We start from the raw sequence: 57,671 nt of genomic DNA on the forward strand, positions 1-57,671 counted from the left end.
GGAACGGCGGCATGCCCGGCCGGTCCCGCCCGTTGCCCACGCCGGTGTCGACCAGGACGGTCCGCCCGCCGCTGCGCAGCACCCACGTCTGCAGCGCGAGCACGGCCGAGCCGCTGTCCGGCTCCCAGTGGTCCGGCGCCAGCCAGTCCTCGTTGGCCTGCCACACCTCGGCCGCGACCCCCGGGAACAGGTCGGCGGCGGGCGCGAACGGCCGGTGCCACTCCCGCACCCGGATGACCTCGACATCCCCCAGCACCACACTCTTCTCGTCTGTCATGTGTTCGACCCTATGAAGATCGAACGATCCTCTCAATGCGTATCCAGCTCACTGAAATACGCGATCATCTCACTTCCGATACGCGAGATACCCTGTGCGGATGGATGTGGTGAGCGACGCGATCTCTGCCGTGCGCCTGGGGCGCCCCTCGTTCAGCCGGGTGGGGATGAAGGGAAGCTGGTGTGTGCGGCTGGACCCGTACGTCGGCGCGGGCTTCGCCGTCGTCCTGAAGGGCGGCTGCTGGCTGCGGCCCGACGGCGGCGCCCCGATCTCCCTCGGCGTGGGTGACACGGTGCTGCTGCCCCACGGCACCGGCCACGTGATCGCCGGCTCCCCCGTCGGCGCGGCGGCCGCGAAGAAAGCGGTGCCGTTCGAGTTATGGCTTGCGGGGCAACGGGTCCGGCCCGAGCATGAGGAGACGGAGATCCTCTGCGGCAAGTACTGGCTCGACTGCAGCCGCATGCACCCGCTCATGGCCGAGCTGCCCGAGGTCGTCCACCTGCCCAGCCGGGTGGGCAGCCACCTCGAACTCCGCGCCGCGATCGACCTGCTCGCCGGCGAGCTGGACGAGCGGCGGCCCGGCGCCTGCGTCGCGCTCCCCAACCTGCTCGACCTCCTCTTCGTCTACATGATCCGCTCCTGGATGTCCGAGACCACCGCCGGCGCCTGGCCCGGCGCGCTGGGCGACCCGGTGACGGCCGCCGCCCTGCGGGCGCTGCACTCCGACCCGGCCGCGCCGTGGAGCCTCGACCGGCTGGCGGCCGAGGCGGGCGTCTCCCGTCCGACCTTGGCGCGCCGGTTCACCGCGCTGGTCGGCCGCCCGCCGATGGCGTACCTGACCTGGTGGCGCCTGATCCGGGCCGCCGCCCTGCTCCGGGACACCCCGGAAACCCTGGCCGCCATCGCCGGCCGAGTCGGCTACGGCAGTCCGTACGCGCTTTCCCATGCCTTCGAACGGGAATTCGGCACCACCCCGGGGCGGTACCGGGCACAGGCCGCGGATCGCTCTGGTCCTGCCGCGGAGCCTTCGGCCGGCCTCGGAGCGCCGGTCCGGCAGTGACTAGCCGAGCTTGCCGACCGCCTCTTCGAGCCGTCCGGCCAGGAAGGCGCGCTCCACCTCGTTTCCGGTCAGTGCCAAGGCTTCCTCGTACGACGTGGCCGCTTCCGCCCACCGCCCGAGCCGGCGGAGGAAGTCGGCGCGGGCGGCGCTCAAGTAGGCGTACGCGCCCAGCGCCGGCTCGTCCAGCAGGGGCGCGAGCGCCGCGAGGCCGGCCGCCGGGCCGTCCCGGAACCCGAGCGCGACCGCGCGGTTCAGCTCGACCACCGGTGACGGCCACAACCGGCGCAGCACGTCGTACAGCCCGGTCACCTCCGCCCAATCGGTGTCCGCCCACGTCGGCGCCTCCGCGTGCACCGCGGCGATCGCGGCCTGGACCGAGTACCTCGTCGGGCCCGCGTGCCGGAGCGCGTCGGTCAACAGCGCGGTCGCTTCCTCGATCTGGCCGGCGTCCCAGCGTGAACGGTCCTGCTCGTCGAGCAGGACCAGCTGCCCGTCACCGGAGAGCCGGGTCTCCCGGCGGGCGTCGGTGAACAGCAGCAACGCCAGCAGCCCGGCGACGTCGCCGTTGCCCGGCAGCAGCTGGTGCAAGGTGCGGGCCAGGTGAATGGCGCCCTCGACCAGGTCCCGCCGCACCAGCAGCGCGCCGGCCGGCGCGACGTGGCCGGTGGTGAACACCAGGTGCACGACCTCGAGGACGGCACCGATGCGGTCCGGCAGATCACCCGCCGACGGCACGCGGTACGGGATCCGGGCACCGCTGATCTTCTTCTTCGCCCGCGTGATCCGCGCCGCCATCGCCGTCTCCTGGACCAGGAACGCCCGCGCCACTTCGGCCGTGGACAGCCCGCACAGCAGCCGCGCGGTCAACGCCACCTGGGCGTCGCGCGAAAGCGCCGGATGGCAGCAGGTGAAGACGAGGCGCAACCGGTCGTCGTCGAGCCCCGAAGGCTCCGGCCCGGCCACGACGCCGTCCGCGATGTCGTCCGTGGCGTCATCCGTGACGAGCAACGGCAGCGCCGAACGCAGCACGGACTCCCGCCGCAGCAGGTCCCTCCCGCGGTTGCGCGCGACGGTGGTCAGCCACGCGCCCGGCCGGGCCGGCACCCCGTTCACGGCCCAGGTCCGCAGCGCCTGGGCGTACGCCTCCTGAGCGCATTCCTCGGCCAGGTCGAGGTCACGCACCACGCGCACCGTCGCGGCGAGCACCAAGGCCCACTCGCGACGATGCGCCTGCGCGACCGCCTCGCCGACCTCGGCGTTCCCGGTCACTTCGCGCCGGTCCGCTCAGTCCGCCGCGCGGATCGGCCGGACCTCGACACCGCCGTGCGCCGCCGAGAGCTCCGGCAGCCGCTCGGCGAGCGCGATCGCGGCGTCCAGGTCGGGCGCCTCCACCAGGTAGTACCCGCCGAGCACCTCCTTGGTCTCCAGGAACGGCCCGTCGGTCGGCGTCGGCCGGCCGGCCCCGCTGCCCCGCAGGCTCGTCGCGGTCGCCGCCGGCAGCAACTCGTGGCCGCCGACGATCGCGTCGCCGGCCGCGGCGGCAAAAGCGCCGTGCCCGGCCTGCTTGTCCTTCCGCTCCTGCACCGACTCCGCTTCCCAGGCCTGCTCGTCCCCGTAAATGAGGAACAGGTACTTCGCCATCTCGTTTCCCCTTGCTCCGGGCCCGGTTCCGGCCCTCTTACCCCTACGACGAGCGAGCCGCCCGCGGATCGACGCACCCGGCCGGGGTTTTCCGGACGCCCTCGTGATCATGCCGCCGGGACCCGGCCGCCGCGCGAACCGGCGATCTTGGCGGCCCCAGACCTTGACGGGCCCTCGTCCCCGGGGTTTCAATCAGGAACTGTCGCGGCAGTGGTTCAGACCTCGTCCGGGCCGCGGCGGTTTTCGCCAGACCTGAGCGCCCGGCCGCCGACGGGCGATTGCCCCGCCCCCGGTCGCCGTCCCCCGCGACCTCCCCGCTCCTTCCCGGACGGGGTGCACTGCCACCGTTTGTGGGAGCGCTCCCGGAACGGGGAGGAGAGCCCGAGCCGAAGGGATCCGCCCCATGAACCGACGAGTGCTGAACCACCTGCGAGTAGTGCCCGTTGCCGCGGCAGCGTGCCTCGCGCTGGCCGCCGTCTCCGCACCCGGCGCCACCGCCTCCCCAGCCGAAACCAACTGCCAGCCCCAGGGCTCCATCAGCCTGGCCGGCGGCGAATACACGCTGCAGAACAACGAGTGGAACTCCTCCGATCCCCAGTGCGTCACGACCACGTCCGGCACGGGGTGGACGGTGAGCACGGCGAACTTCAACCTCTCCGGCGGCGCGCCCGCCACGTACCCCTCGATCTACAAGGGCTGTCACTGGGGCGCCTGCACCACCGGCAGCGGCCTGCCGATCCAGGTGAGCCACCTGGGCAGCGCGACCTCTTCGTGGTCGACCACGCAGCCCGGCACCGGCGCCTACGACGTGGCCTACGACCTGTGGACCGACTCGTCGCCCACCCCCGGCGGGCAGCCGAACGACAGCGAGATCATGATCTGGATCAACTCCCGCGGCGGGGTCGGCCCGTTCGGCTCCAAGGTGGGGACCGTGTCGGTGAGCGGGCTGAACTGGGACGTCTACACCGGCCGCCAGACGTCCTGGAACATCGTTTCCTATGTCCTGCAAGGCGGCAGCACGTCGGTCACCGGCCTCGACGTCAAGGGGCTGATCAACGACTCCGTGCGGCGCGGCACCACCAGCGCCGGCGCCTACCTGATCGACGCGGAAGCCGGGTTCGAGATCTGGAAGGGCGGCCAGGGCCTGGGCACGAACTCCTTCTCGTTCAGCGCGACCCAGGGCTGACAACCGCTCCCCCGCTGGGGTCTCCGGTGCGGACGTGCGCACCGGAGGCCCCGGCGGCCTAGCTGCTCTGTGTCCGCTAACTGCTCTGTGTCTATTAACTACTCTGTGCCTGCTGGCCGCGCTGCCGCGGGGGCGGATAGACGGACCTGGCGACCGTGGCCGAGAGCCACCCGATCGCCCACCCGAAGAAAACGATCACGAACATGTGCAGTGACTGCGGGCGAACCGTCGCGACGACGATCAGGATCGCGGCCCACACGACGGCGCAGGCGATGCTGTAAGCCGTATACGTCCGGAGCGAAAACTTCATTCGCGCTCACCTCGTCTCACCTCACAGTAGACCCGTTACCGGTACCGCGTCGCCAGTTCGGGGCTCTGGCCTGCGAAGGCGGCGAGGTCGGCTTGGAACACCGCGTCGAGCAGGCCGGTGTCCTCGACCCCCGGCGCGCACACCACTTCGCCGAGTTCGAGCCCGCGCAGGCTGGCGGTGACGACGTCGGCGGCGGTCATCCGTGGCACGGCGCTGAGGTCGAGCCCCTGGCGTGAGTGGAATTCGGTGGCCACGACGCCGGGGCAGACCACCTGCACGCGGATCGGGGTCGGCTCCAGTTCCGTGTGCAGGGCTTGGGACATCGTGACGGCGTGGGCGAGCGAGCCCGCGTACACGGCGCGGCGCGGCATGACGGAGTACGGCGCGGGGCCGCTGAAGGCCAACATGCCGGACACCGTGACGATCGTGCCCTCGCCGCGCTCCAGCATGCCCGGCAGCGCGGCGCGGGTCAGCAGCGTGGGCGCGAGGACCTTGACGGCGACCAGTTCACGGGCCTCGGCCGCCGGAAGCTCGGCGAGCGGCATGTAATGGGAGACCCCGGCGTTGTTGACCAGCATCGTCAACGGCCGGGTCGCGCACGCCCCGGCGACCGCGTCGAGGCCCTCGTCGGTGGCCAGGTCCGCGACCAGTACCTGGACCTCGACGCCGGTCACCGCCGCGGCGAGCTCCTCCAGCCGTTCCCGGCGCCGTCCCACGGCGACCAGGTCGTAGCCTTCGGCGGCCAGCCGCTCGGCGTAGGCCAGGCCGATCCCCGAAGAGGCGCCGGTGACGAGTGCGAGCTTGCTCATGTGCTTCCTTTCCCGCAGCGGCCGGGAATCCTGGTGGTTCCGGCCGTGCTCACCGATCGTGCCCGGCCGTCCGGCGGCCAGCCAGTGCACCGGTGTTCCTGGGAGTGACAGGGCCAGGAAGAAGCCGCGCCGCCGGTCCGGTCAGCGCGGCCGCACCGCCGTGAAGAACTCGCGGAGGTCGTGCACCAGCAGGTCCGGCGCGTCCTGGGCCGCGTAGTGCCCGCCGCGGTCGTACTCGTTCCAGGACACGATGGTGTGCCGGTGCTCGGAGAAGACCCTGATCGAGGGAAGGTCGCCCGGGAACTGCGCGACTCCGAGCGGGACGGTGCTGCGCCCGGTGGCGGGCTCCTCCCGGGCGTGGTCGGCGTAGATCCGGATGGCCGAGCCGCCCGTGCCGGTGAGCCAGTGGATCGTGACGTGGGTGAGGATGGCGTCGGCGTCCAGGCCGTGCTGGTGCATGGCCTGCGCGTTCCAGCCCAGCAGCCCGACGGGTGAGTCGGCCAGCGCGTGCGCGAGGGTCTGCGGCTGCTGGGACTGCACGACGCCGTAAGCGGCTTCGTTATTCACGTAGTCCTGGAAGGCTTGCCACGCGGCCTGGTCCTTCGGCCCCAGCTCCGCCACCCACTTCGGGTCGTCGTCCGGCGGCGGGTCCCAGGTCTGGGTCACGTGCGCGCCGAGCACGTGGTCCGGGGCCGCCCGGCCGAGTTCGAGGGAGATGCCCGAGCCCCAGTCGTTGCCGGCCGCGCCGTACCGGTCGTAGCCGAGGCGCCGCATCAGGATCGCCCACGCCCCGGCGATCCGCCGCGGACCCCAGCCGGTGTCGGCCGTCGGACCGGAGAACCCGAAGCCGGGCAGTGACGGCACCACCAGATCGAAGGCGATAGACGGGTCGAGGCCGTGCCGGCGCGGGTCGCTGAGCGGGCCGATCACCGCGAGGTACTCCGCGACCGAACCGGGCCAGCCGTGGCTGAGGATCAACGGCAGCGCGTCCGGCTCCGGCGAGCGGACGTGCAGGAAGTGCACACCCGTGCCGTCGATGGTGGTGGTGAACTGCGGATGCGCGTTCAACCGGTTTTCCCAGGCGCGCCAGTCATAGTGGTGACGCCAGTGCTCGGCCAGCTCGCGCACCCGGGCGACCGGTACGCCGTAGCCCGTGTCGCCGCCGGCCGGCTCCGGGGCCCAGCGGACCCGGTCGAGCCGGTCCCGCAGATCGGCCAGGTCCTCGTCGGGGATCTTGATCCGGTACGGCCGGATTTCCTCGTTCGCGGTCATTTCAGGTCCTCAAGTCGGCAGGCGGGACGCGCGGGTGTTCAGGTCGCGCACGTGGTGGAGGTTGGTCGCGAGCCGGGCGGCCCGGGTGCAGGCGGCTCGCGCGGCGTCCGGTAGAGGGCGACGATCTGCCGCCAGTCGACCCGGCCTTCCACCGGGGTCGAAACGGCCGTAGCGCTGCACCAGCGCGCCGAGAACTTGCGGCGTGAGACGCCGCAACACGTCTTCGATCGAGTCGTCGCTCATCACGCCGGTCAGAGATCGTCGGTGCCCGGCATCGGCCGGATCACCACCCCGGCGCCGGCGGGCCGGCGGGCGAGTACCGGCGCGGTCAGGCCCTGGGCGTCGACCAGTTCCCCGGACGCGGAGCCGTAGACCAGGATCAGGTCCTTCATTCGGGTCCTCCTGTTCCGCGCGGCACGCCGGTGGCACCGTTCGGAGAGACAACGAACCCGGGTGCGGGAAACAGACATCCGCCCGGCCGCGGGCCTGGGTGAACTGTGTCACCCGAGAGCCCCGACGGCGAGCCGGCTGATCCCGTCCTTCACTTCCGGAATCCTGATGGCCGCGGCCGAACGGTGGGCGGCCACCACCCGCTGGGCCGTCCCCGGCGGGACTGTTTAGGCTGCCGACGTGCCGGTCGCCTCGGGGTTCGCGGTCAAGCTGCCCTCTCCGCTCGTCGAGCTGCACGACGAACGGGTCGCCGCGTCCGGGGTCCGGCTGCTCCTCAAGCGGGACGACCTCCTCCATCCCGACGTGCCGGGCAACAAATGGCGCAAGCTCAAGGACAACTTGGCCGCGGCCAGGGACCAGGGCCACCGCCGCCTGCTGACGTTCGGCGGCGCCTACTCCAACCATCTGCGCGCGACGGCGGCGGCCGGGAAGTACTTCGGCTTCGACACCGTCGGGGTGGTCCGGGGAGAGGAACGCCTGCCGCTCAACGAATCCCTGGCGTACGCCGCGCGTCAGGGAATGCAGCTCACGTACTTGGACCGCACGACGTACCGGCGGAAGACCGCACCGGACGTGCTCGCCGGGCTGGCCGAACGGTTCGGCACTTGTTACGTGCTGCCGGAAGGCGGCAGCAACGGGCTGGCCGCGCGCGGGTGCGCCGAGCTGCCGGCCGAAATCACCGGCGGTTTCGACGTCCTCTGCTGCGCCTCCGGGACCGGCGCCACCTTGGCGGGTTTCGCCGCCGGCCTCGGCCCGGGGCAACGCGCGATCGGGTTCGCCGTCCTCAAGGGCGGTGAATTCCTCGGGCCCGAGGTGCGCCGCTTGCAACGCGAAGCGTTCGGCGCCGAGACGCGAAACTGGTCGCTGGACTGCGATTTCCCCTTCGGCGGCTACGCCCGGCGCACCGCCGAGCTGGACGCCTTCATCGCGGACTTCCGGGAGCGCCACGGCGTCACGCTCGACTGGGTCTACGAAGCCAAGATGATGTACGGCCTGGTCCAGCGGATCAGAGCGGGCGCCTTCGCGCCCGGTAGCACCGTCGTCGCCGTACTGTGCTGAGCCGATCCTGAAGGCGCGCGTGCCGGAATTGGTAAACCGCACCGGACTGCCGCAGCACCCCTCGCTGGTAGGCGTCGTCCAGGAAAGCCATCACGTCCCACGGCAGCCGTCCGGTCAGGGGCAGCCACAGCCGGGCGAAGATCACCCATTGGCCCCAGGCGGTGAAACTGAGCGCGTACCCGAGCCCGCCGCCGAGCCCGCTGGCCAGCCCGACGGCGATCGCGTCCTCGAGCCCGAACACCAAGGGGCCCAGGAACCCCCGCGCGAGCTCGATCAGGGAGAACATCCCGAAGCCGACCGCGAGCCCGAACAACGGCACCCACATCAGCAGCTGGAAGACGACCGTCGTGCGGTTGGTGCTCAGCAGGTCCGAGGGGCTCGCGGCGGAGCCGATGTCCAGGGGCGACTCGAACCAGGACACGAACCCGAACACCAGCCCCGCCGCGAGCCCGAACACCGGCCCGGCCACCAGCCCGTTGATCAGGCCGCTCACCAGCCCGTCGCCGAAATCGAAGAAGAACGCGTTCATCAGCCCGCTCACCAGGCCGTCCCCGAGTCCGAAGAGGAGCCCGCCCAGGAGCCCGGCGGTGAACCGGGGCACGAACCTCGTCCGGACGTCCCCGGTCCCGCGCAGGAGCCGGATCCGCACCCGGGACGGCTCGATCGCCCCGCGGCCGAACACGACCGTGATGCCGTGCACGAGCGCGAAGGCGGGCCCAACCGTGAACCCGTTCACGAGTCCGGCCAGCAGTCCGCCTGCCATCCCGTCCGGTATTCCGTCCACAAGGGAGTCCACGATCCCGATCACCAGCGCGGCGACGATCCCGACGGCGAGGATGCGCGACGAGCGGCGCAGGGTGCCGCTCAGCTGCCACCAGGCGAGATCCCGCGTGCCGAGCCGGTCGAGGTGGGTGGCGAGGTAGCCCAGCCAGTCCTGGACCCGGTCGAGCTCCCAGCGGCGGCGCTGCCCGGTGGGCCGGTTGTCGGGCTGATAGCGGTAGACCGTCGGGATGAAGCTGTCGAGCAGGTGGTCTTCGATCGCTTCCGGGGTGGCGAACCGCTCGGTGTCCAGCAGCTCCGACGGGTCCTGGCCGGGTGTGTTGCTGTAGCTGGTGCGGGCGAGCATGACCATCAGCGGAGTCGCCAGCACGGCGGCGAGATTGACCCCGGCCGGGCCGGGCGGATCCGCGCGCAGCTCGGTCAGGACGGGATCCCACACGGTCCCCGAAGTCCCCGGAGTGCCGGTGGCGCCCGCCGGGTCCGGGGCGGCCTTGCGGGCGGTGCGCGGCAGGTAGTTGACCACGTCGGTGAGGGTGAGGTCGCTCAGCTCGATCCCGGCCGCGGAGGTCAGCACGTCGGTGCCCTCGACGGCCGCGGCGTACTCGGCCGGGCGGCTGGTGAGCAGCAGCGGCAGGGTGGTGGTGTTGAGCGCCTCCAGCGCGGCCCGGTGCAGGCCGTCGGCGATCTCGTCGAACCCGTCCAGCACCGGCAGGATCCCGTCGGCCTCGACCAGCGCGGCGGCCAGGGTCGACCCGCCGGGGCCGGGCGCGGCCAGTCCGGGGAAGTCGCGCACCAGCCGGCCGGTCAGCCACTCGCGCAACGACGTGGTGGCGGGATTCCACGAGCCGAGGCCGAAGATCACCGGCACGGCGCCGTCGCGGGCGCGGTCGGCCAGCAGGCCCAGGACGAACCGCAGGGTCAGGACGGTCTTGCCCGACCCGGCCCGGCCCAGCACCACCAGCCGGCCCGACGGGATCCGCCGGTAGACGTCCACGACCTGCTCCAGGTCACCGGTCAGGTCCAGCGGCCCGGACTCCGCCCCGGCCGGGGCGCGGCGGATGTTGGCCCAGTGGTCGGTCAGGTGCTCCGGGACCGGCCGCCACCCGACCGGCAGCGGGAAGGGGTCCGCGATCTGGCGCTGTTCGGCCTCGCGGCGCCAGCGGCTGGTGACCGCCTGGGCGAGCTGATCGGCAGTGTCGGCCAGCGCGTCCGGCAGCCCGGGGTCCGTCCGGCTACTGGGTGTCACGAGCGGGACGGCCGCCTCGGTCCCGGTCTGATCCGCCGAGCCGTCCGGCGGGTCTGCCTGCGGAGACCGGCCGGCCGCGGCGGCCAGCAGCAGCTGATCCCGTTCGGCCGGCGCGAGTTTCACCGCGTCCGCGAGCAGCCGCACCGTCGCCACCCGGGGGTCGGCCCGCTCGCCGGTCTCGAACCCCCGGATGGTGCGCACGCCGACACCGGAGCGCTCCGCCAGCTGCTCCTGCGTCATCCCCGCCTGCCGCCGCAACCGCCGCAGCACCACGCCGAACTGAGTCGTCAAGCCGGCGCCTTTCGGTCTGGGCAGCGCTTCGCAGGTCACGACTCTATCGCGGCCACCGGCCAGAAACGGCCGGTCCCTGGCCTGGCCCCCTGAGCTGCCCCGACGCCACTATCGGCGGCTCCAGCCCGCCCACCGACCTCGAGGGGACACCATGGTGGCGACCGCCATCGACGACCCGGTGCGCGTCTGCGCGCCGGTCACCGGCCGGGAGCGCGACGTGCTCAGCGCCCTCGGCCGCGGCCTGACCAACTCCGAGATCGCCGCCGCACTGGCCACCTCCGAGACGGCCGTGGACGGCCACGTCGGGCAGCTCCTCATCAGGCTCGGGTTACGCGACCGGGCTGCCGCCATCGTCTACGCCTTCGACCACGGCATCGTCACTCCCCGTCAGATTCCGGGCCCCGGCTCGCGGCTCCGGATCTCGGTGCTCGGCCCGGTGCAGGTCTGGTCCGGCGCGGAAAAGCTGACCGTGGGGCCGGTCCGCCAGCAGGCGCTGCTGGCGGCGCTGGTGCTGCGCCCGGACGTGACCGTCAGCCGGCGGGAACTGCTCGACAGCGTGTGGGGGCTGGAGCCGCCGGTCGGCAACGTCGTGCCCGTGTACGTGTACCGCCTGCGCAAGTGCCTGCCGCCGGGCGAGGGCCGGCCGGCCTCGGTGATCACCCGGGACGGGGCCGGCTACCGGTTCGCCGGGCGCGGGGTGCAGGTGGACTCGGTGCGGCTGGAGGACCTCGTCGCCGAGGCGAACGCGGCCCGCCACGCCGGCGACCTGTCCGCGGCGGTGGCCGGGTACGGCCGGGCGCTGGAGCTGTTCCGGGGCGAGCCGCTGGCGGGGCTGCCCGGGCCGTTCGCCGAACTGGAACGGCTGCGGCTGACCGAGCGCCGGATGGTCCTGGCCCAGCGGAAGGCGGAATGGCAGCTGCAGCTGGGCCGCCACGCCGACGCCGTCGAGCAGCTGTGGACGCTGGCCCCGGAGCACCCGCACAGCGAGCCGGTGGCCGCGTTGCTGATGCGGGCCCTGCACCGCGGCGGCCGGTCGGCCGACGCGCTGGCCGTGTTCACCCGGACCCGCCGTCGGTTGGCCGAAGACCTGGGCGTGGCGCCGGGAGAGGTGCTGCGCGGGGCCCGCCGGGCGGTACTGCGCGGGAGTGAAATGGCGACCATCGACGTCGGCCCGGGGCGCGCGGACGACTACGCCACCAGCTTGGTCTTCGAGCACTGATCAGGGCGCTCCCCCGGCCGGAGGGCTCGCGGTCCGGACAGCCCGGACCGCGAGCCTTCGGTCACGGGTTGCCGGTCACCTGGAAACCGGCGCCGTAGACGCCGGGGTGCACGGCGTCGCGGGCCCGCAGGTCGGCCAGGATGTTCGCCGAGCTGGTGTAGACGTACTGCGGGACCCCCAGGATGATCGCCTTGGTGATGCCGGCCCAGGGACCGGCGGCCTGGAAGTTGTTGTCCTGCGAGGGATACGCGCCGCCCGGCACGTGCCAGACCGCCGGGCCGCCGGAGTCGCCGGCCTTGTTCTTGGCCCAGGACTGGTAGACGCCGTCGGAGTTGCTGGTGATGCGCCCGTACCAGACGCCGAGCTGGCCCGACACGACCAGCTCGTTGGTGTTGTTCAGCGCGGCGCCGATCAGGCGTTCGCTGTCCAGCGGCGGATTCGGCGCGTTGGGGCTGGGCTGCCCGTCGGGGACCTCCATCACCCCGGTCTCCTTCAGGTGCGGCCCCTGCGAGGACAGCGTCACCGCCGGCACCAGCTCGATGATCATGTAGTCCTTGGTCAGGTGACCGGTCATCGAGCCTTCGGGGTCCTTGAAATAGCGCACGTATCCGATGGGCCCGAACCCGGTGTCGCCGCGGTCGTAGACCGGCTGGATGTTCTCCGGCAGGTCGCGGTCGGCGTACTTCTTGCTCGGATCGGACAGGCAGTGCCCCGCGGAGACGGCGATCTTCCGCGCGTACTTGTCGGTGCCGACCGCCCCGATCGTGCAGAAGGCGTTGGGGTTGGCCGGGCTGAAGATGATCTGCATGGCGTTGAACACGCGTTTCCCCGGCTCGGCCTGGGCACTGCCCGCGCCGAGGGAGCCGGTGGCCGCCAGGAGGACGCCCAGCACGGAGATGATGAGCCGCTTACGCACGCGCGCTCCTTGCTTCGGTCGCGTCATCCCTGGTCACACAGCGCGGTGTTCATCGGAACCCGTTCGTTCATGCCGGGCCCGCCACTGCCGCTGCCCGAGCTCGAGCCGGCCGTCGGCGTCACGTTGAGGGTGGCGAAGGCGGACCGGCCGCCGGTGGTGGCCGCGGCGATGGAGGTGTAGCCGGGCCATTGGCCGTAGTGGCCCCAGGCCTGCCCGCCGCAGGGCAGCGTGAACCGGACCAGGCCGAGGCCGAAGTAGTCCCCGGACAGCTTGTCCGGGACCGGGGCGACCGTGAGCATCTCGGCCAGCTGGGCCGGCGGCACGACCTGGCCGGCCAGCAGCGCCTGCAGGAAGCGGGTCTGGTCGGCCCCGCTGGAGACCAGGCCGCCGCCGGACCCGCCGACGCTCGGCTCGGCCACCTCGGTGACGTCGACGAAGAACAGCGACCCCAGGATCTTCTTGGTCAGGTACCCGCGTTCACTGCCGGCCGGCATGGTCTTGTCGCCGGGCGTGGGCAGGTAGGTGTTGGCCAGGCCCAGCGGGGTGGTGATCCGGGCGGCCAGTTCCTGCGCGTAGGAGTGGCCGGTGACCTTCTCGATGATCATGCCGGCGAGGATGGCGTTGGTGTCCGAGTACTGGGTGCTCGTGCCGGGCGCGAACAGCGGCTTCTCGGCCAGGCCCCAGGAGGCCACCTCGGCCAGGGTGTGCGGGTGGAGCTGGTTGGCCGGGTTGAACCCGCCGCCGAGGGTCATGTAGTCGGCGATCCCGCTGGTGTGGTTCAGCAGCTGGCGGACGGAGATCTTGCTGCCGTCGTAGCCGTTGCCGTCGACCACGCCCGGCAGATAGGTCTCGACCGGGGTGTCCAGGCTGACCCGCCCCTCCGCGACCAGCTGCAGCACCATCGCGGCGGTGTAGGTCTTGGTCAGGCTGCCGATGTGCGCGCGGGTGTCCGGGCCGATCGGCTGGGCCTTGCCGATCACGCCGGTGCCGCTGGTCACGCTCCAGAGCGCGGCGTTGTCGCGGACGGTGATGCCGGCGCCGGGAGCCTCGTTCGTGATCTGGTACTGGGTCACCGCGTCCTGGGTCGCGGCGTGCGGCGCGGGGTCCGCGGCCGCCGAGGGCGCCAGCGCCACCGCCGTCACGACGACCACGGCGCCCGCCGCTGTCAGTGACCACCTGGACGGTCTGGACCTGGTAAGCAACATGTCTCCCCTTCGATCATCGGCTTTTGGCTTCGCGCGAGGTTAGCCAGAGGCGATGAATTCAGGATGAAACGGACGGCGCTGGCCCGCTCCGCCGCCCGCCACTGCCTCCGGGCAGCAGCGGGGAACGCGCCCCCATGAGGTGAAGTCACAGCGGACCAGGTCATCGTGCACCGGTGGTCCCGACTGAAGGTGGAATCACGCGACGCTGGCCCCGGTCCCAGGGGTTGCTCGCTATGCGCCGGGGTCAGGCGGCTTCCTCGCGTCCGTCCCCGCCTGCGACGTCGCTCGCCCGGCTTTCGTGCAGTGGCGGTGGTGTTGTCGCATACACCTGCCCCGTCGGGGTGGTGATCGTGCCTTCACCACCGGGCGTTGAGGTGATGAACCAGCCTGGTTCGTCTTTGAGGCGGTGGTGTCGTCGGCAGCGCGGGCCGAGGTTGTCTTCGGCGGTGTGGCCGCCTTGCGCGAAGTCGCGGGTGTGGTCGATGTCGCTGTACTGGGACGGGCGGTGGCAGCCGGGGTGCTGGCATACCCGGTCCCGTGCTTGCACGAGGTCGGCGAGGGCGGCTGGTGGCCGGTAGCGGGTGCGGCCGACGCTGAGGACTTGCCCGGTGTCGGGTTCGGTGATGATCCGCCGCCACACCGCATTCGAGTCCGCCGCAAGCTCCCGCGCCAGCCACGCCGGGACCGTGCCGCAGCCCGATAGTTCGGCGGGGTCCTCGTTCAACCCGGCCAGCGTCAAAAGGTCCACATACAGGTAGACAACAGGCTTCACGCCACTGTCACCCGGTGACCGGTTCAGCAGCCGATCAACCAGAACATCCGCACGCAACTGCTCCAACGTCCTGGCCTCGCCTCCGCGACGGAGCTTCCGCGCTTGGTGGTCGAGGGAGGTGTAGATCGCCGACGCTTGTTCCACGGGCAGATCACACAGCAGGGTGGACATCGTCTCGTCCTGATGAATCAGGCACACGTTACGGTCACGCCGCCGCGCGCGGGATCTTCGCTCATATCCTTCGGCATCCACCTTTTGCACCACCCGATTCACCGCCGCCCGTAACGACGACGGATTCTTCCCCGCCAGCCGGGTCGCGACAATCGCATCAACCTGACCGGCCATCTCATCGGACAGGGCAATGGTCGGCTCGAATACCATCCGCGCCTTGAAACCATCGATCTCCCCACGGCGGAATGCTGCGAACGTCGCCGGTAACCGGGCGGTCAGTGCTTGCGCCAACGCAATATCAGCCCCGGCGCGGCGTTCTGTCATCGACAGCTCCAACGCCAGCTCCGCCGCCACCGACCGGGCAGAACCACCTGTCGCCGCGAACAATGCGACATCGGCTGCCTGCTCGGCCTCCAGCTGTGCTACCCGGACGGCCCGTTCATGAATCCGAGACAAAACATCAGCTAGTCCATTTAAAGCAGCATCCTCATAATTGCTCACTCTTCAATTTTACCGACGCCACCCATCAAAAACGTCACCGAATCGAGTGAACATCAGGTCCACCAGAATTCGACTGAAAGCAGCACTCACCCTCCACCGGTTGACAACGAGGCTTACAAGAGCCGGAGCGTTCGCTGGAATTCGGCGCATCGCCGAGTCGCCTGCTTGCTTTACCCACCGTTTATTTGGTGGGCCCAGTTTGGCGGCGGTAGCTGCCCGTTTCGTGCGCGTGGCGTCGTCGGTTCCTGTTTCGGCAACGCGACATACTGTCGAGACGAGCCACCAGGCGACTGGTGTCAAACGGCAGACAATCCGCTATCACCTCTCGGCAGTGCCGGGAGAGCGAGGCCCGCCTGCGAGGCGTGCTCGGCTCCCGTAGTTCGCCAAGGTAAGCAGCGACCCATCCATCGAGAGCCGATAAGCCGCCGACGTGCCGAACCCGGGCGGGACCATCGCCCGGTTCCGGGCCTCGACCTGAACCCCACCGGCACCCCCCGTCAGGCACGCGGCTCAATAAGCTCGACCACCTGCTCACTCCACGCCCGGATCACCGCGGCCTGCTCAGGCGTGACCGAGTCGAAGAAGTAACGCCGGATGTTGCCGGCATGTCCGCGCACGGCGCCCTGCGCGACGCGGCGGCCCTCGGCGGTCAGGCCGATCCGGGTGCGGCGGCCGCCGGCCCCGGACTCGGTGCGCTCCACGAAACCGCGGTTCTCCATGCGCGTCAGCTGGTGCGAGACGCGGCTCTTCTCCCACGCGAGCGACTCGGCCAGCTCACCGACGCCCAGGTCGCGGCCGGGCGCCCGCTGCAGCGTCACGAGCACGCTGAACTCGGCCTTCGAGATGCCGGAGTCACGCTGCAGACCGCGCTCGAGCTCCCGGGCGAGCAAGCGCTGCGCGCGCATCCAGCCGTCCCAGAGTGCCCACTCCTCGGGGTCCAGCGCCGTGGTCTCCGCCATGGCGGGAGCGTACCCGGGCAGACCTGTAGTTGACGCATCAACTCCACCGCGCCTAGAGTTGACGCATCAACTGTTTCGGGAGGGACACCATGATCTTCGGCAGCGCACGACCCGGCCCAGCAGACCGGCGCCCGACCAGGACGCTGCTACGCGGCGGCATGGTGGTCAGCTCGGACCCGGCCGTCGGTGATCTCCCGCAGGGCGACGTGCTGATCGAGGACGGCCGGATCGCCGCGGTCGCCCCCACCGTCACCGCGGACGACGCCGAGGTCGTGGACGCGACGGGCAAGATCGTCATGCCCGGGTTCGTGGACACCCACCGGCACACCTGGCAGACGGCGTTCCGCGGCGTCGGCGCGGACTGGACGTTCGACCAGTACCGCGCCGCCATGCACGGCACGTTCCGGCCGCACTACCGGCCGGAAGACGTGTACCTGGGCAATCTGCTCGGCCGGATCGAGGCGCTCGGCTCGGGCATCACGACCATGCTCGACTGGTTCCACTGCGCCGACCGCCCGGAGAACGCCGACGCCGCGATCCAGGCCTTGCGCGAGGCACCCGGCCGCTCCCTGTTCTGCTACTGCGCCGCCGGTCCGGACATCAGCCCCGAGATCACGCGCGTGCGGTCGCAGCTGCCCGGCGACGGTCTGGTGCTGGGCCTGCGCGGCCCGCTACTGACCACAATGGACACCACCGCCGACGATGTCGCGCTGGCGCGGGAACTCGGGCTCCGGGTGAGCGTGCACCTCCACGGCACCACCGGCTGGCCCGACGGCGACCGGCTGGTCGCCGGGATGCGGGACCGCGGGCTGCTCGACGACCGCACGACCTTCGTGCACGGCAACGGCATCTCCGACGACCAGCTCGCGATGATGGCCGACGCGGGCTGCTCGGTGTCGGTCAGCCCGGACGTCGAGCTGAAGATGGGCTTCGGCTGGCCCGAAACCGGCCGGCTGGTGGCCGCCGGGATCCGCCCGTCGCTGTCGATCGACGACTGCCCGTCGGCCGGCGGCGACATGTTCTCCACCATGCGCACGGCGTTCGCGGTGCAGCGCGGCCTGGACGGCGGCCTCACCGCGCGGGACTTCGTCGGGTTCGCCACGGTGGACGGCGCCCGTGCCTGCGGGCTCGACGCCCGGATCGGCAGCATCACCGTCGGCAAGGACGCCGACCTGATCCTGCTCGACGCCGAGGACCCCTCGGTCTTCCCGGTCGGTAACCCCGCCGGCACGATCGTCGCCGCCGGCCATCCCGGCATCGTGGACAGCGTTTTCGTCGCCGGCCAGGCGGTCAAGCGGAACGGCCGGCTGCTCGGCGTCGACCTGCCGGCGTTGCGCGCGCGGGTGCTGGAATCCCGCGACCGGATCGCCGCGGCCGCCGGCGTCGCGATCGACGGATCGTGGACGCCGCCGGTTCGCTGACTCCCCCGGGGACCAAGCCTCACGACCAGAACCCCGGCCCGATCACCCTGCACCGCGGCCTCCCCGGCCGGTGCGGTTAGCCTACGGGAGGAAAGCGAGGCTGAAGTGACCGAAATCCGCGGCTACTGCACGCTCTGCAAATCCCGGTGCGGCGCCATTTACACCGTCGAGCCGGGCGCGCTGGTCGGGGTGCGGCCGGACCCCGACCACCCCACCGGCGCGGCACTGTGCCCCAAGGGCCGGGCGGCGCCGGAGCTGGTGCACAACCCCGCCCGGCTGACCCGGCCGTTGCGCCGCACCACTCCCCGCTCGGACCCCGACCCGCGGTGGCGCGAGATCGGCTGGGACGAGGCGATGACGGAGATCGCCGGGCGGCTCGCCGAGTACCGGGACACGACCGGGCCGGAGTCGGTGGCGTTCTCGGTCACCTCCCCGAGCGGCACGCCGATGAGCGACGCGATCGACTGGGTCGAGCGGTTCATCCACCTCTACGGCAGCCCGAACACCAGCTACTCCACCGAAATCTGCAACTGGCACAAGGACTACGCGCACGCGTTCACCTTCGGGACCGCGCTGCCCGCGCCGGACTACCGGGGCACCGAGCTGGCGGTGCTGTGGGGGCACAACCCGGCCAAGACCTGGCTGGCCCAGTCGGCCGCGCTGGCCGAGGCGCGGGCCAAGGGCGCGCGCCTCGCCGTGATCGACCCGCGCCGTTCGGCCAGTGCCATGCAGGCCGACCACTGGCTGCGGGTCCGGCCGGGCACCGACTGCGCGCTCGCCCTCGGCCTGGCCGACCTGGTGCTGGAACGCCACGGCGGCGACGACGCGTTCCTGCGCTCGTGGACCAACGGCCCGCTGCTGGTGCGCGAGGACAACGGCCGTTTCCTGCGCGCCGCCGACCTCGCCGAGGACAACGGTGACGGATTCGTGGTCTGGGAGCAGGATCAAGGCCCCGCCCGTTACGACACAGCTCGCCAAGCCGTTGCCCCGGAACGCTTCGCCTTGCGCGGGACCTACCGCGTGCCGACCCGGTCCGGCCCGGTGACCTGCCGCCCGGCCTTCGACCGCTACGCCGCGGCAGCCGCGGAATGGCCGGTGGACCGCACGGCGGCCATCACCGGGGTCGAGCCGGCCGTCTTGACCGCGTTCGCCGACGACCTGGCCACCGCGACGTCGGTCAGCTACGCCACCTGGACCGGCGTCGGCCAGCACACCAACGCGACCCAGACCGAGCGCGCCATCGCCACGCTCTACGCGCTCACCGGTTGTTACGACTCCCCCGGCGGGAACACCGTCCTGCCGAAGCTGCCGTTGACCTCGGTCGCGGCGCCGCTCGTTCCCGCTCAGGCCGCGAAAGCGCTCGGCCTCAAGGAATTCCCGCTCGGCCCACCGGCGTCCGGCTGGGTCACCGCGCGCTCGCTGTGCTCCGCGATCATCGACGGCGACCCGTACCGGGTCCGCGCCCTCATCTCCTTCGGCGGGAACCTGCTGCTGTCCCAGCCCGATCCCGTCCGCACCGCCGAAGCCCTGCGGCAGCTGGAGTTCGGCGTCCACATCGACCTGTTCATGAACCCGACGGCCCGCTTCGCCGACATCGTGCTGCCCGCGAACACGCCCTGGGAACGGGAAGGGCTGCGCGCCGGCTTCGAGATCTCCCATGCCGCGCAACAACGACTCCAGCTGCGACCGCGGATGCTCGAGCCGATCGGTGAGTCCCGGTCCGACCTCGACATCGTCTTCGACCTGGCGACCAGGCTCGGGCTCGGCCGCGAGTTCTTCGACGGCCACATCGAAGCGGGCTGGAACCACCAGCTCGAGCCGCTCGGGCTGACCGTCGCGGACCTGCGCGACCGGCCGGGCGGGATCGACGTGCCGCTTCCGCTCCAGCACCGCCACTACGCCGAGACCGCCTCCGACGGGCGGGTGACCGGCTTCGCCACCCCCACCCGGCGAGCGGAGTTCTACTCCGAGCGGCTGCTCGAACACGGCTACGCCCCCGTGCCCGCCCACCAGGACCCGTCGGCCGACCCCCGCTTCCCGTGGACCCTCACCTGCGCCAAAAACGGGTACTACTGCCACAGCCAGCAACGCGGCCTCACCTCGCTGCGCAAACGCTCCCCCGAGCCCGTCGTCGAGATCAGCGAGCAGATCGCGGCGGCCCGCGGCATCAGCGACGGTGACCTCGCGGAGATCCTCACCCGCCGCGCCGTCGTGCGGATGCGCGCCCGGATCGACCCGGGCCTGCACCCGGACGTGATCGTCGCCGAGTACGGCTGGTGGCAGAGCGCGCCCGACCTGGCCCTGCCCGGTTCCGACCCGCTGGCCGACGGCGGGCAGAACTACAACCTGCTCGTCGACGACACCGTGCACGACCCGGTCAGCGGTTCCATGGCGCTGCGCGCGGCCGCCTGCGAAATCCGCCGGGCGCCGGACGACACGTGGGCCGGCCAGCGCGAGTTCGTCGTCGAAGCAGCCGACGCGGTGACGGCGGACGTCCGCGAGCTGCTGCTGCGTCCGGCCGACGGCGGGGCGCTGCCGGACTTCCGGCCCGGCCAGCACATCACCATCGCCGAGGCCGGCGACCCGGGCACCAGCCGCGCGTACTCCCTCACCGGCGCCGCGCACGGCGACGGCCCGGGAACCTACCGCCTCGCGGTGCGCCACATCGACGGCGGGACCTTCTCCCCGATCGTCCACACTCGGCTCGTGCCCGGGGCCCGGGTGCTGGTGACCGCGCCGGCCGGCCTGTTCGCCATCCCGGTCGACCACACCCAGCCGGTGGTGCTGCTGGCCTCGGGCGTCGGCATCACGCCGTTCCTCAGCTATCTGGAAACCCTCGCCGCCAGCGGCGGCTCGGTGCCCGAAGTCGTTCTGCACTACGGAAATCGCCACCGCCGCAGCCACGCCTTCGAGGCCCGGCTCCGCGAGCTGCGAGCGTCGATCCCCCAGCTACGCGTGATCGATTACCACAGCCGGCCGGACGCCGACGAGGAGATCGGCGTGCACTACACGACCTACGGCCGGCTCACCGCCCAGCACATCGACGAAAGCCTGATCCGCCGGCGCGCCCGGTTCTACCTGTGCGGGCCCGAAGCGATGCTGGACGCGGTGATCACCGGGCTGACCGCGCGCGGGGTGCCCCGCTTCGACATCTTCGCGGAGAAGTTCCACGCCGAGGCCCGGGTGGTCGAAGTCCCGGACGGGACCACCGCCACCGTCCGTTTCGCCCGCTCGGCCCGTGAGCTGACCTGGACCAAGGGCGACGGCACCCTGCTCGAGCTCGGGGAGAAAGCCGGCCTCACCATGCCCAGCGGATGCCGCCTCGGCCAGTGCGAAAGCTGCGCGGTCACCGTCCTGGAGGGACAGGTCGCCCACCTCGTCACGCCGGCCGACGACCTCCCCGACGACCGATGCCTGACCTGCCAGGCGATGCCGATGTCGGACGTCGTCCTGGATGTGTAGGAGCCGCCGGGGTCACCGCGCCGGGTCGAGCAGGTACGCGACCTCCCGGGCCTGGGTGCCCGGGTCGTTGAACCACGCGGTGTGGCCGACGCCGTCCCAGGTGAGCAGCTTCGAACCCTGGATCTGCGCAGCGAGCCCAACGCCCCACGGGTACGGGGTGGCCGGGTCGTTCTTGCCGCTGACGACCAGCAGCGGCGGGGCGCCGCGCACCGGGGTGGGGCCCCACGGGTTGGCGGCGCGGATCGGCCAGCCGAGGCACCCGGACTGGACGTCCCAGGCCTCGACGAAACCGCGGGTGATCGGCGCGGCCCGGCGGATTTCCTCCTGCCGGGACAACAGGTCCCGGTAGCCGCGGACGTCCGAGGGGAAGTCGTGACAGGTGATGGCCCGGTACGACGGGTCGCTGGCCGCCGGGTGCGCGAACAGCCCGGCGTCGGGGCTGGGGGCGATGGCCTTGGCCAGGCCCGTCGCCAGCGTGCTCCAGTTCCGGGGCAGGGCCAGCAGGGAATAGCCGGCGTAGGCGATCTGCGGGACGGTCGCGCCATCCGGGGAACCCGCGGCCGGGATGGGCGCCCGGCTCGCGCGGTCGAGCAGCGCCCGGTACTCGGCGGCGATGTCCTTGCCCCGCAAGGCACAGTCCTCAGTGGACTGGCACCACGCGGCGAACTTGCCGAACACGGTTTCCTCGACGCGAGCCTCGTCGAGGGCCATCCGGCGGGACCGGGTGGTGTGGTCGACGGCGCCGTCCAGCACCGCGGCCCGGACCCGGTCCGGGTACAGCTGGGCGTACGTGGCGCCGAGCAGCGAGCCGTAGGACAGGCCCAGCCAGCTGACCTTTTCGGTGCCCAGCGCGATCCGCACCGCTTCGAGGTCCCTGGCCACGCTGACCGTGTCCACGTGGTCGATCAGCGGGCCGGTGGCCCGGCGGCAGCCTTCGCCGACGTCGCGGTTGTACGCGACGAGCCGGTCGTACTCCGCGCGGGTCCGCGGGAACTGGGTGACCTTCGGGTCCATGGTCGGCTTCTCGCAGGCGATCACCGGCACGCTGTCGCCCACGCCGCGCGCGTCCACACCGACGATGTCGAACCGGTCCCGCAGGTCCTTCGGGAACATCAGGTCCGCGGACTCCTTCAGGTACGGCGCCGCGGGGTCCCCCGGCCCGCCCGGGTTGAACAGCAGCGACCCGATCCGGTGCGCGGGATCGGCCGCCTTGAGCCGGCTCACCGCCACCGTGATCCGCGCGCCGCCCGGGTTCGCCCAGTCCAGCGGCACCCGCAGCGAGCCGCACTCGGTCCCGTTCCCGGCGCAGGGCCGCCATTCCGGCGGAGTCACCCGGAACGAAGCCACCGGATCCGGGTTCCCCGCCGCTTGGGCCGCCCCGGTGACCGCGGTCGCCATCACCGCGCCGGTCAGCGCCAGTGCCAGAACGCGTCGCATTTCTCTTCCCCCTGTGCGTGTCCGTCAACACCGACGATCATGGCACGCTGTCGTCAGCCTCGGTGATGACAGAACTGCCGTCTTCGCGCATGAAGCGCAGTGCGCTGTCACCGGATTTCGCGTCGAGGTGCCGGAGGAAGTGCGCGCGAACGGATTGAGCGTGCGCGGGCAAAGCCGATTCGTACGTTCGCTGTCCTGTGTCGGTGAGGGAAATCGTCATGAGGCGGCCACGCCCGGCCGCGGCCCGATCGACGAAGCCCCGCTTCTGCATCCGCGCGAGCTGGTGCGACATCCGGGTCGCGGTCCAGCCGACCAGTTCGCCGAGCTGCTTCTGGCTCATCCGCTGCCCCTCGGACTCGTGCAGGCGGGCGAGGATCTGGAAATCGGCGCCGGAGAGCCCGGCCGCGGCGAACAGCTCACGCTCGACGGCGGAGGTCACGCTTCCGCTGAAGCGCACGAAGGCCCGCCAAAGCTCCTTCTCGCGGGCGGACAGCGCGGCCTCGCGGGGATTGGGTCCCATCACTCTCCCTGGCTGATCTGACGTCGTGACGGTAGTATCGCCTCCACGACTTGATACATCAAGTTGACACGTCCAGGAGGTTCGCGATGCAGACGGTGGCAGTACTGGGGACCGGCGGAGCGGGGTCCGCCATGGCGCGGCGGCTGCTGGAGCTGAAGTTCCGCGTCCACGCGTGGAACCGGACCGAGTCCCGGGCCCGGCCGCTCGAAGACGACGGCGCGCTGGTCTTCCCGACCGCGGCGGAAGCGGTGCGCTCGGCCGGCGTCGTCATCGTCACGGTGTACGACGCGGACGCGGTGCTCGACGTTCTCGGCCAGATCGCCGGGGCCGTCGAGCCGGGCGCGGTCGTGCTGCAGAGCGCGACCGTCGGCCCGGTCATCGGCGAAATCGCCGAGACCGCGACGCGCCTCGGCGTGACGATCATCGACGCGCCGTTCTACGGCAATCCCGGCCCCGCCCGGCGCGGCGAGCTCACGCTCATGGTCGCGGGCGCCCCTGAGCACAAGAAGGCGGTGACTCCCGTGCTCGAGGCGCTCGCGTCGAACATCGTCGACGTCGCCGATCAGCCCGGCCCGGCGAGCCTGCTCAAGCTCACGTGCAATGCGTGGCTCCTCGGGACGAATGCGATGGCCGTGCAGGCCGCCGTCCTGGCCGAGTCCTTCGGCCTGGACCCCGAGTTGTTCCTGCGGGCGGTCAGCGGGTCGAAGGCCGACAGCGAGTACCTGCACTACCGTGCCGATCACCTGACCAGGAAGACCGACGAGGTACTCAGCCCGGTCCGCGCGGCGATCAAGGACCTCGGGCACATCCGTTCCGCGGCCGCCTCGGCGGGGGCGTCGGACATCCTCCTGGCGCCGCTCCAGGAAATCTACGACCGCGCCGTCGAAGCCGGCCTCGGTGATCAAGACTCCACCGCAATCCGTGCGGTATTCGCACGGTGACGAACTCAAGCGCGACTTCGGTGTTCCCGTCGCGCCATTACCTCGCCGAGTGAGGCTGGTGGGCTCCGCCCATACGGCAGAGCCCGCCGGCCTCACTCGGTGAATCAAACCTTGGCGACGGCCTTCTTCCGGGGCGCGCGCTTGCGGGCCGCCGCGGTGGTCTTGGCGGTGACCACCGGCGCACGCTGCGCCTCTTCGTAGGCCGTCTCCACATCCGACGGCAGCCGGCCGCGATCGGCGACGGCGAACCCGTTCTCCTGGGCCCACTGGCGGATCTCGCGATTGCGCTCCCGCTCCGCCCCGGTCGGGGCCTTCCGCTCGACCGCCGACTCGCCGACCGCGAGCCGGACCTTACGGCCGCCGACCCGGCGGGCGTAAGAGATGAAGCGGGCCAACGCGTCCCGCAGGTCGTCGGCGTTCTCGTCCGACAGGTCGATCTCGTACAACACGCCGTCCAGACCGAAAGGGACAGTCTGCGTGGCGGTGCCGCCATCGAGATCGTCGACCATCGCCACCAGGATCTTTTGTGCCATCGTTCGGTGCCCTCCAGAAGTCCACGGCCGGACCACCGGTCCGGTCCGATCACACGTTACCGGACCACTGCGGACGGAGAACAACGGAATGGCCCGGCAGTTCGCCGCCGAGGGCGGGTAACCGATTTCCGCGGCCGACGGGACGGCGGATTCCGCTGCGGACGGTGACCGAGTCCGAAGTAGACCGTCCACGGGAACCGGTGCCGGAACGACGAATGGCGCCGGCCGAGGAACCGGCCGGCGCCATTCACGCGAACTGCCTGGGCCGTACTACGAAGCCGGGGTGATCACGATCGCGTTGATCTGGGGCTGGTCCGCGGAACCGCGGGTGAAGGCGATGGTCGCCGTGCCGTCCGCGCCGACCGTGACCGGGAAGTCCTGTTCGACGCCGAACGCCGCCGGGCCGTCCGCGCCGTGCTGGATGGCGGTGCCGGAGATGTCGAAGTCGGTGAGCACCCGGGTGCCGTCGAGGTCGACGTTGAAGGCCCGCTTGCCGGCGCCGATCCAGTGCCAGTCGAGGAAGTACAGCCGGACCTGGTAGGCCGCGCCCGGGGTCAGGCCGGGCACGGTGTAGGTCGAGTCGGTGAAGCGCGAGGTGTTCCAGATGTCGGCCGGGATCGGGTGGGTCACGGTGCTGCTGAAGTTCGGCAGGCTGGGCCGGTCGGCCGGTTTGCTGTCGGGGATGCCGCCGGTGCCGTAGGAGTCGGCGACGAACCCGCTGCCGCCGTTGCCGCCCACGTCGATGGAGACCCCGCCGGCCAGCGGCGGTGTGTCGGCGTAGGCGGCGCCGGTGGCGAACACCGTGCCGAACAGCGCGGCCGACACCGCGGCCGTCAGGGCGAACAGTCTTCGACGGCCGACCAGGTTGGTACTCATGAATTTCTCCCGTCACGCTGAAGAATCACACCGAAGAATCCGAGGCGGTCTCGATACCTGCGAATGCGGTTTGACGCTACCGGGGATACAAAGGGTAAAAGAGGTACGAATCCTGCCCCGGCGGAGCACCGCCGTGGCGGATTCGCCGGGGACCCCTCCCAGCGCCGGTGTGGCAGGCTGACCGGGGAAGACAGCTTCACCTTGGTGTGTCGGCGGTGGCAGGAGGAACCCGAGTGGGCAGGGGCTGGCGGCTCGGCCGCAAGGACCGCGGCGCGGGGTCGCCGACGTCGGTCCCCGGGCCGGGCGGCGGCGCGGGGTCGCCGACCTTCGTGCCCGGACCAGGCGGCGTCGCGGCGGCGGACCGGCGCGGCGACCCGCGGAAGATCGGGCGCTACCGCGTGCTGCGGCGGCTCGGCGCGGGCGGCATGGGCACGGTCTACCTGGGCGCCGGCAAGGACGGCCGGCCGGTGGCGGTCAAGGTCATCCGCGCCGAGCACGCCGCCGACCCGGTGTTTCGCGCGCGGTTCCGGCACGAGGTCGAGGCCGCCCGGCGGGTAAGGCGGTTCTGCACCGCCCCGATCCTCGACGCCGACCCCGACGCCGATCCGCCGTACCTGGTCACCGAATTCGTCGACGGCCCCAGCCTCCACGACCTCGTCGCCACCGCCGGACCGCTGCGCAGCGCGGATCTGGAGGCGCTGGCGGTCGGCGTGGTGGCCGCGCTGACCGCGATCCACGACGCGGGGGTGGTGCACCGCGACCTGAAGCCCGCGAACGTGCTGCTGTCGCCGTTCGGGCCGCGGGTGATCGACTTCGGTGTCGCCCGGGTGACCGACCTGACCCGGCTCAGCGTGGACGGCGAGCTGCTGGGCACGCCCGCGTTCATGGCGCCGGAGCAGGTACGGGCCGAGCCGGTCACGGCGGCCGCCGACGTGTTCGCCTGGGGCGCGGTGGTCGCGTTCGCCGCGCGGGGCGCATCGCCGTTCGACGGGGACTCGGTGGCGGCCGTGATCCACCGGATCCTCACCGGGGAGCCCGAGCTGGACGGGCTGGACGGCGCGCTGCGCGACCAGGTGCGGGCCGCACTGGCGAAATCCCCCGAGCACCGCCCGACGGCCCACGACATCCTGCAGAGCCTGGTTTCCAGCGGCGCGCCCGCCGAAGTGCTGGACGCCGCGCCGAAGAGCGCTCCGGCGGACGTCGAGGTGCGCCGGGGCGAACCAAGCAGAGCTGAACCAAGCAAGGCCAAACCAAGCAGCGCCGACGAAGCCGAGTTCTGGTACCGCAAGGCCGCCGAGAGCGGCGACGTCGCGGCCATGGTCGAACTGGGCTCAGTGCTGAGGCTCCGCAAGGAGTACGACGGAGCCGGGCGCTGGTACCGCGAGGCCGCGGACCGCGGCTCGATCGGCGCACTGAGCAACCTCGGCCTCCTGCACCACGAACGGGGCGAACTCGACGACGCGGAACGCTGGTACCGCAAGGCGATCGACGCCGGCGTCCGCCCCGCGCTGGCCAACCTCGGCGGGCTGTACCAGGACCGCGAGGAGCTCGACGAAGCAGAGCGCTGGTATCGCAAGGCCGCGGACGCCGGATTCGCCGGGGGCATGGAGCGCCTCGGCGCGCTGCTCGAACGTCGTGGTGACACCGCCGGAGCCGAGCACTGGTACCGCGAAGCCGCCGACGCCGGCGACACCGTGGCCATGAAAAACCTCGCCGGTCTGCTCCGGAGGCGCGGCGAAGACTCGCACTGACCGGCTTTCTCCGAGGGGAGGAAGAGCGAGACCACCACGGTGACGCCGCGCCACCGCCGGCTCGGCACCTTAACCCGGCCCGGAGCCATTTCGCCGGCTCCCATCGGCTTCCTCCGCGTTCTCTTCGAAGCGAATTCTCCCCGCGAACTCGGCCCGCATTTCCGACACCACCAGAAATGCTGTTTCCCGGTAGACACAAGGCGTTTCACCACCACACTCGCATCCGCCGAATGGCCGAGTGCCCGTTACTCCATGTCCACCAAGCCAGAAGTAGCAAGGCCACTTCCGTCCGTGTTCGATCTGGTTTAGTGTTGTTCATTGTAGGTGGTTCTTGAGGTGGGGAGTTCGTAGTGGAACTTAGCCGCAGGACGTTCATGACCGGCACGGGTGCCGCCGCGGTGGGGTCCGCGCTGGCCTGGGGACTGGACCAGCCGAGCGCCGCGGCGGCCACCGGCGGGCCCCCGGGAAGCACCACCGGCAGCGTCGCCGACGGAGTGCTCAACCAGGGCGATCGCACCGTCGAGTTCAACCACGGCTGGAAGTTCCAGCTGGTGAACACCCAGGACGTCACCGATCCGTCCGGCCGGTACGGCAACTCCGGCGACCCGAAGGCCGCGGCCACGGCGTTCGACGACTCCGCGTGGCGGCAGCTCGCCCTGCCGCACGACTGGAGCATCGAGCAGCAGCCGGAGCCCGGCCAGCGCGACGGGACCGGCTATTTCCCCGGCGGGCTCGGCTGGTACCGCAAGACGTTCACCCTACCCGCGTCGATGACCGGAAAACACCTCACCGTCGATTTCGACGGCGTCTACATGAATTCGTACGTATACCTCAACGGTGAATTGCTGGGTAATCACCCGTACGGCTATACCGGATTCAGCTTCGACCTCACCGGCAAGGCCCACACCGACGGCCGCACCCCGAACGTGCTGGCCGTCGTGGTGCAGAACAAGCAGCCCAGCAGCCGCTGGTACTCCGGCACCGGCATCACCCGCAACGTGCACCTGACCGCGACGCACCCGGTGCGCGTCGGCCGCTGGGGCACCTTCGTCACCACCCCGGATCTGGGCCGCACGATCAAGAACGGTTACGCCACCGTGCGAGTCGAGACGACGCTGGAAGGCGCCGAGGGCAAGGCGGTGGAGGTGGTCTCCACGGTGCGCGACGCCGCCGGCCACACCGTCGCCACCGGGCACGGCCCGACCGCGGAGATCAAGCTCGCCGGCCCGCGCCTGTGGTCGGCCACCGATCCGTACCTGTACACGCTGCACAGCGAGGTCGTGCTGGACCAGAAGGTCGTGGACAGCTACGAGACCACGTTCGGCGTGCGCTGGCTGGGCTTCGACCCCGACGCCGGCGTCTCGCTCAACGGCACTCACCTGAAGCTGCAAGGGGTCTGCCTGCACAACGACCAGGGCGCGCTCGGCTCGGTGAACAACTACGACGCGCTGTGGCGGCAGCTGACCACGCTCCGGCGGGCCGGCGTCAACGCCTTGCGCACCTCGCACAATCCGCCGTCGCCGGAGCTGCTCGACGTCTGCCAGCGGCTGGGCATCGTGATGATGGTCGAGGCCTTCGACTGCTGGCACGTCGGCAAGCTCGACTACGACTACCACCTGTACTTCGACGAATGGTCGGACTCCGACCTCGCGGAGATGGTCCACGCGGCGAAGAACTGCCCCGCGGTGATCATGTGGTCGATCGGCAACGAGATCCCCGACTGGACCGAAGCGGCGAGCCTCCCGATCGAGCGGCGCCTGATCGACGGCGTCAAGAAGATCGACACCACCCGCCCGGTCACCGCGAACTGCGATCAGTACCGCGACCCGCCCGCGGCGGGTTCGCCGGGCGAGCAGATGCTGCAGAACCTCGACCTGGTGGGGTTCAGCTACGAGCCGGCCCGGGTGATGGACACGATGCACGCGACCTACCCGGCGAAGATGTTCTTCGAGTCGGAGTCCTCGTCGTGCACCTCCGCCCGCGGCGTCTACCAGGATCCGGCCTACGTCAACACCGGCCAGAACCACACCCCCGGCAAGCGGCTCCCGTCCGCCTACGACAACAACCTCTCGTCCTGGACGATGAGCCACGAATACGTGCTGAAGGTCGAGCGCGACCGGCCCTACAGCGCCGGGCAGTTCGTCTGGACCGGCACCGACTACATCGGCGAGCCGACGCCGTACGCGCAGTTCCCGGTGAAGACCTCCGCCTTCGGCCTGGTCGACACCGCCGGCTTCGCCAAGGACGCCTACTTCGCGTTCCAGTCCCAGTGGACGTCGGCGCCGATGGCGCACCTGGTGCCGATGGACTGGACCGGCCACGAGCCCGGCCAGGAGGTCGAGGTCCGGGCCTACTCGAACGTGCGCACCGTCGAACTGCTGCTCAACGGCCGTTCCCTCGGGACCAGGTCCTACGACGTCAAGACCACTGTGGACGGTGCGCGCTACCTGGAGACGACCGAGCCGACCGGCGACGACAAGAACTACCCGTCCGGCAGCTACACCAGCCCGAACGGCAGCAGCGGCAAGCTGCACCTGACCTGGCGCGTGCCGTTCCAGCCGGGGAAGCTGGCCTGCGTCGCCCGCGACGACCGCGGCCGGGTGGTGGCGCGTGACGAGGTCACCACGGCCGGCCCGCCGCTCGCGCTGCGCGTCACCCCGGACAAGCCGGTGCTCGCCGCCGACGGCAAGGCGCTGGCCTACCTCACCGTCGACGTGGTCGATCAGGGCGGGGTCGTGAACCCCGGCGCCGCCAATCCGATCACGTTCCGGGTGTCCGGCGCCGGCTCGTTCGCCGGTGCCGACAACGGCAAGGAGGACGACGGCGAAGGCTACACCGCCACCACGCACACCGCGTTCAACGGCAAGGCGCTGGCCATCGTGCGGGCCGGCTCCCGTCCCGGCGCGATCACGGTCACCGCGACCAGCCCCGGTCTCGCGCCGGCGACCACCACGGTGTTCGCGGTCGACGCGTCGGCGCGCGGGCTGGTCGCGACCCAGCCGGTGTCCGTGCGCACCGGCGCCGGCACGCCGCCGTCTCTGCCGGCCACGGTCGTCGGCGTGCACGCCGACGGGTCCACCACGCCGCTCGATGTCCGCTGGGGCACTGCGGGATCTTCCGGCGCGGCAACGTATTCGCTCACCGGAAGCGTGCCGGGCTCGCCGGTGGCCGCGCACGCCACCGTCGTCGCTTACGCGGTCGCGGCGGTCGAGCCTTACTCGACCGTGACCCCGGTCGGCGCGCCACCGTACCTGCCCGCGGTGGCTGTGGTGCGTTACACCGACGGCGTCACCCAGACCGTGCCCGTCAGCTGGGATGGCGTCGATCCGGGAAAGTACGCCCGGCCAGGTGAGTTCACGGTCGGGGGCAGCGCGGCCGGGGGCCGGGCCACCGCGACGGTCCGGGTCACCGATTCGTTCACGCCCGGCCGGAACATCGCCCGCGCGACCAGCCCGGCGAAGCCGAGCGCCGACGCCAGTTACTCCGGCAGCCCGGACAGCGGGCCGGCCGGCCTGCTCGACGGGGTCACCGCGTCCGGCGGCTGGTCGAACGCCTACACCAAGTCGGCCACCTACACCCTGCCCGCGGTGAGCAAGGCGCACGCCGGCGACTGGGTTTCGGTGAGCTGGCCGCAGGGGCAGCGGATCGGCACCGTGGTCGCCTACTTCACGATCAGCGCGTCACTGGTGCTGCCCCGGTCGATCACCGTGTCCTATTGGGACGGTGCCCGATGGCTGAAGGCGCGCGATCAGCAGGTGCGGTTCGCCACGCAGTCGAACGCGCCGACGACCATCACGTTCCAGCCGGTGAGCACGACGTCGATCCGGCTCGGCCTGACCAGCCCGGCGCCGGACACCGCCACCGGCTTCCTCCGGATCACCGAGCTGGAGGTGCCGGCGGACGAGATCACCGGCTGAGGCGGGGTTTCAGCGCGCGTCGGGCAGCCAGTGCCCGTGGATTCCGGCCGGCACCCGGCGGGGCAGTTCCACGGTGGCGACCGGGTCCTTGCGCAGGTCGGTCGCGTCGAGGACCAGCAGCTGCGACGCGTTGGCCTTCAGGTCGCTCACGATGGTGAGCAGGTACCCGTCGTCCTCGGCGGTGCCGTCCGCCGCGGGGACGAACACCGCCTCGCCCGGCATGCGGTGCTCGCCGTGGCCCAGCAGCTGCCGTTCGCCGGTGACGGTGTCGAACTTCATCGTCGAGTACCCCTCCTGGCCCGATCCCGGCAGCACCAGGGCGTAGCTGTACCGGTTGAGGGTGCCGGTGTGCTCGTCGTTGATGCTCGGGAACTCGGTCACCAGGTCGTCCAGCGGCTCGTCGGTGCCCCGGCCGGTGGCCGGGTCGAGGATCCAGCGGTGCAGGGTCGAGCCGCCGTCCAGGCTGACCCCGAAACCGGGCGCGCCGACCCACCACTTCCACGACGTCTCCCACGCGGAACGGTCGTACCGCGGGCCTTCGACGATCACGCGGCCCTGCGCGTCGGCGTAGGCGTTGGTGACGTGCAGGAGCGCGGCGGGCTCGACTTCGAACCAGGTGACGCCGCCGGGACCGGTCCGCGGCAGCACGCCGATCCGGGCCGGGTAGGTGTCGCTCCACCGGTACGGGATGCCGGACCGCTCGGCCGGGTCGAACACGAGCGGGAAGTCGAAGAACACGGCGTGCTCGGCGGTGATCGCGAAATCGTGCATCAGCGACGGCCCGGCGCCGGGCACCACCTCGGACCGGATGATCTCCCCGGCCGCGGAGGCGACGTAGTAGTTCAGATACGGCGGAAAGGGGCTGTAGCTGTAGAAGTGCAGCTCGCCGGTGACCGGGTCCACCTTGGGGTGCGCGGTCATCGAGCTGGTCAGCTTGCCGCCGAAGTCGTAGACGCCGACGGTGTCCAGCTCGGCGGTGACCTCCCACGGCAGGTTGGCCTCCTGCAGCGCCAGGTAGCGGCCGCCGTGGCTGATGATGCTGGTGCCGGCGGCGCTGACCTCCAGCTCGGTCCCGGTGAACGGCACGCCCTCCAGGTACGGCGTGCGCACCCAGCGGTTGCGGTACCACTCGGCCCGGCCGCCGGCCAGGCGCACGCCGTGCAGCATGCCCGCGCCGCGGAACCAGTGGCTCGGGGTGACGCCGGGCTTCGGGTTGTGGCCGTTGCGGAAGTAGCGGCCGTTCAGCTCGGCCGGCAGCGTGCCGGTGACGGTCAGCCCGTGGGCGGTCACCTCGTCCGGCACGGGTTCGAAATGGCCGCTGAGATACGGCACGGGGCGGTCGGCATTCATCGGAAAGTCTCGTTTCGTCGCACGGTAAGGAAAAGGTTCAGGGGGTCAGGACGACTTTCCCGGCCACCGTGCCGGATTCCGCCAGCCGCATCGCTTCGGTGATGCGCTCGAACGGCAGCACCGCGGCGGCCTTGGCGGTCAGCTCGCCGGCGCTCATCAGGGCGAAGACCTCACCCAGGTCCTCGCGCAGCCGGCCGTAGAAGACGCCGGAGTTCTTGACCCCGGTCCAGATGTTGAAGAAGTACGCGCTCCGGCCGTTCGGCGCCGCGTTCCAGACCGCCAGGCGGGCGATGATCTTGAGCACCGGCCACTGCTTGGACCCGCTGTCGTCCTTGGTCGACGCGCTGCCGTAGGAAACCAGCGTCCCGCCCTTGGCGAGCAGCTTCCACGAGTCCACGACACTGCGGCCGCCGATGTGGTCGAACACCGCGTGCACGCCGTCCGGCGCGATTTCCCGCACCCGGGCGGGCACGTCCTCGGTGCGGTAGTCGATCGGCACCACACCCTGCTCCATCAGCGCCTCGTGGTGCCGCGCGGACGCCGTCCCGATCACCTTCACCCCGGCGACCCTGGCGAGCTGCACGAGCGTCGAGCCGACTCCCCCGTTCGCCCCGTGCACCAGGATCGTCTGCCCGGCGTGGACCCGGGCCTTGCGGTACAGCATCTGCCACGCGGTGATGCCGTTGACCACGACCGTCTCGGCGTCGACGGCGCTGATGCCGTCGGGGACCGGGATCAGCTTGTCCGCGTCGAGGACCACGTGGCTGGCCCAGCCGCCGACCTTGACCAGCGCCGCCACGCGCTGCCCGGCCAGCGCCGGGTCGACGCCGTCGCCGGTGGCCAGCACGGTGCCGACCAGGTCGTAACCCGGCACGAAGGGGAACGGCGGCTGGTCGTAGTACTTGGCGCGGCGCATCTGCTGCTCCGCGAACGAGATGCCGGACGCCTCCATGTCGATCAGCACCTGGCCGGCCCCCGGCGACGGGACCGGGCCGCGCTCGATCCGGAAACCGTCGACGTCGACCTTGCCGGGCAGGACCACCTGGGTGAGCTGGGCGTTGCTGGTGTGGTTCACGATGTCTCCCGTTCGTTGCTGTTGCGTTAGTTATAGCATCTAACTCTCGGTGGATGCAATAGCCTTTCGGGCAGTTCCGTGAACCGGACAAGACAGCGGGCCGCGCTCCTCGAGGAGCGCGGCCCGCTGGCGTGAAGTGACGGACGGTGGCCGTCCACACTGTGGTCAGCCGAGGGAGTCCCAGAACCCGCACTGGTGTTCGGCGGCGAAGTCGACCGGCTGGATCGCGCCCGGCACGAACTGCAGGGCCGCGGTGCCGGTCCGAGTGGCCCGCGCCCAGTGCGGCGCGGCGGGCCGGTTCGGGTTCCCGGTCCACGCGAACCGGGTCCAGTAGCCGATCATGTCCGCCGCCAGCTGCCGCTGCGGCGGGGTCTTGAGCAGGTTGACCCCGCCGAGGTCGAAGAACGTCGGCAGGTCGGTGGCGTGCGCGGCGCCCTGGGGCAGCTCGGGCCGGTTGATGCCGTTGATATTGGGCGCGTCCGGGTCGGCGAATTCGTACGGGTAGACGGTCGTGTGCGCGGCGAGCTGCCGGCTCCCCATCGCGGTCGGGCAGGCCCACGCCCCGTCGGTGATCACCGTGGACCAGGCGAGCGCCGCCGACGGGTAGGCCGAAAGCGGGTACCGGGCGGCGACCTGGCCCGCGTGGTCGCCGAAGGCCTGCTGAATCAGCTGCGGGTAGCTCTGCGCGGTGACCGAGGCCGGATCGGCGACGATGGCGCCGCCGACGAAGGCGCGCGCCTCGTCGGCGTTCCCGCCGGAGATCACCGGGACCCGCGCGAACCGGCCGTCCCGCAAGGCGTCCGCCGGATTACGCGGGAGCAGCGGGGTGCCGTAGGCGAGGTGGTCCGCGAAGTCCACAGTGGACGGCAGCAGCTCGGCCATCGACTTGCCGCGCATGCAGTGCAGCACATCGGTGGTACAGCCCATGCTCGCGGCGTGCGAGGTGCCGTCGGCTTCGTCCTGCGCCAGTGAGGTGTAGGGCGTCTGGGCCGCTTCGCCGGGGAAGAGGCCGCCGGTCGGCCAGTCGAGCCGGCACGAGCCCGACGAGATCGCGGCCTTGTCGACGAGCCCGGGGGCCAACGGCGAGGTGAGCATCGCGCACACCGACATGCCCCCGGCGGACTCGCCGAAGACGGTGACGTTGCGCGGGTCGCCGCCGAACGCGGCCGCGTTGCGCTTGGCCCACTTCAGCCCGGCGATCTGGTCGGCGAACCCGAAGTTCCCGGAACCCGGCAGCCCGGGCAGGCCGAAGTAGCCGAAGACGCCGAGCCGGTAGTTCACCGTCACCACGATGACGTCGCCCTGGTCGGCCAGGCGCTGGGCGTTGTACGGGGCGCCGGCGCCGGTGGTGTAGCCGCCGCCGTGCCACCACACCATCACCGGCAGGCGGGCGCCCGGCCGTTCCTGCCGCGGCGTGGTCACGTTGAGGGACAGGCAGTCCTCGTTGATCGGCGGCAAGTTACCGGGGACCACGCCCTGCTGCGGGCAGGGGTTGCCCGCGGTCGTCGCTTCGCGGACCCCGGACCAGTGCGCCACCGGCTGCGGCGGCGTCCACCGCAGCTCGCCCACCGGCGGCTTCGCGTAAGGCACGCCGAGGAACTGCCGGGTCGAGCCGGCCACCAAGCCGTGCAGCTGACCGGAATCCACCGTCACGGTCAACGGCGCCTCGGGCGGCGTCGCGGCCGGGGTCGCGTTCGCCGGGACAACGGCACTGATCAACAACGCCGCCAGCGCGACGGCCAGGCCACCGGTCGCCCGGCCGCGCCGGTTCATCCGGGTCCGAGATCGGTTTCGGTCGGGACGGTTCATCGGGTCACCCCTGCTGCCGTTGCGGCGTCGAAGATCGCTTGCAGTTCCGTGGTGTAGGGCTCGGCCCGGCCGCCGCCGAGGATGTGCGCCAGCGCGCCGTCCAGCGCCGACCGGATCGTCGAGCACATGACGTCGACGTCGAAGGCGCGGAACTGGCCCTGGGCCTGACCGGCCCGCAGGGTGTCGGCGAGTTCGGCCATTTCCTGGCCGTGCCGCCGATGCCGGGCGCGCGACACCCCGTCGGCGGCCCGCGCGTCGGCATAGATCTCGGTCAGCGCGGCCATCGCGGTCGGCTGGGCCGCATAGAGTTCGACGCTGCCGCCGATGAAGGCCAGCACGGACTCCCTCGGGGTGCTCACCCGCGCCAGCTTGGGCGCGAGCGCCTCGGCACCGAGGTCGTAGACGGACTGGACGACCTGCTCGACGAGTTCGGCCCGGTCCCGGAAGTGATAGGTCAGCACCCCGCGACTGACGCCGGCCCGCCGCGCGATCCGCACCGTCGAGGCCCGCGCGAGACCGACCTCGGCGATCACCTCGATCGCACACTCGACCAGTTGTTTCCTGCGTGCGGCCTGGATGAACGACGCACCGTCGTCCGCTGTCCGTCCGGGCATGGGCAAAAATTTAGCAGGCCTGTTCATTTTTCACCAGCCCTGTCCGACGGCGCGACACGTCCGGGCGTTACGCCTGCTCCGGCGCCCGCCGTCCTTGTACGATCCCCGCGTGACCACACCGGACGGGATGACCGCCGAACAAGCCATCAACCGCATCGAGGCCGCCGGGCACCCGCGCCCCCAGGACCGCCGGCTGCACGCGCACGGCGCCGTCTACGAGGCCAAGTTCGTCCCGAGTGGACGGATCGCGCACCTGACCTCGGCCGCGCACCTCACCGCGGAGACCGGCGTGGTGGTCCGCTTCTCCAACGGCTCGCCGCAGTACGACGCCGACGACCGGACCCGCGGCATCCGCGGGATGGCCGTCAAGTTCCTCGACGGCGAAGGCAACGGCGTGCACGACCTCGTCGCCGCGAATTTCCGGGTGTTCCCGAGCAGCACGCCCGAGGGGTTCGTCGAGCTGGTGGAAGCGCTGTCCGCGACCGGCGAGGCCGGGCTGAAGGAGAAGCTCGCCGGCGGTGGCAAGCTCGCCGGTTTCCTGTTCCAGCACAAGGAAAGCCACGCCGGGATCAAGGCGTTCGTCTCCCGGCGCGCGCCGGCCGGCTTCGCCACCACCCGCTACGACGGGCTGCACGCGTTCCACTTCGCCGACGCCGAAGGCCACCGCACGGCGTTCCGCTACCGGCTCGTCCCCCAGCTCGGCGAGGTCGACCTCGAGGCGGACACCACGAAGCTGGAGCGGGGCTTCCTGCTCCCGGACCTCGACCGGCGCCTGGCCGGCGGGCCGGTGTCGTTCACCCTCGTCGTCCAGCTCGGCGAGCCGGGCGACCCCACCCACGACCCGTCGATCGCCTGGCCCGAGCACCGCCCGCTGCTGCCCGCCGGGGAGATCCGGATCGAGCGGCTCTCGCCGGAGTCGGCCGGGTGGGAGCGCCAGGTCTTCGACCCGACCCGGGTCGCGGCCGGGGTCGAGCTCTCCGACGACACCGTGCTGGCGTTCCGCCCGCTCGCCTACTCCGTGTCCGCGGAGCGACGGCTGAGCTGAGGCCCTGAAGGCCACCATGAGGGCATCTATGTCCCTCATGGTGGCCTTCAGGGCATGTTCAGGCCCGAGAGGACAGTGTGCGCTCCTTCGCGAGCTGCTCCAGGTGGCCCGCGGCGGCCGGGCTGCCCCCCGCCGCGTGGAAGGAAGCCGCGATCCTGCGAGCGGCCAGGCGGTACGCGGGATCGGTCAGCACCGCGTCGACGGCCGTGGTGATCCGTGGCGCGTCGGCCCGGCCGAAGCGCAGCCGGAGCCCGGCGCCCGCGTCCACGACCTGGCCGGCGACGATCGGCTGATCGTCGCGGATCGGCGCGACCACCAGCGGGAGACCGTGCCAGAGCGACTCGCAGACCGTGTTGTGCCCCGCGTGGCAGAGCACGGCGTCGACCCGCGCCAGCAACGGCAGCTGCGGGACCTCGGGACGGACCAGGACGTTCGGCGCGACCTCGCCGAGCACCCCGCCCGGGTCGGCGATCACCGCGCGCGCCCGGCCGGCCAGACCGGCGAACGCGGCGGCCACCGTGGCCAGGAACGCCGCTCCCGCATCGGTGTTCGCCGTGCCGAGCGATACCAGCACGGTCGGCTGCGGCGCGTCGAGCCACGCCCACGGGAAGTCCGATGTGGACGGACGGGCGGTGATCGACGGGCCGACCAGCCAGACCGGCCCCGCCACCGTGGCCGCGCCGAGCAGCTCGCGGGTGGTGAACGCCAGCACGCCGTGCGGGGAGAACCGGGGATCCGCCCGGCCCCGGCCGTCCGCGATCCGCGAGCGCAACGCCGTCAGCAGGTCGCCGACCCAGCTCGCGACCTTCGGCATGCCCGCGAGCGGGTCGAGCAGCTCGGCCGACGTCGTCGCCGAGGTCACCCAGGGCACGCCGCGGGCTTCCGCGATCAAGCCGCCCGCCAGCGCCTGCTGGTCGGCGACCACCACGTCCGGCTCGAACGCGCCGATCGCCGCGTGCACCCCGGGCGCCATCGCGTCGGCGAGCGGGATGAGGAAGTCCTGCCAGAGGAACTGCAGCGCCGCGGGGCCCTTGAGCCCGGGCGGACGGGCCGTCTCCGGCGGCAGCGCGCACGGGTACACCCGCGCGTCCGCGCCGGCCAGCCGTCGCAGCAGCTCGCCGTGCCCGGCCCAGGCGACCTCGTGCCCGCGCGCGGCCAGCTCGGCCGCGACCCCGGTGGCCGGGTTGACGTGCCCGACCAGGGGCGGCACCACGAACAGGAACCGGGCCACTAGCGCGCCCGCACCGGGACCCGCGAGGTGTCCCGGACCCAGTCGAAGATCAGCTCGATCGTTTCGGCCGTCCGCTCGACCAGCACCGAGTGCCCCTGGTCGGGCAGCACCTCGGTCCGGCACACGGCCAGGCTCTCCTGCAGGTGCGGCACCTGCGCGGAAAGCCCGGAGTCCGCGCCGAAGATGGCGAGCACCGGGCAGCGGACCGCGGAGAGGTCGTCGTCGATCGTGGCGCTGCGCGGGATGTCCTCGGCCATCGTGGTGACCTGGAGGACCTTGCCCGCCCCCTTCGACAGCCGGGCGGTGTGCGCGCCGTGGTGCTCCTTGATCCAGCCGATCACCTCGTCGAGGCCCAGCCGGTGCTTCGCGTCGGCCAGGCCGTCGGCCATGTGCCGGATCCACTCCTGCGTCGGCGGCTCGGCCTCGATCGCCACGACACCGGCGACCAGGTCCGGCCGGGCGGCGGCGAGGCCGTACGCCACCGAACCGCCGAAGGAGTTGCCCACCACGTACACCGGCCGCGTGACGCCCTCGGCTTCGAGCAGCGCGACCAGGTCGCCGATGAACTGCTCCAGCCGGTACCCGTCCGGCGGGCGGGTGGTCCGGCCGTGCCCGCGCAGGTCGTACATGATCACGTCGAGGCCGCGCTCGGCGAAGGCCGGGCCGAGGGTGAAGTAGTAGCTGGCGAGGCTGTCGGTGAGCAGGCCGTGGACGCACACCACGATCGGCGCTTCCTGGTTGGGCGCAGTACCGTGCAGTGGCGTTTCCGGGGTCAGCCGCTGGACGTGCACGTCCAGCTCGCCCGCCCGGACCCGGCTCACGGCGCGGCCCGCAGGGAACCGACGATGTAGCGGACCAGCTCGCCGATGGTCAGCGCGATGATCTCGTCCAGGTCGCGTTCGGCGATGAAGGTGGCGAAGTTGACGCGGTCGCCGTAGTGCTCGCGCAGCTGCCCGGACAGCGCCACCAGGTCGACGCTCTCAAGTTCGAGGTCGTCGTGGAAGGTGGTGTCCATGGTGATCTCGGCGTCATCAAGGCCGTACTCTTCCAGCAGCACTCGCAGCATTTCGCTGAGCCGCGCGAGCACGGTCACCTCGTCCACGGCCGTGGTCTCGATGCTCATTTTCCCGTCTCCTTCTTCTCTTCGGTCCAGGCCACGACGTACTCGCGCGCCGGCAGCCCGGGCAGATTCGTGAGGCCGGTGGAGCCCACGCGGTACTCGTGCCCGCCCACGCGCACGGTCAGAGCTTCCGGCGAAGCCACCACGACCTCGAAATTCCGTGGCTCGCCCCGCAGCCCCGTGCCCAGCAGCTTCGCCACAGCTTCCTTCGCGGTCCAGAACCGCGCGAACCAGCGGTCCGGCTCGCCGTCCTCGGCCGCCAGCAGCGCCCGTTCGGCCGCGCTCAACGCCGCGTCCACAGTGGAATCAGGACGCGGCTTGACCTCTTCGACGTCGATGCCGCACGGCCCGTACCGTGCGATCGCGACACCGGCTTCGGCCCGGTGGGCCACCGAAATCGTCAACGGCGGCAGCTCACGCCCGTACGCGCCGGTCGCATGAGGACGGCCGGTCTCGTCGTTGCCGATGCGCAGTTCGGCCGGGAACATCTCACGCTCGCCGTCCGCCCAGAGCAACCGGCGCACGGCGTCCTTCGCCGCGATCCGGCCGAGCAGCCACTGGCGGCGCCCTCGGGGCGGGCGGTGTTCGTAGGCCTCACGCTCGGCGCCCGCGAGGTAGTTGCGCATGATCAGCTCGCGCGTGGCCAGGTCCGGCCACTGCTCGTGCACCAGGACCCAGCCGCCGGGCTGCGGCCTCGACAGCGTCGCGCGTTCCGGGGTCCGGTCGGCCTGGCGGATCTCGGGGGTGCTGTCGAAGCGCCGGTCGCGCCAGCCGGCGAACTCCGCCCAGACTCGTCCATTGTGGACGAGCTGCATGTCGGCTTCGAGGAACTCCTCGGTCAGCGAGGTGATCTTCACCAGGCACTCGAGCCGCTCCCCCGGCGCCGGATGCGCGCCGTGGAACCGGATCTCGCGCATCGCGACCGGGAAGACGGTGGTGCGCTCGGGCAGCCGGGCCATGATCCAGTAGCCCAGCACCTGGCCGACGTTGTCCAGCAGCGCGCCGGGGGCGGGCGGGGTGGTCAGCCCGGCCCGCACATGGCGTTCGCCGATCGCGGTCAGCTCGGTGACGCCCTGGAACCGCGGCCCGTGGAACATCCAGCGGTCGGCGTACAGCTCGGCGGCGGTCGTCGACGGCACCTGCTCGGCCGAGGCGGGGAACCGCCACGGCGCGGGCGGATCAGCCGGGTAGTCCGGGGCCAGCTCGACCACGGCCTGGGAGTAGCCGCCCAGCGACGCGAGCACCCGGCCCCGGCCCTGCGGCAGGACCCGGACCGGCACGGAAACCGCGGGGGTCGCGGTGATCCACTGGTTCAGCCGGACGTCGTGCACCGCGACCGCGCGACGGCCCGGCGCGGCCTGCTCCGCGAAGCCCATCAGGTGGTGGATCACCGTGGTGGCGGGCACGATCGGCCAGCGGTCGGCCACGTCCGCCTGCGGTGGCTGTTTGAAGAAGCAGTGGTCGACCAGGTACGGCATCGCCTCGATCGACACCGCCAGCGTGGTCCGCAGCTCCTTCGGCGGCGGGAGACGCCGCGACAGCGTGCCCCGGCCGGCGAGCACTGTGGACGCGAGGTCGGCGGTGTCCTTGAGCAGGGCGGCGAACTCGGCGGCCAGCGGAGGCCCCTCGGCCAGCGCGCCCAGTCCGTCCACTGTAGACACCGTGAGCTGCGCGCCGAGCTGGGCCCGCGTCCGGTCGTCGAGGGAGACCAGCCGTCCGCCGAGGTCCAGCTTGACCGCCGTCCGCGGGGCCGCGGCACGCACCGGGCCCGGCAGCGCCGCGGCGTCGACCGGCAGGCCGTCGGCCCACAGCGCGGTCGCGACCCGCCGCAGCTGGGCCAGCCCCGGGCGGTGCGCGGAGTGCGCCGAGACGACCAGGTGCTCGCTGCCGTGCAGGGTGTCGCCGATCAGCGAGCCGAGCTGCCCGGCCCCGAGCTGGACGAACGCGCGGAACCCGGCCGCGTGCATCGCCTCGACCGTCGGCCGGAACCGCACCGGCTCCAGCAGGTGCCGCACGAACAGCTCCCGGATCTCCCCCGCGCCGGACGGGTATTCCGACGCCGTGGTCGCCGACCAGACCGGCACCTTCGCCGGGTGCAGGGTGTAGCGCTCGGCCGCGGCGCGGATCGGGCCGAGGTAGGGGCTCAGCATCGGGGTGTGGAAGCCGGTGCGGAACGGCAGCACCTGCGTGACGACGCCCGCCGCGCGGAACCGCGTCACGAGGTCGCCGACCGCCGCGGCCGGTCCGCAGATCATCGCCTGGTGGGGTGAGTTGTCGTGGGACAGCACCACGTCCTCGCGGCCGGCCAGCTCGTCGAGGACCTGGGACGCGGGCGCGCCGACCACGGCGAACGCCAGGCCGGGGACGACCAGTGCGTCCGGGTCGAACCCGGCCAGGAACGCGTCCACCTCGTCGGCGGCGTGCAGGCCGCCCGCGGCCATCGCGGTCCACTCGCCGAGGCTGTGGCCCGCCAGCGCGTCGGGGACCACGCCGATCCGGGCCAGCGCCGCGTCGAGCAGCCGTCCCAGCTCGAACACCGCGGTGCCCTGGCGGCCGACGTCGCCGACCACGGCCTCCGTGTGCCGCCACGGCAGCCCGAAGTGGCGCGCGACGTCCCCGCAGTTCAGCGTCAGCTCGGACTCCAGCCCGGGGAAGACGAACGCGAGCCGTCCGCCGCCCGGGCCGAGCAGCGGCCGGTCGGCGAACCAGACGTCGTTGCGGCCACGCCACGGCTTTCCCCGGCCGACGGCTTTACGGGCCAGCGCGAGCCGTTTCTCCGTCGGGTCGACGACCCCGAGCCGGACCGGGCCCTCGCCCTCCCGGGCGGCCAGCACCGCGGAATCCTTGCCGGACAACACTTCACGCAGCGCGTCCACGGTCGGCGCGGCCAGCCGCAGCACACGTTCGACCTCGTGCACGACCACCGGGCCGGCCGGGCGCGGGGCCTGTTCGAGCACGACGTGGGCGTTGATCCCGCCGAACCCGAACGCGTTGACCCCGGCGCGGCGCACCGGCGCGTCCCACGGTTTCGCCACGTCGAGGGTGGCGAACCGGGTCTTCGCGAGGGCGGGGTGCGGGTCTTCGCAGTGCAGGGTCGGCAGCAGTTTCGCGTGGTGCACGGCCAGCGCGGCCTTGATCAGCCCGGCGACCCCGGCCGCGGGCATGGTGTGCCCGATCATCGACTTGACCGAGCCGAGCACCGCGCTGCCCGCGGCGCCGAAAACCTCGGCGAGGGTGGCCAGTTCGGCCCCGTCCCCGGCCGGCGTCGCCGTGCCGTGCGCCTCCAGCAGGCCGATCGAGTCCGGGTCGGCCGGGTCCAGCCCGGCCGCGGCCCAGGCCTGGCGCACGGCCCGGACCTGGCCACCGGAATCGGGGCTGGCCAGGCTCGCGGTCCGGCCGTCGGAGGCGACGCCGGTCCCGGTGATCACGGCGTAGACGCGGTCGCCGTCCCGTTCGGCGTCGGCGAGCCGTTTGAGCACCACCACCCCGGTGCCCTCGCCGATCAGCACGCCGTCGGCGTCACGGTGGAACGGCCGGATGCGCTCGGACGGCGAAAGCGCGCCGAGCTGGCTGAACACACTCCAGAACGTGATGTCGTGGCAGTGGTGCACCCCGCCGGCGAGCACGACGTCGCACCGGCCGGAGGCCAGCTCCCGCACGGCGTGGTCGACGGCGATCAGCGAGGACGCGCAGGCGGCGTCCACTGTGTACGCCGGGCCGCGCAGGTCGAGCCGGTTGGCCAGCCGGGACGCGGCGAGGTTGGGCACCAGCCCGATGGCGGACTCCGGCGCCTCCGGGCCGAGCTGGTCGGTGAACGCCTGCCGGACCGTCTCGAGACGGTCGGCGCCGAGTTCCGGCAGCAGTTCGCCGAGGGTGCGGACGAGCTGGCTCGCGGTGCGGACCCGCTGGTCGAGCCGGGCCAGGCCCGGGGTGAGGTAACCGCCGCGGCCGAGGATGACGCCGACCCGGCCGCGGTCGGCGGGCAGCCGGTCCGCGCCGCCCGCGTCCGCGAGCGCCTGCGCCGCGACCCGCAGCGCGATCAGCTGGTCGGGTTCGGTGGCGGGCACCGAGTTCGGCATGATCCCGAACCCGGTGGCGTCCACTTCGGCCAGTTCGTCGACGAAACCGCCGCGCCGGCAGTAAACGCGGTCGGCGCGGCGGTCGGCTTCGGGCGCGTAATACGCGCTGTCCCACTTCCCAGCCGGCACTTCGGTGATCGCGTCGACGCCGCCGAGCAGGTTCTGCCAGTACGTGTCGAGGTCGGGCGCGCCGGGCAGCAGCACCGACATGCCGACGATCGCCACCTGCTCCGGCATCCGCATCACCAGCCCGACGCGGTGTAGACGACGGCGGTGGTTTCCGGCCGGCCCCAGGCCAGCTCGCGCAGCAGGCCGAGCGTGCCCTCCTCCGGGTCGATCAGCTGGATGCCGCGGCGGGCGTAGTCGCGCATCAGCTCGGGGCTGACCATGCCGTCGTTGGTGCCGGTCGGGGCCCACGGTCCCCAGTGGACGGTCACCGCGCGCCCGGCGGGCCAGGCGCGGCCGAGCGCCTCCAGCGCGTCGTTCGCGGCGGCGTAGTCCGATTGGCCGCGGTTGCCCAGCGTCGCCGCGATGCTGCCGAAGAGCACCACGAACCGGGGCTGCCCCGGCAGTTCCGCGGTCGCGTCCAGCAGTGTCCGGGCGCCGTCGACCTTCGTGCCATACACCCGGGCGAACGATTCCGGGGACTTCTGCGCGATCAGCTTGTCGTCGATCACGCCCGCCGCGTAGACGATGCCGTCGAGGCGGCCGTGCTCGGCGTGGATCTCCTTGACCGCGCGGTGCACGGCTTCGGCGTCCAGCATGTCGACGGACTGGTACCGCACCGGGCTGCCCAGCGCTTCGAGCCGTTCGAGGGTGCCGCGGACCTCGCGTTCGCCCAGGACGCGCCGTACCGCGCGTTCGATCTCGGCCGGGACTTTCTGCCCGTCCGCGATCAGGGCGGCCCGGAGTTCCTTCGCGCCGGCCGCGTTCGGGTAGGCGTCGGCGGCGGGCGGCACCGGCGTCCGGCCGAGCAGCTCGATCCGGCAGCGTGACGCGGCGGCCAGGGTCGCGGCGAACCGCGCGGTGATCCCCTTCGCCCCGCCGACCAGCAGGACGACGGAGCCGCGGTCCAGCCCGGCGGCGGCCGCCTCGGCCGCGCCGTCGCCCGCCGGTCCCGCGCCGCTGCTGCCGAGCAGGCCCAGGCCTTCGTGGGTCATCCGGAGACCGCGCCGGGTGCCGCCGCGCAGCACCACCGGCTCACGATCCACAGTGGACAGTTCGGCGACCAGTCCGGCGGCGATCTCGCCGGTTTCCGTGCCCGGCGGGTGTTCCACGACCCGGGCCAGGGTGTCCGGGTACTCGCGGGCGACGCTGCGGTAGAACCCGCGCAGGCCCTCACCCGGCCCCGCGGTCAGCAGCCAGCGGGGATTCCCGGCGAGCGCGGCGCGGTAGCCGGGGAAGGCCTCCGGCAGCGTCGGCCCGCCTGCCGGCCCCGTACCCGGCTCCGGCAGGTGGAGGACACCGTCGAACCCGGCCCGGACGTCCGCGGCGAGCTCCGCCTCCGCGCCCAGCCCGATCAGCCGGGCGCGGACGGCCTCGGCCAGCGGCCCTTCGCCCAGCAGGAGGAACTTTCGCCCCGCCACGTCCGGCGCGCCGGCGGGGGCCAGCTCGAACTCAGTCATCACGAGCCGTTTCGGCGCCACGATCACCGGCGTGGGTTCCTCGGAACGCGCCGGGGTGATCTCCGGCGTGGTCTCCGGGGTGCTCTCCGGGGTGCTCTCCGGCGCGGCCGGACCGCTGATCAGCTCGGCGATCGTCGCCGCGGTACGGGCCTTCGCGAGTTCCTCGACATCATCGCCGATCTCAAGACCCAACCGCGTAGCCAGCTCACCGGCGATCTCCGCCCGCTTGATCGAATCAACACTCAAATCCGCCTCAAGGTCGAGATCCGGCTCGATCATCTCCACCGGATACCCGGTCCGCTCCCCGATCACCTCGATCACCGTCTCCAGCACCGAACGCCCCAATGTGGCGTTCGGTGCGTCCAACGCAACCAATGTGGCGTTCGGTGCGTTGGACGCAACCAACGCCACATTGGGGCGCTGGGCACCGATCAGCTCAGCGATGGTCGCCGCGGTACGAGCCTTCGCGAGTTCCTCGACATCCCCACCGATCTCCAGACCCAACCGCGTAGCCAGCTCACCGGCGATCTCCGCGCGCTTGATCGAGTCAACGCTCAAATCCGCTTCGAGATCAAGGTCCGGCTCGATCATCTCCACCGGATAACCGGTCCGCTCCCCGATCACCTCGATCACCGTCTCCAGCACCGGGCGCGAAACCACCGGGGCCACCTCCGGCACGGCCACCGGCGCCAGCTCCGGGACCGGTGCCGGGGCGACGACGGCGAGGGGAACCGACGCGGCCTCGAACACCGGTGCGGCGGCCGGGTCGGCGCCGAGGTAACCGAGCAGGACGTCACGCTGGGCCGCGATCATCTCCCGGCTGGTGCGCAGGAAATCGGCGACCATCGCCTCGGCGCCGCCGGCCGGGACGCCGGGCTGGGGTGTGGTCACAAGAACCTCCGGGAGGCGCTGGGCGGGGTGCAGGGCCGCGGCCGGGATCGTGCCGTCCGCGGTGCGGACCAGCTGGCCGTCGACTGTCCATCCGGGACGCTTCGGCCGCTTCGCCTTGGCCGCGTCGACGGCGTCACGGCCGCGGAACAGCCAGCCGGTTTCGACGGCCGCGCCGGAGACGGCCAGTGCGGCCAAGGCGCCGAGGAACCCGGCCAGCCCGCGCCGTCCCGGCTGCTCGAACCCGACCGTCCGGTGTGGACGGTCACCGAGGATCGCCTCGACCTGGCGGGCCAGCACCGCGCCGGGCCCGGCCTCGACGAACACCCTGGCGCCGGCCGCGTACATCGCCTCGACCTGCTCGACGAACCGGACCGGCGAGCCGAGCTGGGCGGCCAGTCCGGCGCGGACCTCGTCCGGGTCCGCCGGATACGGGGCCGCGGTGCGGTTTCCGTACACCGGGACGGCGGGGGCCACGACGTCGAACGCCGCCAGCGCCCGGCCGAACGACTCGCCCGCGCCGGCGACCAGCGGGCTGTGGAACGCGCACGCGACCGCGATCCGCTTCGCGCTGAGCCCGGCGGCGCGCAGGTGCCCGACCGCGGCCTCGACGTCGGCGGTCGGCCCGGAGATCACCGTCTGCCGGGGCGAATTGTGGTTGGCCAGCACGACTTCGGCGAGTCCCGCGTCGGCGAGGACCTTCCCGACGTCCGGGGCGGGCGCCGTGACCGCGGCCATCGCGCCCGGGTCGGCCTCGGGCACCGCGTCGATGATCGCCTCGGCCCGCGCGTGGCTCGCGCGCAGCAACGCGTCCGGGGTCAGGGAGCCGGCCGCGGCCAGTGCGGTGAGCTCGCCGTAGCTGTGCCCGCCGAGCATGGCCGGCCGGACGCCCGCGCGAGTCAGCAGCCGGAACGCGGCCAGCCCGGCCAGTCCGAGCGCGGGCTGGGCGACGCGGGTGTCGGTGACGCGGTCGGCCGCGGCCTGCCGCGCGGGCTCGCCGAACACCGCCGGGCCGAACACAGCGTCCGTGGTGGCCGGATCGAGCCTGAGGTAGCGGTGCAGCTCGGGGAAGGTCACGAACAGCTCGGCGAGCATGCCGGGGCGCTGGCTGCCCTGCCCGGGGAACAGCACCGCGACCTCGCCCGGTTCGGTGCCGTCCGCGCGGAGCACGCCGGGGGCGTCCTGCCCGGTGAGCGCCTGGCGCAGCAACCCGGCCAGTTCGTCCACAGTGGACGCGACGAGCGCGAGCCGGATCCGCGCGCCCGACGCGACGGCGGCCTCGGCCCGGCGCGACGCGCTCAGCGCCAGGTCCCGCAGCCGCCACGGCCGGTGCCCGGCGGGCACGTCCTGGACGAGCGTGAGCAGGTCCCGCACCGCCGCGTCGGCCGTGAAGGTGAACAGCTCGGCCGGCCATTCGTCGCCGACCTGGGCCGGCGGTACCCCACCGGCGTGCGCGCCGAGCACCACGTGGAAGTTCGTGCCGCCGAAGCCGAACGCGCTGACCCCGGCGATCCGCTCGGCGGGCGGCGCGGCCCACGGCTGTGCGGCCGCCTGGAACACGAACGGGCTCGTTTCGGCGTCCCATGCGGGGTTCGGCGAAGCCAGGTGCAGCGTCGGCGGTTTCACGCCGGTGTGCACGGCGAGCGCGGCCTTGATCAGCCCGGCCAGGCCCGCGGCGCACTTGGTGTGCCCGATCTGCGACTTCACCGAGCCGATCGTGCAGCCGCCCGGCGCGGCCCCGGCCTCGGTGAACACCTGCGTCAGCGTGCCCAGCTCGGTCCGGTCGCCGACCACGGTCCCGGTGCCGTGCGCCTCGACCAGCCCGACCTGCGCCGGGGACACGCGTGCGTTGCGGTAGGCGCGGGTGAGCGCGTTGTGCTGGCCTTCCGGCCGCGGTGCGGTGAGGCCGAGCGCGCGGCCGTCGCTGGCGGCGCCCACGCCCTTGATCACCGCGTACACCCGGTCGCCGTCGCGGTCCGCGTCGGCGAGCCGCTTCAGCACGACGCACGCGACGCCTTCGCCAAGCGCGATGCCGTCGGCGGCGCTGTCGAACGTCGCCGAGCGGCCGGTCGGGGAAAGCGCGTGCGCCGAGGCGAACAGGAGGTAGTCGTTGATGCCGTTGTGCAGGTCGGCGCCGCCGCAGAGGACGAGGTCGCTGGTGCCGCCGGCCAGCTCCTTGCAGGCGGCGTCGACCGCGGTGAGCGAGGACGCGCACGCCGCGTCGACGGTGTAGTTGGCGCCGCCGAGGTCGAGCCGGTTGGCGATGCGCCCGGCGATGACGTTGGCCAGCACCCCCGGGAACGAGTCCTCGGTGAGCCGGGGCAGCTGCTCGTCGAGCCCGGGCGGCAGCTCGCCCACATAAGCGGGCAGGACCGAGCGAAGGGTCATGGCGTTGGACAGGTCGCTGCCGGCCTCGGCGCCGAACACCACCGAGGTCCGCGAGCGGTCGAAGGCGCGGTCCGCGTACCCGGCGTCGGCGAGCGCGCGGTGCGCGGCTTCGAGCGCCAGCAGCTGCACGGGTTCGATGCCGGCCAGCGACGACGGCGGGATGCCGTACTGCAGCGGGTCGAACCCGATCTCCGGGAGGAACCCGCCCCACCGGGACGGGGTGCGCTCGCCCTGGCCGTCCGGGTCGTAGTAGAGCGAGGTGTCCCAGCGCTGCGGCGGCACCTCGGTGACCGCGTCCGCGCCGGCGAGGACGTTCGCCCAGAACGCGGCGAGGTCCGGGGCCTGCGGGAACATGCAGGCCATCCCGACGATCGCGATGTCGAGCGGTTCCGGGGCGGGCGGCTCGGGCGTGGAGTCGGCGACGGCGGCGGCCCGGGCGCGCAGGAAGGCGTTCGCGCCGTCACCGACCGAGGCGTGCAGGTCCGCGATCGTGGTGACGGCCGAGCGCAGCACGGCGACCTCGCCGGCCATGAACATCCCCTCGGCCAGCTGCCGGTCCTCGCCGACCTCGCGCAGGGCGGCGCCGACGCGCTCGATTCCCTTGCTGGCCAGGCGAAGCCGTCCGACGTTGAGGGTCTCCAGCTGCTCCCAGGCGTCCCGGCTGGGCACGCCGCGCCCGGCGAGGCCGGCCTTGACCGCCGCGTACTCCTCGGTGAACGGGCTGCGGACGCAGCGGGTGGCGTGCCCGGGCGCGGTCTCCAGCAGGTCGGTGTGCTCGGCGTCGAGCAGCTGGCGCTGGAACAGCGGCAGCACGGCGCCGGCGTCGACCGCCTCGCGGGTGAACAGGTACGCGGTGCCCATCAGCACGCCGATCGCGGCGCCCCGCGCGGCCACGGGCGCGGTGAGCGCGGCGACCATCGCGGCAGAACGCTCGTCGTGGATCCCGCCGGCGAACAGGATCTGCAGCTCGCGCGCGGCGTCCGGTGTGACGGCGAGGAAGTCGGCGAGGACGCCGAGCTGGGCCTCCCACAACGGAAAGCTCGTGCGCGGCCCGACGTGGCCGCCGCATTCCGAGCCCTCGAAGACGAACTTGCGCGCGCCGGCTTCGAGGAACTGCTTCAGCAGCCCGGGCGAGGGCACGTGCAGGAAGGTCGCGATGCCGGCCGCTTCGAGGTCGGCGGCCTGCGCCGGGCGGCCCCCGGCGATGATCGCGTGCGACGGGCGCAGCTCGCGGATGACCTCGAGCTGCGCGGCTTTCACGTCGTCGGCGGCGAAGCCGAGCACGCCGACGCCCCACGGCGCGTCACCGACCGCCTCGCGGGTCCGCAGCAGGACTTCGCGGGTCTGGTCCGGGCCGGACAGGGCCAGTGCGATGAACGGGAGCCCGCCGGCCGCGGCGACCTCGGCGGCGAACGCGGCCTGGTCGCTGACCCGGGTCATCGGCCCCTGCGCGACCGGCAGCGCGGTGCCGAACGCGCGGCTGCCGGCGGTGTCGGGGCCGAGCACACGGGTGTCCGTGGCCAGTGCTTCGCCGATGGCGTCGCGGATGCCGCGCACCGAGGCGGTCACGGTGGCCCAGCGGTCGCGGAACCTCGTGGCGAGGAAAACATCCTGGCCGGCTTCGAGTGGTTCGCGGTGACTGTCCTTGGTGTCTTTGTTGTCCCGGCTACTGCGGCTGTTCCGGGGAGCCAGCCGCCGGACGCCATCGGTCACCACGGTCTCGGAGCCGTCCAGGCCGGTGAGCGCGACGGTGCCGGCCGGCGGCAGCTCGGCCTCCGGGAGCAGCGCGAGCTGGGTGTCCAGCACGACTCCGGCGGCGCCGCCCGCGACCGCGGCGGCGGCAGTGTGCGGGCCGATCCCGCCGGCGGCCCAGACGGGCACGTCGAGCGTTTCGTCCGCGAGCAGGGCCTGGAGTAACACGAACGTGCTCAGCTCACCCACCCGGCCGCCGCACTCATGACCACGGGTGATCAAGCCGTGAGCCCCGCCCGCGACCGCCCGCGCGGCCGACGCGCGGCTCGTGACCTCGGCCAGCACTCGCCGGCCCGGGAAGTCCCGCGCGGTGCCGGGGGAGTCTTCGGTCAGCAGCACCGTGCGGGCGGCTTCGGGCAGGTCAGCGCCCGTCGGCGGGTGCGTGAGCCGGACCCCGAACTCCGGGGTACCCCACTCCCCCAGCAGGGCGAGTTCTTCCGCGCCCGCGGCCTCGTCACCGGTCAGGTCGAGCACGCCGAGCGCGCCGCCGCGCCCGGCCGCCGCGACGCACCGCGCCGACGGCCACCGGAGTGGCGACACCGCGACTACCAGCCCGGCGGAACCGAAGTCGTCTTTCACAACAGGCATAAGAACTCCCGCTACGCACGAAAGGGTGATAAGGCGTAACGGGGTGCAACTTAAACAGGGGGGTCCGGTTTCGTCAACAACCCACCGTGATCTTCGTGCCGTGGTGGAGAAAAATCAGGATCGACCAGGAGGGGGACATGGAGATTTAACGCATTCGTCACGTATCACCTGACGAGAACGTGAGCAAGGTTGCCTTGCCTCAGGCCGGTGGCCCACGGTATCCGCCCTAGCAGGCACGGCTGGCAGGCAGTACCGCCGGGGGGAGCAACCGATCCCGTTCAGTGGGAGCGGACATATATTTCCCGGCTCGGGATTCCGTTTCACCCGGGCATTTTCCACGGCGGAAACGAGGATTGTTTCCGATCGGCAAATATGCCCTTGACGGTTTCCGGGATTATTCGGCGACCGCCGCGCCCGCGGGCGCGGCGGTCGCCGGGCACCGCTCCGGCGGGAAAACTGTGCCCGCGCTTACCGCACAAGTGCCCTGGCCGCCCCTGATGTACCGCTGGGCGTTGACACGAATCACCCGGCCGCACGATCGACTAACCTGGTTCGGTGGTGTTCCGTTCCGCCGACTTCGACCTCGCGCCGTACGCCGATTTCGACATGGCGCCCTACGTCCGGCGCACCTACTGCAGCTGGCACGACGCGAGCTGGCGGTCGCTGCTCGTGCAGTGTTTCGACCACGCGCCCGAGGCCGAGCAGCTGCCGATGCCGGCCGCGGCCGACCTGCACCTCGTGCTCTACGTGGCCGGGGACGTGGTCATGCGGACCCGCGCCGGCGGGAAACCGGACCGGCGGCGCCGGGTGCCCGGCAGCCTGGAACTCCTGGTGCCCGGGCAGGCGAGCACGCGCGACTACCGGGCAGCGTCGCCGATGCGCACCGTTCAGGTGCACATTCCGTCCGCGACCGTGGACCGGGCCGCGGACCGGCTGGGCGGCCCGCGGCCGGACTTCGAGGCGCTGTCGGCCGCGCTGGGCGCGGGCGACCCGGTCGTCGAGAACATCGTCCGCGCGCTTCCCGCCGTTGCCGCCACGAACGACCTGTACGCCGAATCCGCCGCGGCGTTCCTCGCGACACACCTGCTCACCCAGGGCCACCACGACCGCCTGCCCGGCCCCGAGCACTCGGCGGTCCGCGCGGGCATCGCCGTCATGAAGGAAAAGCTGGCCGAGCCGTTGACGCTGGCCGGCATCGCCGCCGAAGCGCACCTGAGCGTGTACCACTTCATCCGCGTCTTCCGGGCGGAGACGGGCGAAACTCCCCATCGATTCCTCACCCGGTTGCGGATCGAACAGGCGCAGCGGCTGCTGTCCGGCAGCACCCTCACCATCGCCCAGATCGCCGGCCGCTGCGGGTTCGCCAGTCCCGGAGCGCTGTCGTCCGCCTTCCTGAGCCAGGTCGGCGTCCGGCCGTCGGCGTACCGCAACAGCTGATCGATTGTCGGCAATCCCGCGCATGGCCACGGCCGGGTGTGTCATCAAGGATTTCCGATCATGCTGAGCTATTCCGTCAACGCGACCACGGCAGCGCCTCCGGCCGCCGTCTGGCGCCTCCTCCTCGACGCCCGCACCTGGCCGGTCTGGTCGGCCGTCGACAGCCTGGACGCCGAACGGTCCAGCGGGCTCGACCCGGACGGCCGGGACCAGGTCGGCGCCGTCCGCGCGTTCCGCACCGGTAAGACGGTGACCGGCGAGCGGCTGACCGGGCTCGTCGAGGAAAAGCAGCTGACCTACGAGGACGCCTTCAACAAGGCCCTCCACGACTACCGGGCGGTCATCGACCTCACGCCGGCCGGCGGGGGCACGGCCATCCACTGGCACGGCACCTATGCCGCCGGCTGGGCCACGGGCTTGCTCCTGCGGCGCGTCATGCCCCGGATCATGCAGCAGATGGCCAACGGCCTGGCCGCCCACGCGGAGCGGCCGGCTCCCGAGTAAGGCCGGGTTGCGGCCGAAGCGGCCGAAGCCCGCTCACCACCGTCCCGTTCGTGGTATGCAGAGGCCGTGTCGGAGAACATCATCGGCGGCGTCACCAGCGGGAATGTCGTGCAGGCGCGCGACATCTACGGAGGCGTGCACTTTTCGGCGCCCGCGTCCGCGCCACCGCCGAAGTTCGCGGGGGTGCCGCCCCGGGTGAGTCACCTCGTCGGGCGGGAGGACGCGCTCGCCGAGCTGCACGAGCGGCTCGGCCGCGGCACCACGGTGGTCGTCACGGGGCTCGGGGGCGTCGGCAAGACGACGCTGGTCACGGAGTTCTGCCATCGGCACCGCGCCGAGTTCCGGCTGATCCGCTGGATCGTCGCGTCCTCACGCGAAGCCACGGTCGACGCGCTGCTCGCCCTCGCGGCGGCCGTGGGCGTGGACACGGCCCGGCTGTCCGCCGAGGACGCGATCAGGTCGGCCTTCGAGACCATCGACGCCACCGAAACCACGGAGTCCACCGAAACCGCTGAGTACGCCGAAGACCGGTGGCTGCTCGTCTTCGACAACGTCGACCAGCCGGGCTGGATCAGCGAGCTGCTGCCGGTCGAGCCGAAGGCCTCGGTGGTCATCACCTCGCGCTGGCGGGACTGGTCCGAACAGGGACTCGGCGGCCTGCCGCTGGGCCCGATCGGCACCGAGGATTCCGTCGCCCTGCTCACCGCGATCACCGGCAGGCCGGCGGACGCGGCCGCGAGCCGGCTGGCGACCCGGCTCGGCGGCCTGTCCCTCGCGGTGCGGCAGGCCGCGGCCTACTGCGCGCGCACGCATTGCGACTTCGCCACCTACCTGCAGCTTCTCGACAAGCGCGACACGGAGCTGTACGAGCGCGACGGCCCGGTGAAGGCCGTACTCGAAACGTCGCTGGCGCAGGTCGGCGAGTTCGCCGGGGTGATCCTGTCCGTCTGCGCGTTCCTGCCGCCCACGGGCATCCGGGCCGAGCTGTTCCTCAAGGCCTTCGCCTCCAACGAGCCCCTGCTGCGCCACGGCGACGAGATCGACGTCCGCGAAGCCCTCAGCCTGCTGGAGGGGTACTCGCTGCTCGAACGCGTGCACCCGCGGGACGGCCGGCCCGCGCAGTTCGGCGTGCACCGGCTGATCCAGCAGCTGTGCCGGACCGCGGCCGGCGCGCGGCGGGACACCTACCTCCAGGTCGCGACCCGGTTGCGGCGCCGTTCGGGCACCGGGTGGGACTACTACGTCTCCGACAGCGGCGCGGCCGTCGTCGGCGTGGAGCGGGGCACCGGACGGCTGCTGGCGACCCGGACCGCGGACGGGACCCGCAGCGAGCTGCCGCTTCCCCCGGACGCGGTCGACCTGCCGCTGTCGGTGGCGGTCGACGACTCACGGGTGACCGTGCGCTACGCCGACGACGTGACGGAGTGGACCCTGGACCCGCACGCCGCGCGATCCTCGGCGCCGCCCCGGGTGCTGTCCGACGCACTGTCCACTGAGGAGGGACGGGACCGGGAGATCCGCCTGCCCGGCGGGCGGGTGCTGGTCGTCCGGGGACAGCAGGAACTCACCGTCGGGCCGGCCGACGAGAGCTGGGGCGTCGTACTGGACCCGGGCTGGTACAGCGCGAACCGCGAGGTGTGCGCGCCGCCGGTGACCGATCCGGCCGGCCGGTGGCTGCTGGTGTCCATGGTCACCTGGAAGCACTACGACCACGGCTGGATCGCGGTGTGGCCCATGGCCGACGTGCTCGACGGCCCCGGTCACGAGCCCTCCGACACCGAGGAGCCGTTCAACACCGAGGAGCCGTTCAACGCCGACGAGCCGTTCGAAGCCGAGCTGTTCCATCCCAACGGGCGGCCCTACTCCGACGAGGAGGACTCGTCCTCCATGGAGCCGGTGACCGCCGTCCGGTTCAGCGCGGACGGCAGCCGGCTGTACCTGCTGGACAACCGCACGATCCACGCCTGGAGCTGGCCCGAACAGGCCCCGTTGTGGCGGATCCCCCGGCCGGAACTCGTCGTCACCACGCTGACCGCCGACCTCGGCGCGGCCGTGCGCTGCTGCGTGAACCTGAGCGACGGCACCGGGATCCGCGCCGCGCTCGCGGACGGCCGGGTGGTGGACGTCCGGACGGCGGACCTCACCGTCACCGAGGCCGCCCGCTGCCCGGATCCCGTCGCGGTCTCCCCCGGCGGCGCCGTGCTCGGCTCCGGTTCCGGGCTGGTGCAGGCGTTCGGCGTCGACGACGGCTCCTTCCTCGGGCGGACTCCCGGCCACCGGCTGGTCCGGCTCGGCCCGGACGGCCGGCGCACGGACCTGGGCCCGGCGACCGGCCCGCTGGTCGCCGTGCACCGGTCCGGCGCCGCGCTGCTGATGGAGGACGGCGACGAGATCAGCCACCGGACGGTGACGGGCGGCGAGACGCGGGAGGCCGGGCGGGCGATCCGGTGCCGGACCGGCGAATCGCGCCGGGAGGACTCCCGGCCCATGCCGGCCCGCGCGGCGTTCCTCTCGGAGGACCGGATCGCCGTCGGCTGCGGCTGCAGCCTGGCGCACGAGTACGACCTCGCCATCCTGCGCTGCCGGCCCACGCCCGCCGAGCTGCACACCGTCGAGTACCCCGGTGTCGGCAGCCACGTCTATGCCGTCGCCCAGGTGGTCACCGCGGTCGCCGCCGACGGCGGGGTGGCGGTCACGGGCAAGACCGACGGCCGGGTGACCGTGTGGGCCGACGACGGCCCGGCCGGCGACGGCATGCGGGAACGGTTCAGCACGTCCGTGTCCGACCGGCCGATCCGCTGGCTGCTCCCCCACCTCGGCACCCGGACGATCGTGGCCATCGACGACGCGGGGCACGTCGCCGCGCTCCGCTGGGGTTAGCCGCCCGGGAGCCTCACCCGGCCACCGGGGTCAGGTTCAAGGTCATCGTGTTCCCCGGCCCGGCGACCTGGGAGCTGAGCGGATCGGTGAACGCCCCGCAGCCGGTCAGCGGCGGCAGCACGTACGAGCCGGCCACCGAGCCGCCCGCGGCGGTCGAGAAACCGTTGCCAGTGCGCAAATCCGCGGACAGTGAGCTGCTCGTCCGGCAGGAGGCGTCCGCGGCCGGCAGTCCCAGGACCGTCACCTGCGGGATCGCCAGGGCCAGCCGCGAGTGCGCGACGAAGCCGTCACCCGCCGGTTCGCCGGTCTGCGGGCCGTCGGCGGTGAACTGCAGGGCGGCGGTGCCGGGAAGGAAGCCGAACAGGCGGAAATCCGCTGACGCGCGGTCGAAAACCGGGCTGGCGGTGAACGCCGGATCGGTGCCGAGGGTGAACGACCCGGTGAGCGGCGCGGTGGCGCCCAGTGCCTTGAGCGCGGTTTCGCCCCGGACGTCGTAACGGTGGGTGTCGTCGCGCGCGCCGGACAGGTCGACGTCGAGCAGGACCGGGTCCTGGCCCGGATCGAGCGTGCAGTCGGAGGTGAACGAGCCCAGCCCGGTGAAGCCGCCGTCCGCCTTCTTGGGAGTCAGGCGAGTACTGAAGTCACCGACGGTCAGGGTCGTGCGGCCCGGGTTCGGGAGCTGGGCCGGCGGCACGGTTCCGGTCGCATGCGGGCTGAACGTGCCCGACGCCGGCACCGTCGTCTTCGCCACGGTCAGCGGCAGGGTCAGCGGGAGCTTCAGCGGGCCGTTGACCAGGCTCACATTGGCCGACGCCGTCCCCTCGACGCTGGCCGCCCCGACCAGCGCCAGCCCGCGGGTCGCCTTGTCCGGCACGGTGACGGTCACCTCGACCGGAGCCGTGGTCAACGTGCCACCGGCCGCCGCCGGCACGTCGAAGGAGGTCTTGATCTCGACCGCCATCTCCTGCTTCCCGATCAACGGGAACGGGCAGCCGAAGGTGAGCTTCTTGTCCACCGCCACCGGGGCCGCGGCGGCCGGCGCCGCGATGAACCCGACGACCAGGCCCGCCACTGTCACGGCGAGCGAAAACCGGAGCATCCTCATGACGCGGATCGCCTTTCCCGGGGATGGCACCGGCCCCCGCCGCATCGCGACGGGGGCCGGCAGCAAGGGTTACTTCTTGGTGAGGTTGAGATCCAGCGTGTTGCCGTCGCTCTTGGCGAACGCACTGATGTAGTCGTTGAGCTGACCGCAGTTCGCCAGCTCCGACAGGGAGTAGGTGCCGCCGAGCTTGCCGCCCTTGAGCAGGTCGAAGTCCGGGCCGGTGGTCATCTCGGTGGTTGACGGGCTGACCGTGCCGCACTTCGGGTCGGAGCTGATCGGGATGCCGAACACGCTGACCGACGTGAGGAAGGCGTCGAAGGAGATCTTCGCCGTGAACCCCGTCCCCTGCAGCGTGCCGGTCTGCTGGCCGTGCTGCACCACCTTGATGTCGGAACCGCCCTGCAGGAACCCGAAGAGCTTGAAGTCGGTGTGCGTCGGGTCCAGGTTCAGGTCTCCGGTGAACGTCTTCGTCGCCAGGTCCACGTTGGCGTCGAACGAGCCCTTGATCGGCGCCGTGCTGCCGAGTGACTTCAGCGCGGTGGTGCCGTCGATGGCGAAGGCGTACTTGATCCCGCCACCCCCGGGCGGCTCCGTCGAGGACGAAGGCGGCGGTTCGGTGGACGACGACGGCGGGGGCTCGGTCGACGACGAAGGCGGCGGCGTGTCGGTCGGCGAAGTCGGCGGTGTGGAACCGCCGCCGTCCGTGATGGTGATCGTGGTGAGCGTGTTGTTCTGCCCCGGGTCCTGGGTGCACGGCGCGTCGATCGTGCCGTCCGGGGTGATCCCGGTGACCGAGCCGTCGGCCTTGCGCGGGGTGACCTTCAGCTCGATGTCGCCGACGGTGATCTTCGCGTCACCGGGCTTGTCGAAGGTCAGCGACGGCGTCTGGCCGCTGGCGTTGACGCTGAATTCGCCCGAAGCCGGGATGTCCGTCTTCTCCACCGTGTTCGTGACGCTCACCGGGAGGTTGATCCCCGGTGCGGCGACGGCGGCCTTGGCGATCGCCTGCCCCTCGATCGTCTTGGCACCGATCAGGTTGAGCCCGCTGACGGTGTCCGCGTTGATGGTCGAGATGGCCTTGATGTTGAACGCGCCCGTGGCCTGGCCGGTGGCGACGGTCTTGGGCAGGTCAGTGTTGATCACCACCTTCAACGACTGCGAACCCACCAGCGGGTAGGTGCAGTGGTAGTTCAGCGTCA

Annotated in this window: 41 protein-coding genes (2 of these 41 only partly in view); 13 read left to right on the forward strand and 28 right to left on the reverse strand. The window is 72.1% G+C overall.

Annotated features, from left to right (window positions below):
- Nucleotides 1–277, reverse strand: partial view of an MBL fold metallo-hydrolase gene (locus tag OG943_RS16865; RefSeq protein WP_328610719.1) — the 5' end (the start) only. It extends 641 nt beyond the left edge of the window; only the first 277 of its 918 coding nucleotides appear in the window; it begins with the start codon at nucleotides 275–277; its stop codon lies beyond the left edge, outside the window.
- Between the two features lie 100 nt (nucleotides 278–377).
- Between OG943_RS16865 and OG943_RS16870 the strand changes: the two genes are divergently transcribed.
- Complete coding sequence (locus tag OG943_RS16870) at nucleotides 378–1,337, forward strand: AraC family transcriptional regulator (RefSeq protein ID WP_328610720.1); 960 nt, start codon at nucleotides 378–380, stop codon at nucleotides 1,335–1,337.
- Here the strand turns inward: OG943_RS16870 and OG943_RS16875 are convergent, their stop codons facing one another.
- Entirely contained in the window at nucleotides 1,338–2,606 is a 1,269-nt protein-coding gene (locus OG943_RS16875) for an RNA polymerase sigma factor (protein ID WP_328610721.1), read from the reverse strand. It lies immediately after the preceding gene.
- 15 nt (nucleotides 2,607–2,621) lie between these two features.
- Nucleotides 2,622–2,978 carry a YciI family protein gene (locus OG943_RS16880; RefSeq protein WP_328610722.1) on the reverse strand — a complete coding sequence of 119 codons (357 nt, stop codon included), beginning with the start codon at nucleotides 2,976–2,978 and terminating at the stop codon, nucleotides 2,622–2,624.
- Nucleotides 2,979–3,381: 403 nt separating this feature from the next.
- Here OG943_RS16880 and OG943_RS16885 point away from each other — a divergent pair, with 403 nt between their 5' ends.
- Nucleotides 3,382–4,164 (forward strand): GH12 family glycosyl hydrolase domain-containing protein, encoded by a 783-nt coding sequence (locus tag OG943_RS16885; protein ID WP_328610723.1) that lies wholly within the window; start codon nucleotides 3,382–3,384, stop codon nucleotides 4,162–4,164.
- A 94-nt stretch (nucleotides 4,165–4,258) separates the two neighbouring features.
- On the opposite strand, the gene OG943_RS16890 is transcribed toward OG943_RS16885, so the two are convergent.
- The 5 genes from OG943_RS16890 to OG943_RS16910 all read right to left on the reverse strand — a co-directional run bounded on the left by OG943_RS16890 (nucleotide 4,259) and on the right by OG943_RS16910 (nucleotide 6,947).
- Nucleotides 4,259–4,474, reverse strand: a complete 216-nt coding sequence (locus OG943_RS16890) for a hypothetical protein (protein WP_328610724.1) — start codon at nucleotides 4,472–4,474, stop codon at nucleotides 4,259–4,261.
- Between the two features lie 35 nt (nucleotides 4,475–4,509).
- Nucleotides 4,510–5,283, reverse strand: coding sequence for an SDR family NAD(P)-dependent oxidoreductase (locus OG943_RS16895; protein ID WP_328610725.1), 774 nt, complete (start codon nucleotides 5,281–5,283; stop codon nucleotides 4,510–4,512).
- Between the two features lie 141 nt (nucleotides 5,284–5,424).
- Entirely contained in the window at nucleotides 5,425–6,555 is a 1,131-nt protein-coding gene (locus tag OG943_RS16900; RefSeq protein WP_328610726.1) for an epoxide hydrolase family protein, read from the reverse strand.
- Between the two features lie 9 nt (nucleotides 6,556–6,564).
- A complete protein-coding gene (locus tag OG943_RS16905) occupies nucleotides 6,565–6,798 on the reverse strand; it encodes a hypothetical protein (RefSeq protein ID WP_328610727.1) in 234 nt (77 codons plus the stop codon).
- Nucleotides 6,799–6,806: 8 nt separating this feature from the next.
- Nucleotides 6,807–6,947 (reverse strand): hypothetical protein, encoded by a 141-nt coding sequence (locus OG943_RS16910; protein ID WP_328610728.1) that lies wholly within the window; start codon nucleotides 6,945–6,947, stop codon nucleotides 6,807–6,809.
- 238 nt (nucleotides 6,948–7,185) lie between these two features.
- Here OG943_RS16910 and OG943_RS16915 point away from each other — a divergent pair, with 238 nt between their 5' ends.
- Complete coding sequence (locus tag OG943_RS16915; RefSeq protein ID WP_328610729.1) at nucleotides 7,186–8,064, forward strand: 1-aminocyclopropane-1-carboxylate deaminase/D-cysteine desulfhydrase; 879 nt, start codon at nucleotides 7,186–7,188, stop codon at nucleotides 8,062–8,064.
- On the opposite strand, the gene OG943_RS16920 is transcribed toward OG943_RS16915, so the two are convergent.
- Nucleotides 8,012–10,381, reverse strand: a complete 2,370-nt coding sequence (locus tag OG943_RS16920; protein WP_328610730.1) for an XRE family transcriptional regulator — start codon at nucleotides 10,379–10,381, stop codon at nucleotides 8,012–8,014. The two genes, OG943_RS16915 and OG943_RS16920, sit on opposite strands and share 53 nt — an antisense overlap.
- 151 nt (nucleotides 10,382–10,532) lie before the next feature.
- Here OG943_RS16920 and OG943_RS16925 point away from each other — a divergent pair, with 151 nt between their 5' ends.
- Nucleotides 10,533–11,600 (forward strand): BTAD domain-containing putative transcriptional regulator, encoded by a 1,068-nt coding sequence (locus OG943_RS16925; RefSeq protein WP_328610731.1) that lies wholly within the window; start codon nucleotides 10,533–10,535, stop codon nucleotides 11,598–11,600.
- A gap of 61 nt (nucleotides 11,601–11,661) precedes the next feature.
- On the opposite strand, the gene OG943_RS16930 is transcribed toward OG943_RS16925, so the two are convergent.
- The 4 genes from OG943_RS16930 to OG943_RS16945 form a co-directional block, all read right to left on the reverse strand.
- The gene (locus tag OG943_RS16930) at nucleotides 11,662–12,516 is read right to left on the reverse strand and encodes a hypothetical protein (protein WP_328610732.1); all 855 of its coding nucleotides are present in this window, start codon (nucleotides 12,514–12,516) and stop codon (nucleotides 11,662–11,664) included.
- A gap of 23 nt (nucleotides 12,517–12,539) precedes the next feature.
- The gene (locus OG943_RS16935) at nucleotides 12,540–13,667 is read right to left on the reverse strand and encodes a serine hydrolase domain-containing protein (protein ID WP_328610733.1); all 1,128 of its coding nucleotides are present in this window, start codon (nucleotides 13,665–13,667) and stop codon (nucleotides 12,540–12,542) included.
- 298 nt (nucleotides 13,668–13,965) lie between these two features.
- Nucleotides 13,966–15,165, reverse strand: a complete 1,200-nt coding sequence (locus OG943_RS16940) for an HNH endonuclease signature motif containing protein (RefSeq protein WP_328610734.1) — start codon at nucleotides 15,163–15,165, stop codon at nucleotides 13,966–13,968.
- A gap of 497 nt (nucleotides 15,166–15,662) precedes the next feature.
- Complete coding sequence (locus OG943_RS16945) at nucleotides 15,663–16,124, reverse strand: MarR family winged helix-turn-helix transcriptional regulator (RefSeq protein WP_328610735.1); 462 nt, start codon at nucleotides 16,122–16,124, stop codon at nucleotides 15,663–15,665.
- Nucleotides 16,125–16,213: 89 nt separating this feature from the next.
- Here OG943_RS16945 and OG943_RS16950 point away from each other — a divergent pair, with 89 nt between their 5' ends.
- Together OG943_RS16950 and OG943_RS16955 are read left to right on the forward strand one after the other, a co-directional pair.
- Nucleotides 16,214–17,545: an amidohydrolase family protein gene (locus tag OG943_RS16950; protein ID WP_328610736.1), complete on the forward strand. Its 1,332-nt coding sequence runs from the start codon at nucleotides 16,214–16,216 to the stop codon at nucleotides 17,543–17,545.
- A 105-nt stretch (nucleotides 17,546–17,650) separates the two neighbouring features.
- A complete protein-coding gene (locus OG943_RS16955) occupies nucleotides 17,651–21,007 on the forward strand; it encodes a molybdopterin-dependent oxidoreductase (protein ID WP_328610737.1) in 3,357 nt (1,118 codons plus the stop codon).
- A 12-nt stretch (nucleotides 21,008–21,019) separates the two neighbouring features.
- Here OG943_RS16955 and OG943_RS16960 read toward each other — a convergent pair whose 3' ends face one another.
- Both OG943_RS16960 and OG943_RS16965 read right to left on the reverse strand, forming a co-directional pair.
- Entirely contained in the window at nucleotides 21,020–22,444 is a 1,425-nt protein-coding gene (locus OG943_RS16960) for an alpha/beta fold hydrolase (protein WP_328610738.1), read from the reverse strand.
- Between the two features lie 37 nt (nucleotides 22,445–22,481).
- Nucleotides 22,482–22,964, reverse strand: a complete 483-nt coding sequence (locus OG943_RS16965) for a MarR family winged helix-turn-helix transcriptional regulator (protein WP_328610739.1) — start codon at nucleotides 22,962–22,964, stop codon at nucleotides 22,482–22,484.
- 50 nt (nucleotides 22,965–23,014) lie between these two features.
- Here OG943_RS16965 and OG943_RS16970 point away from each other — a divergent pair, with 50 nt between their 5' ends.
- A complete protein-coding gene (locus tag OG943_RS16970) occupies nucleotides 23,015–23,905 on the forward strand; it encodes an NAD(P)-dependent oxidoreductase (RefSeq protein WP_328610740.1) in 891 nt (296 codons plus the stop codon).
- Nucleotides 23,906–24,009: 104 nt separating this feature from the next.
- Here the strand turns inward: OG943_RS16970 and OG943_RS16975 are convergent, their stop codons facing one another.
- On the reverse strand, nucleotides 24,010–24,438 hold the full coding sequence (locus OG943_RS16975) for a histone-like nucleoid-structuring protein Lsr2 (RefSeq protein ID WP_328610741.1): 429 nt from the start codon (nucleotides 24,436–24,438) through the stop codon (nucleotides 24,010–24,012).
- A gap of 270 nt (nucleotides 24,439–24,708) precedes the next feature.
- Nucleotides 24,709–25,314 (reverse strand): malectin domain-containing carbohydrate-binding protein, encoded by a 606-nt coding sequence (locus OG943_RS16980; RefSeq protein ID WP_328610742.1) that lies wholly within the window; start codon nucleotides 25,312–25,314, stop codon nucleotides 24,709–24,711.
- A gap of 233 nt (nucleotides 25,315–25,547) precedes the next feature.
- On the opposite strand from OG943_RS16980, the gene OG943_RS16985 reads away from it, so the two are divergent.
- Both OG943_RS16985 and OG943_RS16990 read left to right on the forward strand, forming a co-directional pair.
- Nucleotides 25,548–27,065 (forward strand): serine/threonine-protein kinase, encoded by a 1,518-nt coding sequence (locus OG943_RS16985; protein WP_328610743.1) that lies wholly within the window; start codon nucleotides 25,548–25,550, stop codon nucleotides 27,063–27,065.
- A 374-nt stretch (nucleotides 27,066–27,439) separates the two neighbouring features.
- Entirely contained in the window at nucleotides 27,440–30,982 is a 3,543-nt protein-coding gene (locus OG943_RS16990) for a glycoside hydrolase family 2 TIM barrel-domain containing protein (protein WP_328610744.1), read from the forward strand.
- Between the two features lie 9 nt (nucleotides 30,983–30,991).
- On the opposite strand, the gene OG943_RS16995 is transcribed toward OG943_RS16990, so the two are convergent.
- From OG943_RS16995 to OG943_RS17010, 4 genes are all read right to left on the reverse strand, one after another.
- Nucleotides 30,992–32,332: a carotenoid oxygenase family protein gene (locus tag OG943_RS16995; RefSeq protein WP_328610745.1), complete on the reverse strand. Its 1,341-nt coding sequence runs from the start codon at nucleotides 32,330–32,332 to the stop codon at nucleotides 30,992–30,994.
- A 37-nt stretch (nucleotides 32,333–32,369) separates the two neighbouring features.
- Entirely contained in the window at nucleotides 32,370–33,407 is a 1,038-nt protein-coding gene (locus tag OG943_RS17000; protein ID WP_328610746.1) for a medium chain dehydrogenase/reductase family protein, read from the reverse strand.
- 165 nt (nucleotides 33,408–33,572) lie between these two features.
- The gene (locus OG943_RS17005) at nucleotides 33,573–35,180 is read right to left on the reverse strand and encodes a carboxylesterase/lipase family protein (protein WP_328610747.1); all 1,608 of its coding nucleotides are present in this window, start codon (nucleotides 35,178–35,180) and stop codon (nucleotides 33,573–33,575) included.
- Between the two features lie 32 nt (nucleotides 35,181–35,212).
- Nucleotides 35,213–35,830, reverse strand: coding sequence for a TetR family transcriptional regulator (locus OG943_RS17010; RefSeq protein WP_328610748.1), 618 nt, complete (start codon nucleotides 35,828–35,830; stop codon nucleotides 35,213–35,215).
- A 109-nt stretch (nucleotides 35,831–35,939) separates the two neighbouring features.
- Here OG943_RS17010 and OG943_RS17015 point away from each other — a divergent pair, with 109 nt between their 5' ends.
- Nucleotides 35,940–36,875, forward strand: a complete 936-nt coding sequence (locus tag OG943_RS17015) for a catalase (RefSeq protein ID WP_328610749.1) — start codon at nucleotides 35,940–35,942, stop codon at nucleotides 36,873–36,875.
- Nucleotides 36,876–36,933: 58 nt separating this feature from the next.
- Here OG943_RS17015 and OG943_RS17020 read toward each other — a convergent pair whose 3' ends face one another.
- From OG943_RS17020 to OG943_RS17040, 5 genes are read right to left on the reverse strand one after another with little or no spacing between them, the layout of a single operon-like run.
- Nucleotides 36,934–38,106, reverse strand: a complete 1,173-nt coding sequence (locus OG943_RS17020) for a glycosyltransferase (protein ID WP_328610750.1) — start codon at nucleotides 38,104–38,106, stop codon at nucleotides 36,934–36,936.
- Complete coding sequence (locus tag OG943_RS17025; RefSeq protein WP_328610751.1) at nucleotides 38,106–38,927, reverse strand: alpha/beta fold hydrolase; 822 nt, start codon at nucleotides 38,925–38,927, stop codon at nucleotides 38,106–38,108. Before OG943_RS17025 ends, OG943_RS17020 begins: the two co-directional genes overlap by 1 nt.
- Nucleotides 38,924–39,229 carry an acyl carrier protein gene (locus tag OG943_RS17030; RefSeq protein WP_328610752.1) on the reverse strand — a complete coding sequence of 102 codons (306 nt, stop codon included), beginning with the start codon at nucleotides 39,227–39,229 and terminating at the stop codon, nucleotides 38,924–38,926. The genes OG943_RS17025 and OG943_RS17030 overlap by 4 nt, the downstream gene beginning before the upstream one ends.
- On the reverse strand, nucleotides 39,226–43,548 hold the full coding sequence (locus OG943_RS17035) for a beta-ketoacyl synthase N-terminal-like domain-containing protein (RefSeq protein ID WP_442874791.1): 4,323 nt from the start codon (nucleotides 43,546–43,548) through the stop codon (nucleotides 39,226–39,228). Before OG943_RS17035 ends, OG943_RS17030 begins: the two co-directional genes overlap by 4 nt.
- Complete coding sequence (locus tag OG943_RS17040) at nucleotides 43,548–50,546, reverse strand: SDR family NAD(P)-dependent oxidoreductase (RefSeq protein ID WP_328610754.1); 6,999 nt, start codon at nucleotides 50,544–50,546, stop codon at nucleotides 43,548–43,550. The genes OG943_RS17035 and OG943_RS17040 overlap by 1 nt, the downstream gene beginning before the upstream one ends.
- A gap of 555 nt (nucleotides 50,547–51,101) precedes the next feature.
- Here OG943_RS17040 and OG943_RS17045 point away from each other — a divergent pair.
- From OG943_RS17045 to OG943_RS17055, 3 genes are all read left to right on the forward strand, one after another.
- Nucleotides 51,102–51,983 (forward strand): AraC family transcriptional regulator, encoded by an 882-nt coding sequence (locus OG943_RS17045; protein ID WP_328610755.1) that lies wholly within the window; start codon nucleotides 51,102–51,104, stop codon nucleotides 51,981–51,983.
- A 60-nt stretch (nucleotides 51,984–52,043) separates the two neighbouring features.
- Entirely contained in the window at nucleotides 52,044–52,487 is a 444-nt protein-coding gene (locus tag OG943_RS17050; RefSeq protein ID WP_328610756.1) for an SRPBCC family protein, read from the forward strand.
- 66 nt (nucleotides 52,488–52,553) lie between these two features.
- Nucleotides 52,554–55,367, forward strand: coding sequence for an AAA family ATPase (locus OG943_RS17055; protein ID WP_328610757.1), 2,814 nt, complete (start codon nucleotides 52,554–52,556; stop codon nucleotides 55,365–55,367).
- A 13-nt stretch (nucleotides 55,368–55,380) separates the two neighbouring features.
- Here the strand turns inward: OG943_RS17055 and OG943_RS17060 are convergent, their stop codons facing one another.
- Together OG943_RS17060 and OG943_RS17065 are read right to left on the reverse strand one after the other, a co-directional pair.
- Nucleotides 55,381–56,472 carry a DUF6801 domain-containing protein gene (locus tag OG943_RS17060; protein ID WP_328610758.1) on the reverse strand — a complete coding sequence of 364 codons (1,092 nt, stop codon included), beginning with the start codon at nucleotides 56,470–56,472 and terminating at the stop codon, nucleotides 55,381–55,383.
- 69 nt (nucleotides 56,473–56,541) lie between these two features.
- Nucleotides 56,542–57,671: the 3' portion of a DUF6801 domain-containing protein gene (locus OG943_RS17065; RefSeq protein ID WP_442874731.1), read on the reverse strand. 124 nt of this gene lie beyond the right edge of the window; the window shows 1,130 of its 1,254 coding nt (coding positions 125–1,254); its start codon lies beyond the right edge, outside the window; the stop codon is at nucleotides 56,542–56,544.

This window comes from Amycolatopsis sp. NBC_00345, assembly GCF_036116635.1.
Taxonomy (GTDB): domain Bacteria; phylum Actinomycetota; class Actinomycetes; order Mycobacteriales; family Pseudonocardiaceae; genus Amycolatopsis.

Coding starts and splice junctions, on each gene's coding strand:
- OG943_RS16870 (WP_328610720.1), top strand. CDS start 378: ATGGATGTGGTGAGCGACGCGATCTCTGCCGTGCGCCTGGGGCGCCCC.
- OG943_RS16880 (WP_328610722.1), bottom strand. CDS start 2,978: ATGGCGAAGTACCTGTTCCTCATTTACGGGGACGAGCAGGCCTGGGAA.
- OG943_RS16885 (WP_328610723.1), top strand. CDS start 3,382: ATGAACCGACGAGTGCTGAACCACCTGCGAGTAGTGCCCGTTGCCGCG.
- OG943_RS16890 (WP_328610724.1), bottom strand. CDS start 4,474: ATGAAGTTTTCGCTCCGGACGTATACGGCTTACAGCATCGCCTGCGCC.
- OG943_RS16895 (WP_328610725.1), bottom strand. CDS start 5,283: ATGAGCAAGCTCGCACTCGTCACCGGCGCCTCTTCGGGGATCGGCCTG.
- OG943_RS16900 (WP_328610726.1), bottom strand. CDS start 6,555: ATGACCGCGAACGAGGAAATCCGGCCGTACCGGATCAAGATCCCCGAC.
- OG943_RS16905 (WP_328610727.1), bottom strand. CDS start 6,798: ATGAGCGACGACTCGATCGAAGACGTGTTGCGGCGTCTCACGCCGCAA.
- OG943_RS16910 (WP_328610728.1), bottom strand. CDS start 6,947: ATGAAGGACCTGATCCTGGTCTACGGCTCCGCGTCCGGGGAACTGGTC.
- OG943_RS16925 (WP_328610731.1), top strand. CDS start 10,533: ATGGTGGCGACCGCCATCGACGACCCGGTGCGCGTCTGCGCGCCGGTC.
- OG943_RS16945 (WP_328610735.1), bottom strand. CDS start 16,124: ATGGCGGAGACCACGGCGCTGGACCCCGAGGAGTGGGCACTCTGGGAC.
- OG943_RS16950 (WP_328610736.1), top strand. CDS start 16,214: ATGATCTTCGGCAGCGCACGACCCGGCCCAGCAGACCGGCGCCCGACC.
- OG943_RS16960 (WP_328610738.1), bottom strand. CDS start 22,444: ATGCGACGCGTTCTGGCACTGGCGCTGACCGGCGCGGTGATGGCGACC.
- OG943_RS16965 (WP_328610739.1), bottom strand. CDS start 22,964: ATGGGACCCAATCCCCGCGAGGCCGCGCTGTCCGCCCGCGAGAAGGAG.
- OG943_RS16975 (WP_328610741.1), bottom strand. CDS start 24,438: ATGGCACAAAAGATCCTGGTGGCGATGGTCGACGATCTCGATGGCGGC.
- OG943_RS16980 (WP_328610742.1), bottom strand. CDS start 25,314: ATGAGTACCAACCTGGTCGGCCGTCGAAGACTGTTCGCCCTGACGGCC.
- OG943_RS16990 (WP_328610744.1), top strand. CDS start 27,440: ATGACCGGCACGGGTGCCGCCGCGGTGGGGTCCGCGCTGGCCTGGGGA.
- OG943_RS16995 (WP_328610745.1), bottom strand. CDS start 32,332: ATGAATGCCGACCGCCCCGTGCCGTATCTCAGCGGCCATTTCGAACCC.
- OG943_RS17005 (WP_328610747.1), bottom strand. CDS start 35,180: ATGAACCGGCGCGGCCGGGCGACCGGTGGCCTGGCCGTCGCGCTGGCG.
- OG943_RS17010 (WP_328610748.1), bottom strand. CDS start 35,830: ATGCCCGGACGGACAGCGGACGACGGTGCGTCGTTCATCCAGGCCGCA.
- OG943_RS17030 (WP_328610752.1), bottom strand. CDS start 39,229: ATGAGCATCGAGACCACGGCCGTGGACGAGGTGACCGTGCTCGCGCGG.
- OG943_RS17035 (WP_442874791.1), bottom strand. CDS start 43,548: ATGCGGATGCCGGAGCAGGTGGCGATCGTCGGCATGTCGGTGCTGCTG.
- OG943_RS17040 (WP_328610754.1), bottom strand. CDS start 50,546: ATGCCTGTTGTGAAAGACGACTTCGGTTCCGCCGGGCTGGTAGTCGCG.
- OG943_RS17050 (WP_328610756.1), top strand. CDS start 52,044: ATGCTGAGCTATTCCGTCAACGCGACCACGGCAGCGCCTCCGGCCGCC.
- OG943_RS17060 (WP_328610758.1), bottom strand. CDS start 56,472: ATGAGGATGCTCCGGTTTTCGCTCGCCGTGACAGTGGCGGGCCTGGTC.